The sequence below is a fragment of the Saccharospirillum sp. genome, from assembly GCF_039982735.1.
Taxonomy (GTDB): domain Bacteria; phylum Pseudomonadota; class Gammaproteobacteria; order Pseudomonadales; family Natronospirillaceae; genus Saccharospirillum.
In genome coordinates this window covers 403050-459504 of the sequence record NZ_JBDWXV010000011.1, presented here as the reverse complement: position 1 = coordinate 459504, position 56455 = coordinate 403050, and the positions used below count along the sequence as shown (strand labels likewise).

Here is a 56455-nt window from a genome sequence, read left to right as displayed (position 1 = left end):
ACGCGGCGCACCACCCGCGCGGACTGCAAATGGCGGTTTATGGCGCGTCAGATGCCGTCCGGTCGCTAGGCATGCCCTGGCAATCGGTGCTCGATCGCATTCGACCGGATCAGGTCTCGGTGTATGCCGGTTCTTCCATCTCGCAAATGGACCAGGCCGGTCTGAAAGGCCTGTATCAGTCGCCGCTGACCGGAAATCGCATCACCTCCAAAATGATGCCACTGTCGATGCCGGAAATGACCGCCGACTTCATCAACAGCTACATTCTCAACAGCGTCGGCAATACCGGCTCCAACGCCGGTGCCTGCGCCACCTTCCTGTATAATCTGCGCCAGGGTATTGCCGATATTGAAGCGGGCAAGTGCCGCGTTGCCATCGTTGGCAATTCAGAAGCACCGGTCGTCCCCGAGATCATGGAAGGCTTTCGCATCATGGGCGCGCTGGCCGAAGACGAGCAGCTCAGGCAGCTCGACAACAGCGATGTCACCGACAACCGGCGCGCCTGCCGCCCGTTCTCCTCCAATGCGGGCTTTACCATGGCCGAATCCAGCCAGTTCGTGGTGCTGATGGACGATGAGCTGGCACTGGAAACCGGCGCCACCGTCCATGGCAGCGTCGCCGATGTATTCGTCAACGCCGATGCCAACAAGAAGTCGATTTCCGGACCCGGGGTCGGCAACTACATCACGCTGGCCAAAGCCACCTCCCTGGCCCGTGCCATACTCGGGGTTGCCGGTCTCCAGCGCACCTTTGTAATGGCACACGGCACCGGAACGCCTCAGAATCGCGTCACCGAATCGCATATTTTCAATGAAGTCGCCAAAACCTTCGGCATCGACCATTGGGCCATCTCAGCCATCAAATCCTACGTTGGCCATTCACTGGGCCCGGCAGCCGGTGATCAGCTCACCACGGCACTGGGTGTCTGGGCTGAAGGCTGGATACCCGGTATTCGCACCATCGATCACATTGCTGATGACGTGAACCAGTCGCATCTGAACATTCTAATGAACCACCATTACGCCGGACAAAAGGGTGCCGACATGCTGGGCACCCTGATCAACTCGAAAGGCTTTGGAGGTAACAATGCCAGCGCGCTGATTCTGTCACCAGCCAGCACCCTCTCGCTGATGACCGAACGCCATGGCGAACGGGCCATTACCGAATGGCAACACCGTAACGAAGCGGTGAGCGAGGCACAGCAACAGTACGATGCCGACACCCGGAAACATGGTTTGAAAGTTATGTATTCGTTTGGAGAGTCAGTCATGTCCGATAAGGACCTTTCATTCGGCCGCGACAGCCTGACACTGAGCCAGTTCAAAAACGCAATCGACCTGCCCACGGCAAACCCTTTCACCCGATAAACCAAAGTCCCAACGCGCTGTCAGCTTAGCCGGCTGCAGCGCTCAAATTCCCCGGGCGACTGCGGTATACTGCACGCCGAACTCAGCAAGCCCCGATACCACACCATGAGCCGTTCCCGTTTCGACAAATTCAAGACCGTGTTGCAACAGCGCCAACCCGATATGGCGCTGGTGACCGACCAGGTGCACAAGGCGCAAAACATCTCCGCCATGCTGCGCACCGCCGATGCTGTCGGCATCACCACCGTTCATATGGTGCAACCGGCCCGGGGCCGGCTGGTCTATCATCATACCGCCGGCGGCAGTTCCCGCTTTGTCACCTCAATAGGTCACCCCAGCATTGAAGTGGCGCTGCAGGCAGCCCGCGACCAGGGCTTAAAACTCTATGCCGCCCAATGGTCTGAGCGAGCCATCAGCTACCGGGACGCCGATTACACCCAGCCCTTCGCCCTGGTCATGGGTGCCGAAAAATATGGACTGAGCGAGACCGCCAGCGCTGAGGCTGACGTGCACCTGACCATACCGATGGTGGGCATGGTGGAGAGCTACAATGTGTCAGTCGCAGCCGCCATCATTCTTCAGGAAGCACTGCATCAGCGCCAGGCAGCAGGCCACTACCTGCGCCCCGTGGCTGAAGACGATGACTATCACCGTACCCTGTTTCGCTGGGCACAACCCAAAATGGCGCGCTATTGTGACCAGAGAGGGCTACCCTACCCGAAACTGGATGAAGATGGCGATATGATCCCGCCTACCGATGCAGCCTACCGGGGACGCGCATGACCACGAGCAACAATCAACCAGTACTGAGCCAAGAAGCACGTAAGAAAGTGATCGACCGCACCAACTGGATTTGCGTTGCCGTCGATGCCATCGCCTTCGTGATCAAGATCGTGGTCGGTGTCAGCGTCAAGTCACCGGCCCTGATTGCCGACGCCATGCACAGCCTCAGCGACCTGGCCGCCGATGTACCACTGATTATTCTGGCCAAGGTGTCCCATCACGATGCCGATGCCGAGCACCCCTATGGACACGCCCGATTCGAAACGCTGGGTACCGTTATGCTCGGCGGCTTATTGTTGGCGGTGGCCGCTGGCATCGCCTACGAAAGCATTCATTTGTTTTTTGAAGCTACCCGGCCTGAGCCAAGCCTCGCCGCTCTGGTGACCATACTGATTGCTCTGGCACTCAAGGAAGGACTGTTTCACTACGCCCTGTTCCAGTCGCGCCGGGCACGCTCGCCGTTGCTTGCGGCCAATGCCTGGCATGCGCGCTCCGACAGTCTTTCCTCGCTGGTGGTACTGGTAGGCGTTGTTGCCACAATGCTGGGTTACCCAACCGTGGAAATCATTGCCGCTGTTGTCGTTGCCGGTTTGATTGGGCATATGGGCATCAGTCTTACCTGGAATGCCCTGCAGGAGCTTGTCGACCGGGGCGTCGACCCGGAACAGCAACAGGCCTTCAAGCAAGTACTGGCCTCGGTACCTGGGGTGAAAGACGTTCACATGCTGCGCACCCGAATGATGGGGCCAAGCGTCTTTATTGACGCCCATATTCAGGTAGGCGGGTATTTGAGTGTATCAGAGGGGCATCAGATTAATGAGTGGGCCTTGCGGTCTATCAAGGAAAGGTTCAGCAATGTCACTGACGTTACCCTGCACATAGACCACGAGCCGGACTTGCCAGACGCAACGCCCGCGCCGCTGGCCCCGTTGCGCCCGGCGATCGAGAACCTGTTATTCGAGCGCGCCATACGCGGTTATGAACAGCTGAACATTCACTACCACCAGCAAAAAACGACACTGGAACTGACGGTATTACCCGGTCAGCTCACCGACGGCTGGCAGGCGACGTTTGCCGCCATCGTGCGGGAAGTCCCCTGGGTGGATGCCATCACCCTCAGCACGCGGGTCTGTGTTATCGATCAATCAGAACGCTGATGCTGCTGCGGGTCAGGGGGTTGCCCTGGGGCCCGAGCACTTCAACCGTCCAGAGACCATTCCATTCGGGCACCAGCTCTTTGCTGGAATAAACCCGCCAGCGTGGCCCCTCTACCTGAAAGGTAACGTCCGCCATTATTTGCCCCTCGAACCGCCAGCGGTGTGTCACTTCGGTTCCGGCCATGTCCACCAGTTCGGTGAAGAAGAACAGCGGGTTGATGTTGCTGGCTGTCGTCAGGTGATCGACCGGCTCCCGGTCGGTGATTCCCCGGGTGAAGTGGCTTCTGGCGACATCGGCCATGGCCGTACCAGCGATACCCAGTGCCAGCACTGCTACCATCAATTTTTTGGTTATTGTCATTCCCAACTCCCGCTTCGTCGTCACTGGGTGAGCACCTCAGTGTCGGTCAGTTATCTGTAACCTGTCCCGCTATGGGCGGCAACGGCGGCACCACCCCTGCATTCTGCGCCCGGTGGCGCAACAGATGGTCCATCAACACAATGGCCATCATCGCCTCGGCAATAGGCACGGCGCGTATACCCACACAGGGATCATGCCGCCCCTTGGTGATCATTTCAATTGGCTCGCCACTGCGGGTAATGCTTTTGCCAGGTACGGTAATACTTGATGTCGGTTTCAGCGCAATGTGCGCCTCAATCGCCTGCCCGGTCGAGATACCGCCGACAATGCCGCCTGCATGATTACTCAGAAACCCTTGCGGCGACAATTCATCGCGATGATGACTGCCCTTCTGGTTAACCACCTCAAAGCCATCACCGATCTCGACGCCTTTTACCGCATTGATGCTCATCAGGGCGTGGGCAAGATCGGCATCGAGTCGGTCAAAAATGGGTTCACCCAAGCCAGGCATCAGACCGGTAGCACGCACGCTGATGCGGGCACCAATGGAATCACCCTCTTTGCGCAGGGCCTGCATGTAGGCTTCCATTTCCGGTACTTTATCCGGGTCAGGACAGAAGAAGGGGTTGGTTTCAACCGCGTCCCAGTCAATCCGTTCAGCCCGAATCGGGCCGAGCTGGCTGAGGTAGCCCTGAATCTGAATGCCTCGTAACGCGAGGTACTGCTTGGCAATGGCACCGGCGGCAACGCGCATGGCGGTCTCCCGCGCCGAGCTGCGTCCACCACCACGATAATCCCGAAAGCCATATTTCTGGTCGTACCCATAGTCGGCATGGGCCGGCCGGTAGGTGTTCATGATGTCGCTATAATCGTTGCTCCGCTGATTGGTGTTTTCAATCATCAGGCCGATGGGCGTTCCTGTGGTACGGCCTTCAAACACACCGCTTAGAATGCGCACCGCATCGTCTTCCCGTCGCTGGGTGGTGTAGCGACTGGTGCCCGGCTTGCGTCGATCCAAATCGCGTTGCAGCACGGCTTCATTAAGCTCCAGCCCGGGTGGGCAGCCATCGACAATGGCGCCCAGAGCCGGGCCATGGCTTTCACCAAAGGTCGTGACAGTAAAAAGGGTGCCAAAAGTATTTCCAGACATGAGCGTGTATCACTCCATTAAAACAGGCCCGATACCGGGCCATATAAAAGGTGGGGCTGCGGTTGCTGGCCACGGGACTCGCAGTCAGCCTCATGCTGGCTTGCGCCCGAGTGTCTTATTCGCCGGCAGCGATCAAGCAAAATGCAACCTGAGTTCAGCCGCCGAGACCAGAAAAACACCGTGACCGCCCCGCTCAAAATCGGGCCAGTGCAGGTCCATATCCGGGTAGGCGGTCGTCAGGGCGCCAAAGCTGTTGCCAACCTCACAGACCAGCCAGCCATCGTCTGTCAGGTATTGAGGCGCTTCTCGCAGAATGCGGTGTACCAGCTCGAGGCCATCATGGCCGGCCGCCAGGCCAAGTCTCGGCTCGTGATGAAACTCGGCCGGCATGGTCGCCAGATCGTCTTCATCGACGTACGGCGGATTGGCGACAATCAAATCGTATTGCTCCCCTTCCAGTGTGGCAAACAGATCGCCCTGAAGCACCCGCACCTGATACCCCAGGTCTTTTTGATCCACGTTATCGACAGCAATGGAAACGGCTGCATCGCTGAGATCACTCAGGTCGACGCTGGCATCCGGGAAAGCACGCGCCATCGCAATACCAATACAACCACTGCCGGTGCACAGATCCAGAATCCGGTTTGGTGATTGCGGCAGCCAGGGCGAAAACCGGGCCTCTATCAGCTCGGCAATGGGCGACCGGGGAATCAGCACATCATGCGTGACCCTATACGGCTCGCCACAAAACCAGGCTTCTTCCAGCAGATAGGCTGTTGGAATCCGCTCGAGACAACGTCTGCCAATCAGCGTCCAGAGCAGTCTGCGCTCTCGTGGCAACAGGGTTGCCGACAACACCTCGGGCGGCGCATCCCAATCGAGATCCAGCGCACGCAAGCACAGAAACACCGATTCATCCCAGCCAGATTCGAATCCGTGTCCGAAAAAGACCTGGTGGGCGTCCATGGCGCTGGCGGCAAACCGCACCCAGTCGCCCAGGCGGGTAAAGTGCTCGATGCAGTCGGTTTGGTCGTCGGTACTGGATAAGTTGACCGCGCTGTCGATTAAAGCCATTGAAATTGAGGTTCCGAACGGTGACAAGTAACGCACAGTATACCCTGAGCCGACCGATAACTTTAACCGGTCTTCAACATTGGTTAACCGGATGTCGGCATGGCCGGTCAGGCAGGCAGCGAGAACGTCGCTGTCTGGGTCGGCGCTCCGAGCTCCGGGTCGGCTTCACCGATACCCGCGAAGCGCACGGCATAGCCGTTGCGAGCCGCCACCCCGCGCGACCACTGCATGAACTTCTGTCGGTCCCACTCAAACTTGTGGTCAGGCTCCCGAAACTCGCCGGGCGCAAGGCCCAACAGGGGATTGTACTCCCGGTTTGGCGTGGTCATGATCAGGCGGTGCGGGCGCATCTGCCCAAACACGGCCTGCTCCACCCGGGATAAATCGTTCGGTTTAACATGCTCAATGGTTTCCACCATGGCCGCCATGTCAAAACCAGTCAGCGCCGGGTGCGGTTCTGCGTAGGAACCGGCGACCAGCCTGAGCCGGCCGCTGGCCAGGCTGTCGGCGAACATATTTCGCGCAACCGCCAGCCCCACGCCGGAGGATTCCAGACCTACAATGTGTGAAAACTGTGGATCGTTGATCAACCGGACCAACAATGAACCGGAACCGCACCCCAGATCCAGCACCCGCCGTGCACCGCTTTGCCGGATGCGCTTATAAACGCTGTCGAGGCGTTCTTCATGCAAGGGCGACGTTCCGGGAACTGCGTTGGAAAGGCCGGCTAACTTCACGTTCAACTTACTCCCGGAGGTTCAGGTTAATGGGCGTTTGAAGGCGCTATGACAAGCTTAGGACGATGGGTCCAACAGACGCGAACGCACCCATCTGGCCAACGGCTGCGGGGTTTCCATATGCGCATGATGCCCTCCGGGAAACCGAGCCACACTGAGGTTTGGTGCGCAAGCCAGCCGGTCGTCGAGCACTGACCCCGCCGCACCAAGCGGGCTGTCATCAAACAGGGCCAGATCCAGCGGGCATTCTATACGACGCAACAGCGCCTGTACCTGATTTTCCGTCATGCGCCAGGCACTGTCCTGCCGCAGACGCCGATCATACCGATGGAACCAGCCGCGGTCATTCAACCCCACGCCCCGGCTCGATAAAACCCGGGCACTGGCCGGTGACAGGGGAAACCGGCCACCAACCCGAACCTGCCACAGGGCATCGGTTGTCGAGTAGTAGCGACGTCCGCCCGGGCTATCCTGACGTTGCTGATAGCTGCGCTGCATCCTGTCCAGATTGCCGTCATCGGTCTCGGACAGCGGGCCGAGCGCATCCAGGCAGATCAGTCGCTTGATGCGGGAATCCACCACCGCCAGCATTTGCGCCAGAATGGCCCCCAGCGAATGCCCGAGCAATGTATAGGTGTCCCAGTTCAGTTCATCCATGACACGCCCCAGCACCGGCAACCACTGGGTAATGGACCACCCCTCGGCCATGGCCAGTGCTGCCGAGTTGCCATGACCGGGCAAGTCCAGCGCCCAGATTTCGACTTCCGGCATGGCGGCGGACAGAGGTTTGAAACTGAAGGCGTTATCCAGAAAGCCGTGCAACGCCAGCACAGGTTGCCCCTGCCCCATCACGACACCCTGAACCTGCCCGCCCAGCAGGGAAATGGATTTCATATCAGGCAGCCTGATGCGAATGCAATCGATGAATGAGAGCCAGCACCTCGGCTGCGGTTTCATCCGGGTGCTCCAGCGGGAACATATGGCTGCCCGGCAAACGCGACCCAACCAGATTCAGCTTGTGCTTCATGCGCAGATACTGATGTTTGCGCACGGTATCGGTATCCCGTCCGAGAATAACGCCTCCGGGCACCTGCAACTGCCCGGGTTGCACCCAGAGGGTGTGTGGGACGGTGCGGAAAATGGCCAGTTCAACCGGTACTTCATAAGACAATTCGACACTTCCATCGGCCCCGGTACGGGTTGCACAAGTCAGATAGTCCCGGATGCACTCGGGATGAAAATGCCGGAACAGCCCTCGAGTCTGGAAGTAAGCCAAGGCATCATCAGCGCTGGGCCAGGTGCGTCGGCGGTGTTTTGATCGGCCGGCCGGCGTCAGGTTGTCAATAAGACCCAGTGCTTTGACGCTGCGCACCACCCAGCTTTCGAACCGGCTGAACAGTGGCACGTCGAGCATAATAATGCTGGAGAACAAGTCGGGACGCTCCAGTGCTGCCATGATGGTCAGGCCACCCCCCAGGGAATGACCGAGGCCAATTACCGGCCGGTCGCACTGCCGCTCGATGCTGTCGATTAGCTGTCGCTTAAGATGGGGCCAGTTGTTGGTCACCGGATACTCCGGGTCGTGACCGATCAGCGGCAGTGTCTTAAGTTCGACATGAGGCGCTAGGCCATCCAGCATGCGACGGTAACTTGCTGACGGAAAGCCATTGGCGTGTGCAAAATGGAGTTGGGGTTTCATAACAACCAGGGATCAACAGACCAACGACCAATCTACCCGAGTCATCCGGCAAATTCAAACGCTCGTTTGAACCCCTACTTTACCCAGAGCAGTTCAGCGCCGCCAGGCAGGAAATCGGATACATCCAGACAGGCAAGATTGGCGGTGCTTAGCGCCACGCCGCCCGGTAAACCGGTCAGTTGGCTCGCCAGTGAACTGAGCAGTGGGTTGTGTGCGACCAGCAATAACCGCTCTGATTTTATCGTCTCCAGCCAGGCCATAAGTGCCGGTACCGAGCTATCTGGCGTCAGCCCGTCGTGCAGTTGGTATGCCTGCTGACCAGTCGCCCACAACACCAGATCCGCCGTTTGGCGGGCCCGAAGATAAGGGCTGCAGTAAACCGCATCAAGTGGGGCCAGTTTCGCGGCAACCCGTTCAACGGCTTTCGTTCCAGCCGGCACCAGCGCTCGCGATGCATCATCGGACGCCCGGCCATAGGGCTCAGCTTCTCCGTGGCGCAGTAAATACAGAATCATGCAGCCTCGTCCAACTCGCTTTGCGGGTCATCCGGCCAGTCCCGAAACGGAAAGGGTTTGTCGTTGCTGATGAAGGTGAGGTAATCGAGCAACTGTTTCTGGTAGAGCGCCAGACGCCGACAAAACTTCGCCAGTTGCGGGTTGGGATCGTCGTCAAACCAGGCCAGTACCCACTGCACAATAGCAAGCACGCCGGTAACCAGCAGGCTGATACGCAGGACGACCCAGAACAGAATCATGCACAGCGCCCGGATAACCTGGTGCTCCTTTTCTTCCCGATTTAACGATGCCATCAGATACCCGCTCCCATGAATTCAACATCTTGCGCCAGATCACCTGCCATCAGCTGGCCGGCGACCGCGGCTATCGGTTTATCTTCATATATGATCGCATAAAGCCCGCTTGCCAGTGGCATGTAGATCCCCATTTCACCGGCCTTTTCATGCACCATGCGCAGGGTATTAATGCCCTCTGCGGTCTCGCCCACTCGCTTGATCGCCTGCTTCAGCGAATCACCCTCGCCAATATAGTAGCCGACCCGATAATTGCGACTGAGCTTGGAACTGCAGGTAACAATCAGGTCACCGACACCGGCCAGACCCAGAAAGGTCATAGGGTTGGCACCCAAGCGCACCGCAAAACGCGACATTTCGGCCAGCGACCGGGTGATGATGGCGGCACGGGTGTTCTCCGCCATCCCCAGCGCCGACGCCAGGCCGGTGATGATCGCATAGATGTTTTTCAGCGCACCGGCCAGCTCGACCCCGTAGATATCAGGGTTACCATACACCCGGAAATACTGGCTGCTCAGCATGGTTTGAACCCGGGCGCGCAGCGGTTGGCTATAGGATGCAATCACCGTGGCGGAGATCTGGTGATCGGCAATTTCCTTGGCGAGGTTAGGCCCACTGATGCAACCGATATCGTGCGCCGGTGCCAGATCATGCAGGATCTGACTCATCAGGCGGAAACTGCCGGGCTCTATACCCTTGGTTAGACTGACCAGGGCTGTGTGAGGCTGCAACAGCGATACCGCCTGCTCAACCACCGAGCGAAAGGCCTTACTGGGCACCGCAACAAAGACACAGTCGGCATCGGACACGGCCTCGTTCAGATCCAGCACCGGGGTCAGGTTGGCACTGAGCGCATACCCCGGCAAGTAACGGCTGTTCTCACCCTGGGTGCGAATGTCCTCCGCCTGTTTCTCACTGCGCATCCACAACCTGACGCGGTGGCCATTGGTTGCGGCGATGTTGGCAATGGCGGTGCCAAAACTGCCACCGCCGAGGACGGCAATCGTCTGTGGTGACCCTTCGTTGGCGTGTGTCACAAAAATGGTTCTCCCTAAACAAAGACGCGCAACGGGTTAGCGTCGCGCGTTCAAGACCTTTTGTACACCGCTGACCGGCCATTGCCGATAATCAGTGCGGCTGATTTTCCATACACTCAACCAGTTCCCGGAAGGTTTGCCGGTTCTGGTCGTTCAGTGACATCAGAATTTTATGCGCTTCCAGCACCCTTTCGTGGGCAGACCACTCGTCGAGCGGTTCCTGACTTTGTTCGCTCAGGGCATCCTGAGCCTCGACATCGGCATTGGGAACAATCACGAACACTCTATCCCGGAACCCCATGGTATCGACGATCCGGGTGATATCAGCTTTGCTGGAAATCAGCGTTGGCACATGGCCCATCACCGGCGTTGCCAGACGGGAAATTTTCGCCAGAAGTCCGAGACTGGTGCTGTCGATGCCTTCGGCATCGCTGAGATCAACAATCACAGAAATGAAGGCGGGATCTTCAACCATATTTTTCAGGCAGGTATCGAGTGTCGTGCACAACGTCATGCGCACGTCTCCTGTCAATTTAATGACATAAGAGCCCGACTTGTTCGCCATTAAAACGCGACCGGTACTCATCTATTATCCGACCTACTTAACCCTTTCAACCGTAAGGACTGTAATGTCGTCTGAGGCAGACCGGGTTTTCCCCTCACTCGTCATCTGCGTCAAAACGTGCTGCATAGTATGGGTTGGGTCAGCGCCTAACTCAAGCAAATGCGCCTCCTTTTCTTGCAAAGATACGTCAGCCAGCAACTCGAGAAAGCCATCGGATACGACAGAAAGCCGCTCGAATCCGTCCAGTTTCTGACGCCTGTTTTCAAACATCGCATCGTCGAACAGGCCCACCGCCAGACTTTCCGGTTCAATGGCGCGGCAAACCTCACGGGTACAGAGTACGGGCGCCGGAAAGTGCGCCGCCGAGGCGTAATCGAGGGTGTTATCTTCGGTATCAATCACCCCGTAGAACATGGTGGCATGCTTGCCGGTCTGGGTGCGAATCAACTCCAGATTGATCTGTCGCAAAACCTGCGCCGGAATGAGCACCACGTCAGACGCATCGTTTTCCATTTCATCACGGAGCCGGTCTATCTGATTCTTGATCAGCAAGGTGATCAGGGCCGAACTGGCGCCATGCCCCGACACGTCGGCCATGTAAAACACCAGCTTACCGGGAATGACCTGGAAATAATCGACCAGGTCGCCACTTAAGTAGTTGGAAGGCACCATCTGGTGGCTGATGCGATAGTGATCGTGAGTTAGAGCAAATTCAGGCAGTAACCGCTGCTGCACGGCTCTGCCCGCCTGCAGATCGAGCTTGAGTCGATCCACGTGATCCTGCAATTCCTGATTGCGGGATTCCAGCTCCACCCGGTAGCGGTAATTTTCCTTGACCAGAAAGGAGCGCTCCAGCGCCCGTTCAACCGAATGCTCAAGCACACCCAGATCGACTATGGGCTTCATCAGGTAATCGCTGGCGCCGAGGCGCAGTGCCTCAACCACGTCGGTCATCACACCGGCACCGGATACAACAATGACCGGCACTTCATCGGTCAGCTCCATAATGCGGCGCAACAGTGACAGGCCATCCATAACCGGCATGCGCAGGTCACAGATGATCAGATCCGGTGATTTCTTTTCGTATAAGGCCAGCGCTTGCTGGCCATTCTCGGCTTCCAGCACGGTATAGCCGCTGTCTTCCAGGTAGGCGACAATCGAGTCCCGGATGGCTTGTTCGTCATCAACAACCAAAAGTGTGGCATCTGTGAGTGGCATCTTGTTGACTTCCCCAGGGTAGTGCAGGCAACTTAACGGGGTGGGTCAGCGAACGCAACCACTGAATGGCGTGGTGATCCCGAAACAGCTTGTCCAAACCGACGCACGACCCGAACGGGACAGAGAGGTGACCATGAGCACAGCGGACAAAGACTATGGTGAAAAGCGCGACTTCATACGCATGACCCTTAACGCGGAAGCCCTGATACACCTGGCCGATCAAACCCCACTCCTGACCGCCCAGTGCACCGACCTGAGCGCCACCGGCATCAGCCTGGTGGCCTCACAGCCGCTGGCAAAAGGAACCGAGGTGGGGGTAACGATCGAATCACCCAATGAACAGTTTCGCTCTCTGGATGCCAGGGCCCGGGTACTGCGTTGCGATGCGAGGGATGATCAGAGCTATCAGCTGGGCTTGGAGATACTCAGCCTGCGATAACCGCTCATCGTCGGTTCGGGGTAGATTAGAACGATTCGTCAATAAAGGCGTCGTCCGGGTCTTCTGCTCCCCCGAACCCCCCCTCGTCAACAAAGTCTTCATCTGAAGCGGATGAGCCAACCGGCTCGTCCAAAAAGCTGTCGGATACGTTTTTGCCATCAGACACATCGTAATTGCGTTTCGACAAATAAGCCTCGCGCAGTACCAGATACCCGTCTCCGCTCATCAGCCGATCAGACCCCAGCAAGTCGGCACGGGTCTGCAAGCCGTCCAGCGTTGCCAGTCCGCTGCGCTCAACCAGGTTGAAATCGGAGTACTGCAACGGGCTTAGCCAGATATCGCCCAGGAAGCCCGAGCTGTCGCGAACGGTGGAGGGCCCCAGCAGGGGTAATACCAGGTAGGGTCCTGGCCCCAGGCCCCAGACACCCAGTGTTTGCCCGAAGTCTTCGACTTTACGTTCGATTCCGATGTGACGCGCGACGTCGAATACCCCCAGCAAGCCCACCGTGGAGTTGATCAGAAAACGTCCCGTTGAGGAGCCGGTCGCACGCCATTTACCCTGCAACAGGTTATTGGTCGCGTTACGTACTTCACCAATGTTCTGAAAGAAGTTGCGCACACCCCGCTCCATCGGATCGGGGGTGACGGTCTGGTAGGTCACCGACAACGGTCTCAATACGGCCTGATCCAGGCCGTCGTTGACCCGGTATATAACCCGGTTGGTCGACTCGAAGGGGTCATGACTCTGAGCCGCAGCCAGCGGTGTCAATGCCACAAGAGATAGGCTGGCAGCGATTCGAATAGCCTGGATCAGAGTCAAGGGGTGTCCTTATGCGGTATGTCGGGTTTCGCTCATCCATTGCGCCAGAGCTTGCTCTGCCCGGCTTTGTGAGCGTACTGGGGCTGGCTTCTCTATGGGCGCCACCTTCGGCTGTGCCCTGGGCCGCTCTGCTTCGGGCGCAGGTTCGGGGGCTTTGTCAGATTGCATCAGCAATTGTTCAAACGGGCTTGGCTGGGTACGCAATTGTTTTTCCAGATGTTTTACCCGGTGACCCACACCAATGGCACCCTGCCCCATCATTTTGACTTCCTGGCGCAATGCCTGATGGGTTTGCCCCAACCGGGCTTCCAGCTGACGCAGTTTCCGCCCGTGGCGCCAATGTACCAGAGCCAGCAGGATGATCAAACCACCGATAACCAGTGTGGGCCCTAGCGAAAACTTCTGTGCGACCCAAAGTTCTGTAAATGCCATACGATGCTTCCCCCTGTCCAGTCAGACTCTTGACGTTTCAGAGGGTTATGCATAAGTTGCGCCACCGCAGTTGATTATTCAGTCAGTGATGCTCAGAGGTCAGCTATTTCCGCCCATTCGCGCTCGGTCAGCAGTTTTTCAATTTCAATAAGAATCAGCAGCTCATCGTTCTTATGGCAGACGCCCTGTATGTAACGGGCACTCTCGTTACTGCCGACATTGGGGGCCGTTTCGATTTCTGACTGACGCAGGTAGACCACTTCCGCCACTGCATCGACCATAATCCCGACGACCTGATCCTCCGATTCCAGAATCACAATACGGGTATTATCGGTCACATCGGCCGGTGCCAGGCCAAAGCGCTCACGGGTATCCACCACAGTGACCACGTTGCCGCGCAGGTTGATAATGCCGATCACATAACTGGGCGCACCGGGTACCGGCGCAATTTCGGAGTAACGCAGTACTTCACGTACTTGCATCACATTAATGCCGTACGTCTCCTCGCCCAGACGGAAGGTAACCCATTGCAGAATCGGGTCGTTTCCGGTCTTCGCTGTTTGTGCTGTCATAGCTCACCCTCATAAATGCTGTTGCGACTGCGTTTCGTCACTATAGTGTACTCCAGTTGCCCGTCCAGCGCCTGATTCCGATTCGCCGCGAAGCCCCGGTCGGGTCAGGCACTGCGAGCCTTGAATGCGGTTCTGGCGAATTCGTGTAAATCCACCAGGGCACACATCCGGTCAATGATGGTGCCGGCAAGCCAGGGGCGACTGGTGCGGGCACTGCGCCATTTGACGGCGTCGGGCTCCAGTGAAATTGAGCCTTCGATCTGATGACAGCCAAAAGCCCAGTCCGAGCCATAAACGCCAACACCAAAGGCAAGCTCTTCAACACTCTCCGGGCGATATCGCTCTGGCATAACCAGTCGTGCGGTATCCACTACCCTCAGGTTGCGTCCGTTTTGCACTGGCAACAGCCCCAGAAACCACTCGGGCTGATCAAACAGCGGAGTCAGATCCCGGTCCAGAGGGTGAATGTTGCCCAGCAAGATCAGTGGTACGGCCAGTTTCAGGCCGTCGACCACAAAGACGAGACAATCAAACCGCTGCTGTGCCCAAACCGGCCTGCCATTATCGAGCCAGCGACTGAGGTCGTTGTCATCCGACTCCGATTCCGGTGCGGTGATTGCCGCAGAGGCGGGCTCCGCAATCTCAACTGAAGGGATATCCTCAGCCAGGGGTTCGGCAGGTGTTGATTCCACCGTTGGTAGCGTCGCTTCCTGGATTTCCAGCTCAGGAAGTTGAACGTCTACCTGCTCGGTTGCTGGCGCGGGGGTTACCAGCGGCCGAGCCACATCGACGACGGGCGCTGTAACCGGTGGATCTACGACCGGTGCTGGCTCTGCCGGTTTCGACGGAGCCTCGGGTTGGGGTTCAAGGTCAGAGTCTGGCCAACGAGCGTCATCTGCCTCAGTCGCGGTGTGCAACATAGCATCCAGGTAATTGGCCAGTGCCACATCGGTAGCCGATACTTTTACATCGGTCGTACGCGTTGTCTTTACCATACCAGGCACCCGTCACCCCGGGCTTTCAAGCCAGCAGACGGCACACTCCGACAGGATGCATCAGTATAAAGACTCATCACCCTACCCCAACGCCATCAGCGACTTCAGCAAGGACTGATAGGCACGGGCGCCCCGGGAATCCGGCGCCAGCTGGTTGATACCCACCCCTTCCCGGCTGGCATCGCGCAGCCGGGTATCCACCGGTATGGCAGATTGCCAGATATGCCCTTCGTGCTGCTCACGCAGCGTCCGCAATGCCTTAAGCGATGCCTGGGTCCGCCGATCAAACATCGTCGGAATCACCAGATAATCGAGCGTTCGTTTTTGCGAAGCGGTGACCATGGCTATGGTATGCACCATTCGCTCCAGCCCCTTGATGGCCAGAAACTCGGTCTGCACCGGTACCAGCAAGCGTTTGCAGGCCGCCAGGGAGTTAATCAGCAAGACGCCGAGAATCGGCGGTGTATCGATAATGGCGTAGTCAAAATCGTCCCACAGGTGCGCCAGCGTCTTGGACACGACCAGGCCCATGCCATCTTGCTGGCTGACGTTACGCTCCAGGGTGGCCAGCGCGGTTGAGGCTGGCAGCAGGAATAAACCGGGTTGCGAGGTTTCCAGCAACAGCTGGCCAGGCAGGTCTTCCGCTACTTTGCCCTTGTTCGCAAACAGGTTGAAGGCGCTGTTGTCCATGTCGTCCGGGTTATGGCCAAAATAGCTGGTCAGAGACCCCTGGGGATCCAGGTCAAATATCAGCACCCGCTTGCCTTTTTCGGCCAGCATGGCGCCCAGAGAAACCACTGTTGTGGTTTTTCCAACACCCCCTTTTTGATTGGCTACCGACCAAACGTGCATGACAACTCCTCAACCTATCTGCTCAACCTGGCCCATCAATTAGCCGGATCATCATTCACCGGTGCGGCAGTTGGCGGCACCAGAACATTGGGCGTATTCAGCCGGGTTATGACGATGCTTACCCGGCGATTGCGCTCTGCCCGCGCTGCATTGGTTTCATCAAAGCGCGGCTGATACTGGCCAAACCCCAGTGCTGATAAGCGCTCCGGGGCAACCCCACCCTGCTCCAGGTATTCAACGACACTGACCGCCCGCAACGCCGAAAGGCCCCAGTTGCTAAGCTCGTCGTTTCCCGTGGGCGACGAGTCGGTGTACCCTTCAACCGCCACCGGATTTCGCAACGGCGCCAGAACCTTGGCCACTTCGTACAAAACCGCTTCGGCGCTGGCTGTTATATCGGCCGATCCGGGAGAAAATAAAACGGGCTCTTCCAAATTTATCGCCAGCCAGTTTTCCGTGCCACTGACGCTGATCAACTGATCCTGAATCAGTTGCTGAAATTGCTCGTCGACTTGTTGCCGCACCTGCAGCAAGGTCGATTCCTGCTGATAGGTCTCAGTATCAGACACGTCTTCACGGGTAGACGGTATCGGCTCGGGCCGGAACAGGGGGTTGAACACATCAGGGCCCTGCGGGGTCGCACTCAACTCAATGGGATCGACGCTGCTCGGTCGCACATCGAATATCTGTAACAGGTTCTGACTCACCGCCTGAAATTTGGACTCATCAATGGATGAGATGGCATAGAGAAAAACAAAGAACGCAAACAACAGAGTCAGGAAATCGGCGTAGGAAATCATCCAGCGGTGCGTCTGGGCGCCCTGAAACCGGGTACGGCGACGGTGACGTCTCACGGCCGATATTCCTTCAGTCGGCGCTCAAGCACCCTAGGATTTTCGCTATCGGCAATGGCCAGAATACCGTCCAGCACCATGTCTTCGAAGCCAAAGCGGGCTTCGGCCATGCTTCTCAGACGCGCCGCAACGGGCAAAAAGAACAGATTGGCCAGCCCCACCCCATAGATCGTGGCGACAAAGGCGGTGGCAATACCGGCGCCGAGTGCGGCCGTATCCTCAATCTGGGTCATCACCTGTATCAGCCCCAGCACCGCGCCAATAATCCCCATGGTGGGTGCGTAGCCACCCAGAGAGTCAAACAGATGAGCCGCCCGGAGGGTGCGACTCTCGCGACTGTCCATCGACACCTCCAGGCTGTGACGGATTTTTGTCACGCTTTCGCCATCGACCAGCAACTGCAAGCCAAGACGGACAAAGTCGTCCTGTTCACGGTTCGAATCTGCTTCCAGTGACAAAAGCCCCTGGCGACGGGCAATCTGGCACCAGCGAACAAGCTTCGCCTCAGTCGCTTCCGTTTGCCATTGAGCGTGACTGAAAATACCGGGAAAGAGGCGCCATGCCAGGCGCCAGGTGGAAAAATCGGACTGGATCATACCCGCCGCCAGCGTCCCGCCCAGCACGATCAGGGCTGCCGGGATATTGGTCAGCGAACCTGCTTGTCCGCCTTCCAGCAAATGACCGCCAAATACGGCGATCCAGGCCAGAATAAGGCCAGCCAGCGCTATCATCTCTACCCCTTTTGTCTTATTGGCGGACGGTGTTTGCCCTTTTACATCCATTCCGGAATATAAAGCAATGCCCGCGCCAAGTATCAATTTTGCTCGACGGAAGAGGAAATTGAACCGGTCAGGTCAGAACCTCGACCAGGCGCCGCGCAACGTCGGACAGTGGAATGATTTCATCGGCCAGGTTCGCCTTGACGATAGCAGAGGGCATGCCATCAATAACGCAGGTACTTGACTCCTGAGCCCAGACCACACCGTTGGACTGTTTGATCAGACGAGCCCCTTCACGACCGTCGGCCCCCATACCGGTCAGCACGACCGCTAGAACATTGGCGCCGTAATACTTAACGGCACTGCCAAAGGTCACGTCGACCGAAGGCTTGTAATTAAGCCGTTCATCGCCCTCAAAAATTTTGATGCGACCCTTGCCGTTCAGCATCATCTGCATGCCACCAGGCCCCAGCAGGGCTTCTCCGGGGCGCAGTGCATCGCCATCTTTGGCCTCACGGATGCTGAGCGGGCATTGGCGATTCAACCGGTCTGCAAAGGCACCGGTAAAGGTTCCGGGCATGTGCTGAATCATCAGGATAGGTGCAGGAAAATTCGCGGGTATTTGCGTCAGAATCTTTTGCAGAGCTACCGGGCCGCCGGTCGAGGTTCCCAGCATCACCAGATCAAAGCGCTGGGTGTAGCGCTTGCGGGCACTCGGCCTGGCCGGGGGCGCAGGCGCGGGGGCAGGCGTTGGCCTGGACAGCGTTGACACCGGCACCCGATGGCGCCGGGCTTGTCCGGCCATGGCCAGAATTTTTTCGCACAAGGCGCGCTTGAGCGCGTTGGGGCCGCCTCCCACGTCCTCGTAACTCTTGGGCAGAAAATCCACCGCGCCGGCGTCGAGCGCGTCGAGGGTGACACGGGCACCAGCCTGAGTCAGCGACGAGAACATCAGAATCGGGGTCGGCTGTTTCGCCATGATTTCGCGAACCGCTGAAATACCATCCATCAGCGGCATTTCGTAATCCATGGTCACGACATCGGGTTTCAGGCGGACGGTCTTATCTACGGCTTCACGACCATTGGTCGCTTCACCGATGACATTCAATTCAGGGTGGGAATTGATCAATCCGCGAATGCGGGTTCGGAAAAAGCTGGAATCGTCTACGATCAGCACCGAAATGGGCATTTACTTCTCCCTGGAAGGAAGTGTGTCCTGGCGGGCGCCCTGGCATGCCAAGTGGGGTTCCGCCTCTCTTGTTGTATTGGGTCGAGGGTGCGCGGCTGAGGACGAGCCTGCCATTAAGGCTCCCACTCTACCGCCCGACCTTGCATCACGCCAGACACCCCTCGAATCAGGGCCGGGCGTAGGCCTTGAGCAAACCGGGTACATCCAGAATCAGGGCGATACGGCCATCTCCGGTAATGGTTGCACCGGACATGCCTTCCGTACCCTGTAACATCTGACCCAGGGGCTTGATCACCACCTCTTCCTGGCCGACGAGCTGGTCCACCACAAACCCGACCTTCTGGGTGCCTACCGTCACGACTACAACGTGCCCGGTCTCTTCGCCCTCGGGCATCGATTCCCGGGTGAGCCAGCGTTTAAGATAGTACAGCGGTATTGGCTTGCCACGCACCATCACCACTTCTTTACCGTCAACAACGTTGGTGCGGGTCAGATCGAGATGGAATATCTCGTTAACGTTAACCAGCGGCAGTGCAAATGCTTGGTCGCCCAACATCACCATCAGTGTTGGCATGATCGCCAGCGTCAGCGGCACCTTGATGGAAATGATGGTACCAACGCCCATTTGAGAGTCGATGTCGATTGACCCGTTCAACTGGGTAATTTTGGTTTTTACCACGTCCATGCCGACACCCCGGCCGGAGACATCGGAAATCTCGGTCTTGGTACTGAAGCCCGGGGCAAAAATCAGGTTAAAGCATTCGGCATTGCTGAGACGGTCGGCGGCTTCCTGATCCATAACGCCACGTTTGACGGCAATTCCGCGGAGTTTATCCGGGTCCATCCCGCCGCCATCGTCGCGAATGATCAGCAGGATATGGTCGCCCTCCTGCTCGGCCGACAATACGACCTTGCCGGTGCGGGGTTTTCCGGCGGCTTCACGGACTTCCGGAGTTTCGATGCCATGATCCACCGAATTGCGTACCAGGTGAACCAGCGGGTCAGCCAGGGCATCCACAAGATTTTTATCGAGGTCGGTTTCCTCCCCGATCAGCTCCAGCACAATGTCTTTTTTCAGGCTCCGGGCCAGATCCCGTACGACTCGGGGGAAACGTCCGAAGACCTTCTTGATCGGTTGCATGCGAGTCTTCATGACCGAGGCCTGCAAGTCGGCCGTCACCACATTCAGGTTGCCAACGGCTTTCTGCAGGGTCTCGTCATCCAGCTCGACTCCCAACCGAACCAGACGGTTACGAACCAGCACCAGCTCGCCCACCATGTTCATGATGTCGTCCAGCCGTTTGGTATCAACTCGAACGGTTGTGTCCTGGGCGTTGGCATTGGCCCGTTCCGGCGCGGCCGGTGCCGGCTCTGCCTTCGCGGGACGGGGCGCCTCGGCTTTAGCCGCCGGTGAGGCTGGTGCAGGCGCCTTCTTTGCGGGCTCGGTTTTGGCGGGCTGGGGTTTCACAGGTTCAGCGTCGGCAGGCTCAGTAGCCTCTGCTTTGTCGACCGGCGTCTTAGCACTGGTTGCGGCGTCTTCAGCGGGCTGGGCCGCATTGGGAATCGCCTCTACCTTGAATTGGCCTTTGCCGTGAAGTTGATCCAGCAAGGCTTCAAATTCATCATCTGAGATTTCATCGTTGTTTGCCGGGGTACCCGCTGTCGTCTCCGCTTTCGGTTTTTCAGGCGGCTCAGGAGGCTGTGCGGCAGGCTCTTCTGCGGCAGCGGCTGCCGTGCCATCGGCATTGAATTTGCCCTTGCCATGCAGTTGGTCGAGCAGTGCTTCAAATTCGTCGTCGGAAATTTCATCGCCATTACCACTGGCCGACTCAGCCGCGGGCTCGCTTGGTGACGCCGGTGAGGTTTCCGCGCCGCCTTTGCCGGCTTCCAGAGCATCGAGCAAGGCTTCGAACTCATCGTCGGTAATGTCGTCGCCTGCCGCTGGTTCTGGCGACTGGGCCGGTGCTTCAGGCTCCGGTGCCTCATCGCTAACTACACCGATCTGCTCACCCGGCACCTGAGGTGCGGCATACTGATGAAGCAACTCAACCAATTCCGGATCGGCCGGTTCGGGAGCTGCACCACTGCTGACCTGGGCAAACATGTCGTTGACGGAGTCGAGCGCTTTTAATACAGCGTCCATCAAGTCGGCATCGATGGTTCTGTGCCCGTTACGCAGCGTATCAAAGACGTTTTCAGCCGCGTGACAGCAGTCGACCAGTGCATTGAGTTGCAAAAAGCCGGCGCCGCCTTTAACCGTATGGAAGCCCCGAAAAATCGAATTGAGCAGATCCCGGTCATCCGGGCTCTTCTCTAGGTCGATCAGCTGTTCAGACAACTGCTCCAGAATCTCTCCGGCTTCGACCAGAAAGTCCTGTAATATCTCTTCATCCGCTTCGAAGCCCATTGGCGTGCTCCTTAAAACCCAAGACTGGACAGCAGATCATCAACATCGTCCTGATTGGCAACGACGTCTTCTGCAGCTTTGTTGATCTGTGGGCCTTCGCCCTTGAGCCTGTCGGTCTCCTTCTCAGGTTCGCCATCCCTTACTATGCCGGTAATTTCTTCCACCTGGCTGGCCATAAACACCAGATCGACCAGGCTCGCTTCCACTTCCTTGACCAGGCCGGTTACCCGATTGATCACCTGGCCAGTCAGATCCTGAAAGTCCTGAGCCATCAGAATATCGGACAAATGCTGGTAGACACTCTGCGACTGAGTTGTGACCTGATCAAAAAACGCATCCACTTCCCAGTACAGAGACCGGAACTCATCGGCACTCAAATCCCGATCGACCAGCCGTTTCCACTCTGTTTTTAACCGGGTCGCTTCGGAGGTCAGTCCGGCCACGACCGGCATGCTCTCCTCGACCAGGTCGAGCGTTGTGTTCGCGGCCTTCTCGGTCAGTTGAATCACGTATTCCAACCGGTCGGTTGCGTCGGTCATTTCCGACAGAGCTTCTACCCGCTCACTCGGGTCGGAGTCGATGTGAAAATTGGTGATGGCGCTGTGCAACGCTCGTGTGAGGCGGCCCACTTCCTGATACAGGCCGCGATCGCGGGCATCCTGCATTTCCTGAAGGGTCTCCAGCGCTGATTCAACTTCGCCTGCTTCAATCCGACGATGCAATTCAGCCGCTTTCTCTTTCAATACCGCTGAAAACTCACTGTCACCGCTGCCAGCCTGACGGGCATGTTGCAAAGTTACCAGCGTCGCAGCCGCCTCGTCCATATGGCCGTCTTCAACCTGGTTTAGCAGTACGGGCGCCAGTTCTTTCAAAGCATTGTGAAAATCAAGCGCTATCGGTTTGCGTGCATCAGCCATGGTGGCCTCTTTTAACTACTGGGACGTTTCCCGACTTAACCGTCGACACGTTCGAAGATTTTTTCGATTTTTTCTTTCAGCGCCGCGGCCGTAAATGGTTTAACGACATAGCCGTTCACACCAGCCTGGGCAGCCGCTACAATCTGGTCCCGCTTCGCCTCCGCGGTCACCATTAATACTGGCGTCCCCTTGAGGCGCTCATCGGCCCTAATCTTTTTAAGCAGATCAATACCGGTCATGCCCGGCATGTTCCAGTCGGTCACGACGAAATCAAAATCGCCGTTTTGCAACATTGGCCAGGCCGTGTTGCCGTCATCCGCTTCGTGGGTGTTACTAAAGCCCAGATCTCGCAGCAGGTTCTTGACAATACGGCGCATTGTCGAGAAATCGTCCACTACCAGAATTTTCATGTTCTTGTTCAAGATGACCTCCTAAAGCCTCTCCCGAATGGTACCGTCCCAGTCATAATAGACTCTGACATCCGGCAATCCAGTCCTGTAACCCTCAGTACGGTGCACTACCGCCCTGCCGGTCACTGACCTGCTCCCAAAACTGTCTGACAACCAGCCGCTGTCTGCCCAAGGTGACAAGGCAACGGGTCGACACCCATGACGCGCTCGTCGGACACGCTCTCCAGGTTCAATGATGATTGAACACCCGGGCCACTGACGCCGCTCCAGAAGGACCCAACTGGAAAAGTTATCGACCGGTGATCACAATAGTTTAGGGGGGAAATTGCCGAACCTGCGTATGAATTCGTCGCTAGTTTACCCCATCGTGAGGGTGGGTAAAGCGCGGTGTGGCTTTCTAAGCCAGGTTGGGCCGTTGCAACATGCCCAGCGAGCAACCCGGTAAGGTGCCTCAAGTGTGGGACGTGTCGGCTTGCCAGTCCCGAAGTTTGGACCGTAACCGCAACGCCGCCTGACTGTGGATCTGACTGACACGGCTTTCACTGACACCCAGTACCGCGCCGATTTCCTTGAGGTTCAGTTCTTCATCGTAATACAGAGAAAGCACCAGCTGCTCGCGTTCGGGCAGTTGTTTGATGGCTTCTGCCAGATGCAGGTTAAGCTGGTCGTGTTCGACATCCATCGCCGGCAGCGGCGTCTGGCTGTGATTGGCCTGATAGTCCTGCAAGTCGCCGTTGCCCTGCTCCATCAGCTCTTCGAAGCTGAACAGGCGCGACCCGTGAGTGTCTTTGAGCAACCCGTAATAATCGTCGAGGCTCATGCCCAGTGAGGTTGCCACTTCCTGGTCCTGGGCGTCCCGGCCCTCGCGCATTTCAATCTCGCGAATCGCATCGGCAATTCGCCGTGAATTGCGGTGCACGCTGCGAGGAATCCAGTCACCTTTGCGCACTTCATCGAGCATGGCGCCGCGAATGCGAATGCCCGCATAGGTCTCGAAACTGGCTCCTTTGGCGTTATCGTAGTTCTGAGCCGCCTCAAACAGACCGATCATTCCGGACTGAACCAGATCGTCCAGTTGCACACTGTCCGGCAACCGCGCCAGCAAGTGGTGCGCGATGCGTTTGACCAGTACGGCGTGATCATCGACCAATTGGTTGTAATCAACCTTTTTTTCGGTTTGATACATAGTGTACTGCTGCACCGACATCTCAGGCGACTCCCGCTCCGTTGACGAGTCGCTCAACAAAAAACTCCAGATTCCCTCTGGGAGTGCTGGGCAATGGCCAGGTGGCCACTTTCTGGGCAATCGACCGGTAAGCTACTGACGCTTTTGAACGCGGGTAAGCTTCTATTACGGCCTTTTGCCGTTGAACCGCCTTGCGCACCGATTCATCCATCGGTACCGACCCCACATACTGCAGGGTGACATCCAAGAAGCGGTCCGTCACTTTGGACAACTTGTTGAACAGGTTTTGCCCTTCCGACGTCGTACGCACCATGTTGGCCACGACGCGGAAGCGGTCGACCTGGCAATCCCGGTTGAGGACCTTGATCAAGGCATACGAATCGGTAACCGAGGTAGGTTCATCGGTCACAACAATAATAGCCTCTTGGGCGGCCCGCACGAAGTTGGTAACCGTTTTGGAAATACCAGCCGCCGTATCGACGATAAGCACATCCATCTGGTCGCCAAGTTCACTGAAGGCGGCAATGATACCGGCATGCTCACGCTCACCGAGGTTAGCCATTTTCTGGGTTCCGGACGAGGCCGGGATGATCTTCACCCCCCCTGGGCCAGGCACGAGTATGTCCCGCAATTCGGCATTGCCATTGAGCACATCGCTGATGTTACGGCCAGCGGAGATGCCCAGCAGAATGTCAATGTTGGCCAGGCCCAGATCGGCATCCAGCAACACCACACGCTTGCCAAGCTCAGCCAGGGCGACCGCCAGGTTGACCGACATGTTGCTCTTGCCAACACCGCCTTTGCCGCCGGTGACGGCAATCACTTGAATAGGATTCAAACCACTCATTCGATTCTATTTCTCCAGTCTTGCCACAGTATAGGCAATTAGCGTCACTTTGTCGGTGCTTGTGTTCAGGCCAGGCTGTTAGCGCCAGCGACGATGCTCAACCCGGGTAGTCAGCTGGCATACGCCAGTTTGGTTTTTGTGTCACTTAAGCCTCTGACCAGCCGCTTTACCAGCGAAACCGGATCACCCAGGGCGATATCCGCCGGAATGTTCTGTCCATCGGTCGTGTACCAAAGCGGCCACCGATACCTGAGGATAGCGTCAAAAATTCCGCCAAAACAGGGGGCTTCGTCGAGCTTGGTGACGACAACGCCATCAATCCGCCGTCCCGGAAAGCCTTTGATGTATTGACTCAGGCCATCGGCATGCGCCGTCGCGGGCAATACCATCACGGTCTGAAGCCGCTGATCCAGGCCGGTATCGATCACCTGCTTCCGCCAATGCGCCAGTGCCTCGCGGCTGCCGCTGGAGTCGATCAGTACCAGGTCACGATCGGACAGACCTGCCAGCACGTCAGTCAGCGACTCGTCTTCTTGTAGCCCCACAAAATGCACACCCAGTATCCGGGCGATGTTTGCCAGCGCATCCTGGGCACCCATCTGAAAAAAATCGGTGCTGACAATGGCAATGCCCGCGCTGCCGTGGTGCTTGACATAGCGGGCCGCCAATTTGGCCAGCGTCGTGGTTTTACCTGCACCGGTGGGTCCGCAAAGCGCAATATGGCCACCCTGTACAACCGGGTCAAAAACCGGCGCGGTCATGCCAGCTGCAAGGCGCCCCATTACCCGGCGCCAGTTGATATCCAGGCTGGTCTCGCTGTCGAACTGACGCAGCAGCGAGCGTTGCACCGGCGAACTTAACCCCAGTGTCTGCAGACGGGCTTCGAGCCGCTCTCGCTGTGGCGACATGGCCGAGGGTGTTGCCGACTGCAGATGTTCGGTTTGCTGAATCAACAACTGACGCAAGCTATCGATCTCTTCGCGCATGGCCCGCACCCATTGCTTGTCGTCTGCACTGCGCTCACCGGCAGCGTCGCGCCGCGCCTGATGATCCTCGCCCCAGCGCTCTACCGGCGCCGGCTCGGGCCGCTCGGGTCTCGTGGCTGCGGGCGCAGGCCTGCTCAGTGCCGATGCTGCCGCCTGAGTGCGCTCCGGGGCAACGGGTGCCGGTTCGGCATCGGTACCAGCAAACGCGGCCCGGGTCTGGGGTGCCAGCGCTTCCAGCAAATGCTGCATGGACGCCGGGTCCAGTTTGGTGGAACCGTTACGCTCGGTTGATGCCTTAATGATGGCTTGAGGGTCAACGGCCGCTGGCTGGTTGGCCTGGTACTCCGCCAGTTCGGCTTCGTCGACACCGGCCACTATCTCCAGCCCGCTGGCCAGCTTCTTGTTCGATAAAATGACCGCACCCGGCCCCAGGGCTGCGCCTATCTGCTTCAGACCAACCTGCATGCTGGGCACCACAAAGCGTTTAACTTTCATCGATGATTCCTCACTGGCCACCTACAGACGCAACAATGGTAATGTGTTTGTTGTCCGGAATTTCCTGGAAACTCAGGACTTTAAGATTGGGAACACCGTGGCGTACAAAACGCGCCAGGAGCATTCGAACCGATGCCGAGACCAGCAACACAGCTGGCTTGCCCTCCTGCTCCAGTCGTGAAACGGTTTCCTGAAGCGATTGCTGTAACCGTTCAGCCATACCTGGCTCCAGCGACACCCCGTCAAGATTCCCATCACTTCCGGCTTGTTGAACTGTCTTCTGCAACAACTGTTCCAACGAGCGGTCCAACGTTATAACAGGTATCTCTCTGTCGTTCCCGACGATGCCTTGCACGATCAGCCGGGACAACCCCATCCGGGCGGCGTTAGTCAGTTGGCCGATGTCCTGGGTCTTTGGCTGCAGATTCGTCAGCGATTCAGCGATGCTGCGCAAGTCACGAACCGGCACCTGCTCAATCAGCAGGTTCTGCAACACCTTCAGCAACTGGCTCAGCGAGACGGTATTGGGAACCAGTTCTTCGGCCAGCTTCGGCGATTTCTTAGACAGCAGGTCGAGCATTTGCTGGGCTTCTTCATGGCCAAGCAACTCATAGGCGTGTTGTTGCAGCAAATGATTGACGTGTGTGGCCACCACGGTACTGGCATCGACCACGGTGTAGCCCAGCGTCTGTGCACGCTCTTTCTGGGTAGCTTCAATCCAGATGGCTTCCAGGCCGAAGGCCGGGTCAGTCGTTTTGGCGCCTTCCAGTGGTCCGAATACCTGCCCTGGGTTGATGGCCAGTTCCCGGTCGGGATACACCTCGGCTTCGGCGATGCCGACCCCCATCAACGTCAGCCGATAGGCATTGGGCATCAGATCCAGGTTGTCGCGAATATGAATCGACGGCACCAGGAACCCCAGCTCCTGAGACAATTTCTTGCGAATCCCCTTAATCCGCCCCAGCAATTGCCCACCCTGGGAGCGATCAACCATGGGAATCAGCCGGTAGCCGACTTCCAGCCCGACGATATCGACCGGCTGCACATCATCCCAGCTCAGCTCCCGGGTTTCGCCTTCGCTCGCAATCGCCGGAGCATCGGTGCCAGCCAATTCACCTTTCAGTGGCTTGCCAGCCGACCCGGTTTTTCCGGGTCCTTTGGAAGGTTTGTCAGGCATACCAGGAAAGAAATTCTCCCCATCGGCCTGTTTTTGACGAAAAACAATGAACAAGGCGCCAAGCCCTGCCAGAAACGCCAGTGACAGAAACACGGTGTGCGGCATGCCCGGCAAAACACCCATAACGAACATCATAAAGGCCGCAATGCCCAACGCCTTGGGCGTGGAAAACATTTGCGCCATGATCTGGTCGCCCATTTCCTGGCTGTTGCTGTTGCGCGTCACCATAATGGCGGCCGCTACCGATAACAGCAGCGACGGGATCTGGGCAACCAGGCCATCGCCGATCGTTAACAGGGCATAGACCTGCAATGCCTGACCGAAATCCAGATCATGCTGCATCATGCCGATGGCGAGCCCGCCGAAGATATTGATCGCCAAAATCAGGATGCCAGCAACAGCATCGCCACGAACAAATTTGGAGGCACCATCCATTGAGCCATAGAAATCGGCCTCCTGCGCGATTTCCGAACGCCGGGTCTTGGCCGTTTCAGCGTCAATCAGACCCGCATTTAAGTCCGCATCGATGGCCATTTGCTTACCGGGCATCGCATCGAGGGTGAACCGCGCGCTGACTTCAGACACCCGGCCCGCACCTTTGGTCACCACGACAAAGTTGATGATCATCAGAATGGCGAACACGATGAAACCAACGGCATAGTTGCCACCGATCAGCACTTCACCGAAGGCTTCAATCACTTTCCCGGCTGCGTCGCCACCCTCATGACCATAAAGCAACACGACCCGGGTAGAGGCAACGTTCAAGGCAAGCCGCAACAGGGTTGCAACCAGAATGATGGACGGGAAAACGGCGAAATCGAGTGGCCTCAATACGTAAATAGAGACCAGCAATACAACGATGGACAGCGCAATGTTAAAGGTGAAGAAGGCGTCGAGCAGCAAGGGCGGCACGGGCAACGTCATCAGCCCCAGTACCATCAGCATCATGAACGGGATGCCGAGCACCCGTTGCGTCATCATTTTGGCATTGCTGCGCGTGCTGGTCAGAACCGCGCCACGGTCCAGAGAGCGGACCTGTGTACCAAAACCTTTGATATTATCGAATAGGGCCATCTGTCAATTTTCAGGCGAATGCAGGGAGTTACAGGAGGTATCGCAAGGATTGGGCCAAAGAGGCCCATTCAGGACCGAAACTAGTCGTCGGCTTTCAGATCATCAGGAATATCGACCGACGGTTTGCGTTCAGGTTTGGGCGCCCGACCTTTCTTCCATTGGTCGGTCTGGAAGACAAACGCAAGAACCTGGGCGACAGCCACATAAAGCCCTTCCGGTATTTCCTGGCCGATCTCGGTATGGTGATAGATCGACCGGGCCAGAGCCGGCATTTCGAGAACCGGTATTTTATATTCACCGGCAATTTCCCGAATTTTCAGGGCGGTTTCGTCAACCCCTTTTGCCAGCAGCATGGGCGCGGGCATGCCCTGGGGGTCGTATTTAAGCGCGACGGCATAGTGCGTCGGGTTGGTGATCACCACGTCGGCATCGGGAACGTCGGCCATCATCCTGCGGTTGGCCATTTCACGCTGCAACTGCCGAATCTTGCTTTTGACTTCCGGTTTGCCTTCGGTGTTTTTGTACTCCTCCTTGACTTCCTGCATCGTCATTTTCAGCTTCTTGGTGTGACTGTAAATCTGAAACGGAATGTCGACGATCGCGATGATGATGGTGCTGCAGCAGATAAGCAGAAATGTCCACGCCAACACTATGGCAGCATGACGAATAGACGGTATGGTGGGTTCAAAGACCATGCTGATGAAATCGTCTTTAAGACCAACCAGGACCAGCACCGCCACACTGCCGACGATCAATACTTTGCCCCAGCCTTTCAACAGTTCTACCAGAGCGTTCATTGAAAACATGCGCTTGAGGCCCGACAGGGGGTTCAGACGGCTGCCTTTGGGTGCAATGGCCTTGGTTGAAAAATTCCAGCCACCTAGCCCAATCGGGCCAAAAAAAGCGGCCACCAGCAACAGCAAAAACAGCGGCAGCAACGACCACATGGACTCGACAAACGAAATCTCCAGATACCCCAGAGCGACCTTGGTATCCCAACTTGCGTTCGGGTCGAAACTGAAACTGAACTTCATGATGTCCAGCAAGTTAGCTGCCATAGCTGGCCCGAAAATCAACATGCCTACCGCAGCCGCCACCAGAATGGCAGAGGTGTTCAGCTCTTTCGAGCGGGCAATATTGCCCTCCTCCGCCGCTTTTTCTTTCTTTCGCGCCGTGGGTTCTTCTGTTTTTTCCTGGGAGCTGTCTTCTTCAGCCATGGGAAGGCTTCTCCTGCATTACCCACTCAAACTCACTGGAGTTTGGCCGGCTTACCCACTCAGGGTTGTTGAAGGATCTGCAACATAAAGTCGAGATGTACGTCGAGCAGTTGTTGCACCATGGGCAATGCCACCCAATAGCTGGCCCAGACGATGACCAGCCCGGCCAGCATCGTCACCGGAAAGCCCAGAGCAAAGACGTTTAGCTGCGGTGCAGCGCGCGTCATAACACCAAAGGTCAGGTTCACGAGAAGCAAGGCGGCAATGGCCGGTAGCGCCAACATCAGCGATGCTTCAAACAACCAGGCACCGAACTGGGCCACCGACATAAACACACTCTGGCTAAACGCCGAGTCGCTAACCGGCATCAAAAAGAAGGATTCCGCCAACACTTCGAGCACAATCAGGTGGCCGTTAATCGACAGAAACACCAGTGTGACCAACACCTGATACCACTGGCTCAACACCGCAACCGATACGCCATTGGCCGGGTCGACCATCGACGCAAACCCTAGCCCCATTTGCATCGAAATCGTTTGCCCTGCCAACACGAACACCTGAAGAATCGTGAGCACAACGAACCCCAGGGTGAGCCCGATCAACAGTTGCATCGCGATGATCACCAGGCTTTGCAAACCGGTTACTTCTATGACTGGCATAGGGGGTAATACCGGGTAAAGCGCGACGGTCATGGCAAAGGCAAGCCCCAGCCGAATGCGTGCCGGCACGACCTGGGCGCCGAAGATCGGAACAATCATAAAAAAGGCGCCAATGCGGAAAAACGGCCAGAAAAAATCGCTGACCCAGCTCGCTACTTGCGCGTCGGTAATGACCAAGGCTCTGCCTCTACCCAATCAGAATGGGAATGTTGTAGATAAGCGTATTGGTGAAATCCACCACCATGCCAACGATCCAGGGGCCAGCAAAAATCATCATCATCAGCGTGACCAGTAGACGCGGCAGAAAACTCAGCGTCTGTTCGTTGATCTGAGTCGCCGCCTGAAAGGTGGCAACCACGAGGCCCACCACCAAACTCGGAACGATCAGTATCGACACAATGGCGACCACAATGAACAGAGCTTCGGAAAACAAATCGGCGATGTTAATGGCATCCATCGGATGACTCCCTACGCAAAGCTGCCAGCGACTGAACCCATGATCATGGCCCAGCCATCCACCAGAACAAACAACATGATTTTAAACGGCAAGGATATGATGATGGGTGACAACATCATCATGCCCATAGCCATCAGCACAGAGGCGACCACCAAATCGATGATCAGAAACGGAATAAACAGCAGAAATCCAATTTGAAACGCCGTCTTGAGTTCACTTGTCACAAAGGCCGGAACCAAAACATTCAGCGGAGTGTCCTGCGGCGTTTCAATTTCGTTTTCCATGTCCGCCAGTCGAATAAACATGGCAATGTCCGTTTCCCGCGTTTGTGCCAGCATGAAAGTTTTCATCGGGGCTACGGCTTCATCGATGGCTTCAAGCGGCAGGATTTCTTCGTTGATGTAGGGCTGAATGGCGTTTTCATTCACCTCGTTCAATACCGGCGTCATGATAAAGAACGTCAGAAACAGAGCCAGGCCAATCAACATCTGATTCGATGGTGTTTGCTGCAAGCCGATGGCCTGTCGCAGAATCGCGAAGACAACGATGATGCGGGTAAAGCTGGTCATCATCATCAAGGCGGCGGGAATAAAGGTCAGCGCTGTCATCAGCGCCAGAATTTGCAGGGTTACCGAATAGGTCTGACCACCGTCAGCATCGCTCGTCAGAGTAATGGCGGGTATCCCGCGCGCCTGGGCAACGGTGCCCAGCAACAGCAGCGCAGCCATGCCTGCGCGAGCAAGACAGCGGTTACGATTGGGAGTCCGAATCGCCCGGGGTTTTCTGTGGGTTTTTTCTGTGTTTGGCCAGAGGGTCACTGTCCAGTCCTTTCAATAAGCCTTTCATTCGATCGGCGAATGGACTGGGTTGCATCGCGTCTGTCAGATCTAGCGGGCCATCGAAGCGGTGCAACGTTGAGATGGATTGTGCGGTTACCCCGATCAGCAGGGTTTCATCAGCCGCCTTGACCAACATCAACTTTTCGCGCGTACCCAAAGGCATCACTGACAGTACTTTGATGTGGCGGTTATTGAAGCCTGAGCCGCCAGCCATTCGTCGTACTAACCAGCCACACGCAAAGATGAGGCCAACAATGAACAGCAGGGTTAAACCCAGGCGCATATAGTCACCACCCCCGCCAGGCACAGCGGAACCGGCGCTAGCAAGCACCCGGTTGACAGGCAGCAGCAGAAGCCCGCCGGTGGCCGTTGCACCGGCAGACGTCAAAGTTTTGTTGGCAGCGTCAAAGAACGGGAAGCTCATCGTAACCGCTGTATCCGTTCCTGCTGACTGACAACATCAGTCAGTCGAATACCAAACTTCTCATTCACCATCACCACTTCGCCATGTGCGATCAGGGTACCGTTAACCAGAACATCCAGCGGTTCACCCGCCAGTCGATCCAGCTCGATCACACTCCCCTGGTTCAGTTGCAGCAGGTTTCGAATGGGAATCTGGGTGTTGCCAACCTCCATGGAAATCACCACGGGAATGTCGAGAATCACATCCAGATTTGGCGAATCGCCAGGAGAACCGACCGATGTGGCCGCACCGAATTCCTCAAGCGGGGCCCGGGTAGGGTCACTCTGGGCGTCATCATCGTCATCGCGCTCGTCATCACCGGATTCCGACATGGCGGCAGCCCATTCATCGGCCAGCGCCTGATCGTCCTGGCTGCTTTCTTCGCCTGCGTCTATCTCGTCTTCCGGTGGCAAGTCATTGTCACTCATCGTTACTCTCCTCTTTCACCGTCTGGCTGATCGCCTCGACCGCATATTCTTCACGTTTGCGCCGTCGCTGCCCCAACAAACGGGATTTCAGGTCACCCACATCGCGTTTGGCCATGGGAGACGGGCGTATCACTTTCATCGCCAGGTTTTCACCGGACTGCCCCAGCGTGCACTCAAACAACGGCACCTTGTTCGCCGCCAGCGTCAGGGTTTCCGGCAAATCAATGGGAATAATGTCCCCGGCTTCCAGATCAACCAGATCGCGCAGCTTGATGTCGCGCTCGACCACGGTTGCGTTGATGGGTACTTTGGCGCGCAGAATATCGTGACGCAGGGAATCGACCCAGCGATCGTCAATTTCATCGACATCGCTTTGCACACCGGCATCGAGTACTTCACGTACCGGTTCAATCATTGAATAAGGCATGGTGACATGCAGGTCGCCACCGCCTCCATCCAGCTCTACATGAAAGGTGCTGACCACCACCACTTCGCTTGGGGAAACGATATTGGCCATGGCCGGGTTCACTTCGGAAGAAACGTATTCGAAGTCCACATCGAGCACGGCACCCCAGGCCTCTTTCATATCCTGAAAGACCTGTGACAACACCATTTGAACCACGCGAATCTCGGTCGGGGTAAATTCACGACCTTCAATCTTTGCATGACGACCATCGCCACCAAAGAAATTGTCGACCAGTTTGAACACGAGTTTGGCGTCCAGAATAAACAGCGCCGTGCCGCGCAGTGGCCGCACTTTAACCAGGTTCAAGCTGGTCGGAACATACAGCGTATGCACGTATTCGCCGAACTTGAGTATTTGAATGCCACCGGTCGCAACGTCTGCACTGCGACGCAGGAAGTTGAACATGCTGATACGGGTATAGCGGGCAAAACGCTCGTTGATCATTTCCAACGTGGGCATGCGACCGCGCACAATGCGGTCCTGGCTGGTTAAATCGTAGGATTTAACGCCATTGGCGTCGCCGGTGTCTTCCTCTTCAACGGCACCGTCATCGATGCCGTGAAGCAACGCATCAATTTCGTCTTGTGACAGTAAGTCCTGCACGGCAGCCCCTATTGCATGACAAAGCTGCGAAACAACACGGTTTCAAAACCGGGTCGGCCGAGCTTTTCTTCAATCGTTGCCTGGACCGTCGCCGTTAGCGACGCAACCAGCTGTTCTTTGCCTTCTACCGTCTTCAGTGTTTCAAAATCCTGTTCTGCCAGTGTTTGCAGCAAGTTGTTGCGTAACAGTGGCATGTGCATGTTCGCGGTATCGATCGCCTCACCATCGCGAGACACCAGCGACAGCTCCAACTGCAAGAAGCGGGTTCGGCCTGCTTCGTTGAAATTGACCACAAAGGCCGGCTGCATGGCCAGGTAGTTGGCCGGGCCAGCATTCATGGCTGCGTTCATCTCTTCTTCCGACATCTCCGTTTCACCCGCAGCGTCGTCGGCCCCAGGGCTCAACAGGAACAGAGTGCCACCGACCGATGCGCCTGCCACAACCAATACTCCGACCATGATCAGCAGCATCATTTTCAGTTTCTTTTTGCCCGAGCCAGTCGCTTCCTCGACATCTGCTTGCTGTTCTTCAGCCATGCGTTACTTCCAATTTCCTGGTAGGTGGCAGTCCTGTCGGAACACCCTCGTTTAATGGATACTCGCTTGCATTGTCCGGGTGTCAAAACCGCCTTGCTCTCCACTTTGGCTAGCAAGGGTTGCGCCAAGAGTTAGATCTGCACAGCGCTTGCACCCGGATGCAATTACCATCAGTCTAGTCGGGTCAGACGAAATGGTCGACCAGCCCCTGCCCCCAGGCTACGCTGGTGGCTGACTCAGCGGAACTTTCGTCGTCACCTGCTGCCAGACCATTTGTGTTGCCGCTATTGTCGTTCCCCTGCTCACTGCCTGCCTGTTGATGCCCGGCCGACTCTTCCCGGATATCGAGTTTCGCCAGCGACAAACCCTGTTGTTCCAGAAATTCACGCAACCGGACACTCTGACTTTCCAGGGCCTCGCGAACCTGAGGGCTCTGCACAACGATCTGCACCTGAGTCTGGTCATTCTGAACCGTAATTCGGACATCCATCATGCCAAGCTCAGGCGGGTCGAGGCGAATCGTGGCTTGCTGTATATCGCCCCTGACCATCAACGCCAGCCGTTCACCCAATTGCCGACCCGCTTCACCGGCCAGCACCGGCTGTTGCAGGCTGCGTTGAATAACCGCATTAACGGCATCAGCCTTCTCGGGAATCGGCTGTCCAGCCAGCAGTGGCTGCCTGGCATCGTCGGCCACAGCCGCTGCCAGCGGAGACAAACGAGCCGCCGCCAGCGAGTCGGAGTGGTCAGTGACGGGTCCACCCGCCTGCAACAACTTGCTGAACAGAGTATCGGCTGCCGGTGCCGGTTTGTCGGCAAGCAGCGTCGAATCCTGGGCTAACAGAGCACTTTCGGGACGGGATTGGTCGAAGGTCGAAGGCAGGCTGCCCCCGGCCGCCGTATTGAGAACCGCCCTGACACGCTCGGCGATGGAAGTTACCAGTTGCGACAACCCGCCCTGCCCGTCGTTCAGCGCCTGAGACCATTGCTGTAATGTTTCGAGCATGGTGCGTTCACGTGGTGCCCCTCCAATGGAAGTACTGCCGGTCAGGGGGAGGCCGGTGTTCATAAGTTCGGGGGTGTCAGCCTCCTGCGATGAGACCGCGAGTTCGCCCCTGACAAAGCCTGTTGACGCATCCCCTGCCAACTGCGCGACCTGCTGGTACCACTGGTTTACATCAGCTCCCAGTGACGCCAGCGAATCGCCCATTGCCTGAACGGCCAACAGCGCTTCAGGCCCGAGATCATCCAGGGCTTCAGCGGTCATGGCAACCGTTGGTGGGTCAGCGACCCAAGTCTGTAGGGTGTTAATAAAGTCCTCGGCGGCTTCTTCGGTTAAACCCAAGTGACCGACCAGCATGTCAGTAAGCGGGCCCGTCTCACCTTCGGGCACGTCCTGTTCAAGCGCGAGCAAATTCTCCAGCGTCGTCGTCAGCCCTTCCAGGGTGTCGGCCAAATTGTCCAGCGCCAGTTCCGACTCGCCAATCGGCCCGGTATCGGTTTGCCGCTGCGGCAACAATTGGCCAGAGAGTCCACTGGCCGGAGTTTCAGTAGAGCGGGCCGAAGAAAGCCTGGCCGCCACAGATGCTGAGCTTTCAGATCGATGTGTATACTCGCTAAAAACGCTTTGAAAGCCGCGCTGGGACAGGGCGGGTGCCTTTGCATCCGTATCGGCGACGACGGCTTCCCGGGTACTGCTTACAGCGAACTGAGGCGACAATAACTGCATGGTGCCATTTCCGACGTAAAAGGTGTTCTGGACCATTTGCAAAGCCCGGGCCATTCAGGTGAAAAGCAGGTTGCATCGAGCGGGCAGAGGGTGGGAATGAAAGAATCTCAGGACTGCTATGATGACCAATGTCCATCGACCCTATACTGCGACCGGCCTGAATAACGGCTTATTCCAGAAGGTATAACTGGAGTGGTTAGAACAACAGTGTACAACTGCAGTGCCTAGCGACTGACCTCACTAAATCTACAGATACGAATCGCGCATCAGTTTTTCGACCTGATTCAGCTCGACTTCAATCCGGTCGACCAGGCCTTTTGATCCCTGGGTTCGGCCGGAGCGAGCCAGGTCTTCAAGCTCCCGACACAGGCTGGACAATTGCTTGGCCCCGACATTAAGCGTACTGCCTTTGAAACTGTGCGCAGACTGACGAATGTCTTCCGCAACGCCGGAATCAACGGTGCGCACCAGCTCACGGACGCGCACCCGGGCGTCGCTCAGAAAGGTGTCGATCAGATCCGGAAAATCGTCTTCGAGCAGCGTCTGCAACTCACCCAATATAGTCACATCCAGATGATCGTCTATCTGAGTTGGGGTATCGGAATCAGACATGGCAGCCTCGCGTTGGGTGATTGAGTTGTGCACCGTCCCTGGGGCTCCGTAAGTCGGTTACTGACATTCATAATAGGCGTTATCGGCTGAGTTTTACAGCCGGTCTATCTAGCCGTCTGGCAAGGTAACAGAAATGAGCCAGAAACCTCTGCGCAAATGCTCAGTTTCGAGGCCAGCGGACGATGGCCCTGACAGACCGCCCGCCGTCGAGATAGGTCAGTTCGTCGCTTAATTGCCGGATCAGGGTAATACCACGCCCGCTGTAATCCCATTGAGCGCTGGGTTGCGGGTCGGACTCTGGTTGTTCGTCGCCGAAATCGGCAAAGGGGAACCCGCTTCCGGTATCCGTGACCTCCATGATCAGCTCGCCGCCAATTTCCAGCGGCCGATGGGTCAGCGTGAGCCGGACACTCCCATCCGACAGCGATGCCAGCGCCTGTTCGCGCTGTAGATAATACTGCCCGAAGCCCTGGGGGCCTGTCTTCAACCCGGAATCCAGTTCCAGTACGCCATGTTCCAGTGCATTGCTGAACAATTCAGCCAGCAGGGTGTACAGCTGCCCCCCCAACGGCCGCAGCCCCTCCACTTCCATCAACAGATTCATGACCAGCGGCAGGGGGTTAAATGCCGCCAGGCTTTGCTCGTGCAGCGCCAGGCTCAGGGTCCAGTTGACCGGGCCGCCGATAGAGCCCTTGCTCGATTCGTAGGTGGTCATGCCGATATCTTCGATATCGACCATTTTGGCCGTTACCAGGGTGATGTCATCGTCCCGGTCGCTACCGCCCATAAAGTGGTCGACCTGATCGAGAATCGCCTGAAAGATCCGGTCCGGATGGTCGGTGCAGGAAAACACCTGATTGAGCCGCTCTTCACCAAACATGTCGTCGGTTGGGTTACGGCTTTCGATAATGCCGTCTGACCACAAAAACACCCGATCGCCGTTGTGCATCACCACATCCAGACTGTGCGGATCAAACTCGTAGGGGTCGAGCACGCCCAGCGGCAAGTGCGCACTGGCGAACCGCTCTACCGTTCCACTCTGCTCACGGTAGAGGTACACATCGGGCACACCGCCCACCCAGACGCGGGCCGACTTGTTGTGAAAATTCAGCTCCACCATGGCACCGCAACAGAATACCCCGACCGGTAGTATTTTACGTAGCTTGCTGTTGACCTCGCGCAACACCTCTTCCATCGAAAAACCCTTGGAGGTCATTCCATAGAAAATCTCCGCCAGCGGCATGGCACCAATGGCTGCGGGCAACCCATGGCCGGTGAAGTCGCCCAGAAACAGCAACATGCCCCCGTCGGGTTTGCGTTCGGCCAAAACGGTATCGCCATTAAACACCGCCATCGGCGAGAGGGAGTGCTGGATATTGGGCAGATTCAGACAACCGGAGTGTGCCACGTTGTCAAAAACGGTTTTGGCAACCTGTTGTTCCAGCAGCATTTGCCTGTTATGGCGTTGCAGTTGGGCGTGCATGGCCCGCATTCGGCTGAAGGCGTTGATTTTTGCCTTGAGGATGACCCGGTTGTAGGGCTTCGACATAAAGTCGTCGCCGCCGCTGTCGAGGCATTCGGCCAGAGATTCGGCATCCTGCAAGGAGGTGAGAAAGATGATGGGGACCAGGTCACTCTCTGCCAGGGATTTGATCGCACGGCTGGCTTCAAGCCCGTTCATGACCGGCATCAGGGCGTCCATCAGTACGATGTCGGGAGCGTGCTGTTTGAACAGTTCGACGGCTTCACGGCCATCGGTAGCCAGCAGCACTTCATGACCCTCGCGCCTTACGATGGCCTGCAGGATCATGCGGTCGGACTGATTGTCATCTGCGATCAGAATCCGCAACCCCTGACCCTGAGGTTGCGCAGTCGAATGGGTGATCATTCGATCCTGAACAACTGTCCGAAATTGGAAATGGTCAGAATCTTTCGAACGTCCTCATTGCAATTGATAATGCGGATTTCCGAATGGTCGCCACCGGCGTGATCCCGAAGCAACAGCAACATGCCCAGCGCCGAGCTGTCCAGATAGGTGGCATCGCACATGTCGATAATATACACCTTGATGTCCGGCGAGGCGTTCTCATAGATCTGGCGAAATTCCTGGTGCGAACTGAAATCAAACCGGCCAGTAATCTTGATGGTCATTTCGCGCCCGTTGTCGCTGGGAATTGCCGACACTGTCATAGTAAATCCTCTGTGGTGTATTGGGCTCTGGGGTGGGCGCCCTTTGTTTTTGTAGGCGGTTCCTAATTCTATAGTGTAGACGGCTCCAAAGAGGATAGCGCCTCCCGACAATCTTGCCCGCTGTCAGTTACTTTACTGGTTGCATGGGCGGGCTGGCAAGCCGTTCCCGGGTTATCGGCCCGGTCCTGAGCGCTGCGCCATCTGCCCGACCAACTCATCCAGTGCTTTTTGCTCTTGTTTGTCCGCCTCAATGACTTCCTGCAACGAGAGTTTGTCTACCAGTTGGCCAATACTCTTGCGCCGCTGATAAAGCTTCTGCCATTGCATCAGCACTTGCTGCTCCTGACGTTGCCATTGTTTTATAACCCCTTCCTGCTGACCAATCACGCCACCCAACTGATCGATAAAGCCCTGGGTACGACGCCATTGCACAATGGACAGCCCCGCGCTGCCCTGGGTTTCCAGGTAGCCAAGGTATTCACCCCGATAACCTTCCAGTTCAGTCAGTTGAGCCTGCTCCTGCTCCAGGCGCTGACGTGTCTGGGCAAGTGCCTGGGCGGCCTGGTCTTCCCGCTGCCGGGCCAGCTTCTCGATCAATTGCATTCGCTGCGAACGTTTCATGGCGTACTGCCTGCCTTGTTCATGGTGCGATCATTGCGCGACCGTTACGGGGTGCGCTGCGGCCGGGCCAGAGGCCGGCCTTTTTTCATCGCGGAGGGGGCTGGCGCATTCTGGCCGGGTGACAGCGACTGTAATTGGGCGACGCTTTCCTGATACCGCACCTGTTCGTTTAACCCCTGCTGCAAAAAACCCCGAACGACCGGAAACAGTTGTATCGCTTCATCGATGTCTTTGTCCGACCCTGAATTATAGGCTCCAATGGCGATCAAGTCCCGATTCTGATGGTACCGCGCCCAGACCTGCTTGAGCGTTTGCGCCTGTTTCATATGAGCCGCTGATACGACTTGCGGCATCGCACGGCTGATGCTTTGCTCGATATCGATGGCCGGGTAATGGCCCTCTTCCGCCAGGCGCCGGTTCAGCACAAAGTGGCCGTCCAGAATGGCACGGGAAGCATCGGCAACCGGATCCTGCTGATCATCCCCTTCGGTCAGCACAGTATAGAAAGCGGTGATCGATCCGCCACCGGCCTCGGCATTACCGGCTCGCTCGACCAGTTGCGGTATGCGTGCAAAGACCGAAGGCGGGTACCCTTTGGTGGCCGGTGGTTCGCCGATGGCCAGTGCGATTTCGCGCTGGGCCTGGGCAAAACGGGTCAGGGAATCCATCAGCATCAGAACGTTCTTGCCCTGGGCTCTAAAAAACTCGGCAATGCTGGTGGTGTACTGTGCCGCGCGCAATCGCAACAGGGGCGCATCATCGGCCGGTGATGCCACGACGACAGCGCGGGCCAGACCCTCATCGCCAAGAATGTCTTCGATGAATTCCTTGACCTCCCGGCCGCGTTCGCCGATCAGCCCGACTACGATAATGTCAGCCGTGGTAAAGCGGGTCATCATGCCCAGCAACATCGACTTGCCCACACCCGAACCCGCAAACAAGCCCAGGCGCTGGCCCCGACCAACCGTCAGCAAGGCGTTAATGGCGCGAATGCCGACGTCGAGCGGCTCGCGAATGGGCTGTCGATGCAAGGGGTTTATCACCACCCCGTTCAGGCTTTGCTCCACCCGGCAACTGAGCGGCCCCTTGCCATCGATTGGTTCGCCAAAGCCGTTAACGACCCGACCTAGCAGTTCATCACCAATCACCAGTTCACTGGCACTTTCCAGAGGCACTACCCGGGCACCGGAACGCAGCCCTGAAATGGGTTGTACCGGCATCAAAAAGGCTTTGTCGTCCTGAAAACCCACCACTTCCGCTTCGATCCGATTTTGCCGGTCGATCACCAGACACCGCTCACCAACGGTGGCGTTCAAGCCAATGGCTTCCAGCGTGAGCCCCACCATTCGGGTCAGCTTGCCTTCAACAATGACCGGACTGCGCTCGGGAATCCAGCGCTGACAGTCCTGGAGAAACAGGCCCAGGTTTTTACTCATGGGTCGTTACCATCAGGTTCCGGAGTGCGCTGCTGACCGGGGGAGTCATCGTCATCGGGTTCGCCGGTCCGATCAGTCTGAGGCATATCATCATCCGATTGCCCGGCTGCACCAGTCGTCTCCAGCTCCTCCGAGGCTTGCCGTTTCGGCTCGGTACCGGCCTCTTTGACCGCATCCAATTCGACGGCAGCAGGCTCTGAGGTGCCTGCAACACGGGTGTCAGAATCATCGATGTCAGACTCTGACACGTCATCTTGAGCGGGCGCGCTGTCAACCGATTCAGGCGCTTCGTTATTCGCCACAACGGCCTGCGGAGTGTCATCTACTGACCCGTCCGCTTCGCGTTCAGCCGAATCGTCTGCGGAAGGCCCTGCTTCGTCTCCAGGCTGTGTTTCGGCAGTCGGCGTTTCATCGTCCAACGCTGCTCCGGTAGACTGCTCGGCCTCCGGCTCCGCGGGCGGCAAGGGCCAGGGTGACTCCATTTCAGCCAGTTGTTCACTAAGCCCGGCATGCGCCAGCAAGTTGCTGACCTGCTGGCGATAGCGATGTTCAAGGGTGTAATCCACATAGCTGAAGCGAGTGCGGATCACACAACCACCGCGGCTGATCGAGGGTGTGGGCACCAGGTTCCAGTGCTGCTCGGCAATGGGTTCCACGTAAGCAGCATCCTCGGGGTTGATCTCCAGCGTGAAGCGCTCGTCCGCGTTAGGCAGCGCCTGGACGGCGGAATGCACCAGGCCCTGAATGTGTTCAGGTTGAAGTGTCAGTTCGGCATCGATTACGTTGCGGGCAATGCGCGCCGCAAGCGCGACCAGGCCCGATTCGAGATCATCGGTTTGTTGCCCCAGCACGGCTTTGATCTGTTCAAACAACTCGCTCAGCGGCGCCAACTCGGCGTTGATGCGTTCAGCTTCTTCTTGCTGAGCAGCCAGCATACCCGCTTTATTGCCCACACTCAGGCCTTCCTGCTCACCGCTGTCGTATCCGGCCTGGTAACCTTCCGTCTGGCCGGTAGCCTGACCTTGCTTCATACCCTGTTCGAAGCCGGATTCAAAGCCTTCGTTGTAAGCGTCTTCGTGGATCTGGCGAATGTCTTCTGCCGTCGGAGGGCTCAGGCTCTCCGGCTGGACGTCTTCGACGATACTGGTATCTGCCTGGCGAGCGCCGGGCTGGGGCACCGGTTTACCCTGGGCATCCCAGCGTGGCAATTGATAGGGTTCAACGTTGGGGGCCTCCTGTCCGGACGCTTTGTAGCCCGTTGCGCCTTTTTTGGGCGATCCCGCTGCGCTTCTGGTTGGCCCTCCGGCATTATTTGGTATCATCGTGACAGGCCTTCTGGTAACGCCGGGTGAATAACGTCTGGGTTGCTCCGCTCATACCCGGGCGTCATACCATTGCATCGCCTGCGGAGCCACCCAGTACGATCTCTCCGGAGTCGGCCATGCGCCGGGCGATGTTGAGAATTTCCTTTTGCGCCGATTCGACATCGGTCAAGCGTACCGGCCCCATGGCTTCCATATCGTCTTTGAGTATCTCCGCAGCCCGCTTGGACATATTGCCGAGAATTTTCTCCTGCAGATTCTGGTCCGCACCGCGCAGAGCAACCTTGAGTGTGTCGGTGGCAATTTCGCGCAGCAAGGTTTGAATGCCCCGGTCGTCGACTTCGGACAGGTTGTCGAACACGAACATAAGATCGGCAATCTCGGTCGCCAGGTCTTCGTCGACCTCTTTGATGCCATCCATGATCTCGGCTTCGACGCTGGATTCCAGAAAGTTCATGATCTCCGCCGCCGTCTTCACGCCACCCAGAGACTGGGCCTGGGTACCCGCACTGGACGAGAACTGCTTCTCAAGGATGGAGTTCAATTCCGACAACGCCGCTGGTTGCACTGTCTCCAGTGACGCCACGCGCATGATGATATCGAGCCGGACTTTTTCACTGAACTGGGCCAGAATCTCAGACGACTGATCCGGGTCGAGATAAGCAATCACAATGGCCTGGATCTGGGGGTGTTCGTTACGAATGATATCGGCCACGGCCCGGGCCTCCATCCATTTCAGAGTATCCAAGCCAGTGGTATTGCCACCGAGAAGAATACGGTCAATCAGACCCGAGGCTTTGTCGGAACCGAGTGCCTGGGTCAGCATGTTGCGAATGTAATCATTGGCGCCAATGCCGAGACTGGTCTGACCGCCCACTTCTTCGAGGAACAGTCTGACCGACCCTTCCAGTTGCTGCTGACGGACTTCAGACAAACCCGACATCGCCGTGCCGACTCGCTGCACTTCTTTTGGCCCAAGATGTTTGAGCACTTCAGCGGCGTCGGCTTCACCGACACTCATCAGCAGAATGGCTGCCCGGTTAAGCCAGGGAATACCATCCAGGGCGCGCTCGGCGTCTTCTTTGCTGTTCTGCTTGGGTACCGGCAGATTCGGGTTCTGTTCAGTCATTGCTCATAATCCAGCGTTTCAGCACCAGCGCGACCCGACCCGGGTCTTCTGCTATCAAGCCGCGCAGGGCATCCAGTTGCCGTTCAAAGCTTTCGGACGGGCCCGGCAATTGATACTCGTCGACCGTGCTCAGGGTGACTTTGTCGTCGGTGATGGAGTCTTCGTCCATATCCAATGAGGCCAGCATGTCATCGTCCCCATCCTGCTCGGCTTCTCCCCGGTTCATCAGATTTCTGAGCGCCGGGCGCAGAATGCCAAACACCAGTATCAGGACGAACAGGCCGGCCAGAATCTGTTTGGCGATGTCCCAGAACCAGGGTTGAGTGTACCACTGAGGTGCGTCTACGGCGTCATCAGTCCCCATGAAGCTGGAGTTGATCACGTTAATACTGTCGCCCCGGGCCGGGTCATAGCCCACAGCATCCTGAACCAGCAAGCGTAACTGCTGCAGTTGCGCTTCAGTCCAAGGCTCGCGGGCGGCTTCTCCGGTCTCCGGGTCAGTACGCATCACATCGTCTACCACCACAGCAACGGTCAGACGGCGTACACGCCCCTGCTGGAACTGAGTGTAGCTGAGAGTCCGGTCAACTTCATAATTACGGGTGGCCTCACTGCGGCTAGAAGTGGGTGGCTGCACCGGCTGGCCTTCTCCATCCAGCTCTTCGGGCGCTTCGGCCAGGCCCGGCGGCTGATTGTTGAGTGCCCCGGGGATGTCACCCTCGGCCTCGCCGGTGCGCTCTTCGTCGATGGTTTGTTCACTGCGCAAGGCGATCAGATCGGGGTTGTACAATTCTTCAGCCTGCTCCACCCGCGTAAAATCAATGTCGGCCGACACCTCCGCACGAAACTGCTGATTCCCCACAACCGGGCTGAGAATGGAGTTGATAGCATTGACCATGCGGTCTTCAACGCGCTGGGTGTAGGCAAACTGCCGATCGGTCAGTTCTTCGGCGGCGGTCTGGGTATCGTCAGACAAAAGCCGACCACGCTGGTCAACAATTGATACATTGGACGGCTGCAGTTCGGGTATTGAACCGGCTACCAGGTTGCGAATGGCGTTGACGGAGTCCCGATCCATTTCGGCACCGGCATACAGGTCGGCGAAGACTGAAGCGGTTGGCTGTCGCTGGTCGCGAACAAAGACAGAACGTTCCGGTATTGCCAGGTGAACCCGGGCGGTGCGAACCTGATTGATCGAGGAAATGGTGCGTGCCAGTTCACCTTCCAGACTGCGCAGATAGCGGGTGTTTTCCATGAACTGACTGGTCCCGAGCGGCTGATCCTGATCGAGCAGTTCATAACCGACCGTCTGATCATCCGACAGCCCAGCCCCGGCTATCGCCAGGCGGGCCTGGTGCAAGTCGCCCTGTCGAACCAGAATAACGCCACTGGCGGGGTCGATGTCGAAATCCACTGCATTGGCTTGCAAGACTTCGATCACATCGGCCGCGGCATAACTGTTCGTGCTGTTCATCAGCGGTCGGTAGGTTTCTTTTTGCGACCAGAGCACGACCGCCAGGCCCAACGCAATGCTGGCCGCCAGCCCGATCAACAAGCCGAACTGACGCATCATGCCCAGCTTATTGAACCCCTGTACCAGTGGGTGTAGCCGGCTGGTTGCAGAGGTGTTCGCGTCGACCATGTCCGAGCGTTCAGTCGCTGCCATACCGCGACCTTCACCACGCGAGCGGCTTGGCAAAGCGCTGTCATCCCGTTGCGAATGGCCGCCCATGGCCGTTCCAGTGGCGGCGGGTACGTTTTCAGTCATGTTCTATCCTGTTGGTTAGCCTGACTCCAGCAGCCGGAGTCCGTCATCATGCGTCCAGACAACAACGCGATTCAGATCGGCATGTTCATGATTTCTTTGTAGGCTTCGACCATCTTGTTACGCACTTCGGTCATCGCCTGAAAGGAAACACTGGATTTCTGCAAGGCGATCATCACCTCGGGCAGGTCAACCGACGGATCACCCATTTCGTACCGGGTTGCTATGCCACTGGCCGCCTGCTGATTGCCATTCACCGTATCAATAGCCGATTTGAACATATCGCCAAAGGACGGCACATCCTCGGTTGGCGGTGTACTTTGCAACGCATTGATGCCCTGTGGTGCCAGGCTGTCCTGCACCTGCCCGGCCGGGTTCGCCTGCTCCCGGGCCTGCTGCAACTGGCTGGCGAAGCCCGGCCCGTCTGGCCGGTTGGCATTATTGGCAGGCGGGTTCATCTGCTCGCGAATGGACCGCATCTGGCCCAGTACATTCTGAATATCGAGACGATGATCGGACATCTGCATTCCCCTTAAACACTCCGGCCATCAGGAGCGTCAAAAAAACCGGTGATTCGGGTCGATTCGGGCTCGGGGCGACAAAATACAGTCGCTTTACACTCGAAATGACCACTGACAAGGGAGACAGAGCAAAGGATGGGCCAATCTTTGCCGCTTGGGGCAGAAGACCGCTGTCGGCGGGAAATTACCGAGTATTGATTACGCGAGTTTAGGGGTTAGTACAAAGTAAGCGTCGGCTGCCGGTGGTGCCTCTGCGGGAGAGTCCGTAGTATGGATCGGTCCGACGTCTCGACTGCGATCTAGGCTCTATGGACGGATTTACGCCGAGCGAGTGTCGCACCACCCGAGAGGCACCACCGGTAGCCGACATGGGCCATCTCCACTGAGCGCCCCGGACCTTTAGTTGATAAAACGTCAGACACAAAAAAGCCGGCTCAATGGCCGGCTCTTTTGTGATGTTTTTGGTCGGGCATGCAGGATTGGTACCGGCCGGCGTTCCGGCTGCGGCTCGAGCCACCCCACGACTTTCCTTACCTGCAGGCACAAAAAAGCCGACTTCTCAGTCGGCTTTTTTGTGGTGTTTTTGGTCGGGCATGCAGGATTTGAACCTGCGACCCTCGCCACCCCATGACGATGCGCTACCAGACTGCGCTAATGCCCGAAAACGTCGCGAATAATACGCTAAGCAGTTGAAAAATCAAACCTTTTTGACGATTAATCGTCAGAGAGCAACTTCAATACAGCTTCGAGTTCGCGAATCATATCCTGAATCAGGGCCTGATGCTGATGCTGCATGACTTCGCCCTCTTCCGGATCGGACAGTTTTTGCCGGGCGCCACCAATGGTAAAGCCATCTTCATAGAGAAGGTGACGAATCTGGCGAATCAGCACGACATCATCCCGCTGGTAATAACGACGGTTACCCCGACGCTTTACCGGACTGAGCTGCGGAAACTCCTGTTCCCAATAACGCAGGACATGTGGTTTGACGGCACACAGTTCACTGACCTCACCAATGGTGAAGTATCGCTTCCCTGGGATAGGAGGCAATTCATTATTCTGGCTCGGTTCCAGCATATGCCTCGACTTTTACCTTAAGCTTCTGACCGGGACGGAATGTCACCACCCTGCGCGCTGAAATCGGGATTTCCTCTCCCGTCTTCGGATTCCTGCCAGGGCGCTGACGCTTGTCTCGGAGATCAAAATTACCGAACCCCGAGAGCTTAACCTGTTCGTTATGCACTAACGAGTCGCGAATCTCCTCAAAGAAGATTTCGACCATTTCCTTTGCTTCACGTTTGTTGAGGCCAAGCTCTTCGTACAAGCGCTCTGCCATCTCAGCCTTGGTCAGGGCCATTCTCAGTTCCTCAGCGCAGCATCGAACCTCGTCTGCAAGGTGTTGATGATCGAATCCATCAAACTGTTTACTTCTTCATCAGTAAGAGTGCGTGAAGGATTCTGCCAGGTCAAGCCCAGAGCCACGCTTTTTCGTTGCGAATCAATACCTTTGCCACGATAGATATCAAAGAGGGTCAAGCTTTCCAGATCCTCTCCGGCCATTTCGCGAACACTGTTCATCAGGTCTGCAACCGGGGTTTCTTCATCAACAACGACGGCCAGGTCACGGGTACTGCCGGGGTAACGCGACAGGGCTGTAAAGGCTGGCAGTTGAGTTTTAACAATCCGGTCGAGCCGCAACTCGAACAAAAAAGTTGGTTGCTTGATGTCCAGATCCCGGGCCAGGCTCGGGTGCAGAGCGCCAATGTAGCCGACCAGTTTGCCATTTCGTTCAATACGAGCGCTTTGGCCCGGGTGCAACGCTGTGTGGCGGCCCGGCAGAAAATCAAACTCCACTCCTTTCACCAGCGACAAAACCTGCTCGACATCCCCTTTGACATCAAAGAAGTCGAGCACTTCGCCGTTTTCATACCAGGCTTCAGGCAACCGGCTGCCGGTCGCAATGCCGGATACCATGGCAATCTGCTCTGTCCCCTTAGAGGTTTCCCGGAACCGCAAGCCCGTTTCAAACAGCCGGACCCGGTCTTGCTGGCGTTTCAGGTTATGCGTCAGAGCGCGGGCCAGACCCGGCCACAGGGATACCCGCATCACGGCCATATCGGCAGAAATGGGGTTAGCCAGCTCAATGCCCGCTTCTTTGGGGAACATGGCCTGCTGCAACGCTGGCTCGACAAAACTGTAGGTAATGGCTTCCTGGTAGCCCAGTGCGGCCAGCCGATCAGCGATCGCGGCGGTCGTGACCCTCTGTTCCGGCTTGCCCCGGGGTCCCAAAGCAGCCTTGGGCTGGGTTACCGGCAAGCGGTTATAACCGTAAATTCGGGCAATTTCCTCGACCAGATCGGCCTCGATTGCCATGTCAAAACGCCAGCTCGGTGCCACAACCTGCCATTGACCGGCGGCGGTTTCTTGCAGAGCAAAGCCCAGTCCGGTCAGAATCCGCTGAATCTCTCCACCGGCTATTTCCAGCCCAAGCGCCGATTTGACGTGGTCGGCACGTAACGCAATGGTGGCGGGCACCGGCACATTCGCCTGTACTTCATGCACCTGAGTCGGGCCAGGTTCTGCGCCGCAGATATCCACCAGCAAACGGGTGGCTCGCTCAACGGCAAGCTCCTGCAAAGCCGGGTCTACACCGCGCTCGAAACGGTGGCTGGCATCGGTGTGCAGGCCAAAACCACGGGCTTTGCCCGCTATTTCAATGGGCGCAAAGAAGGCACTTTCCAGGAATACCCGGCGGGTTTCCCGGGAGACACCGCTCTGCTCGCCGCCCATCACACCGGCCATCGCCAGGGGGCCTGCAGCGTCGGTAATCAGCAGATTGTCAATGCCAAGCGTCAGGGTCTGTCCATCCAGCAGCACCAGGGTTTCCTGGTCCCGCGCCCGGCGGACTGTGATGCCCTCTTTCAGCCGATCAAGGTCGAAACCATGCAATGGCTGACCCAACTCCAGCATCACATAATTGGTGACATCGACCACGGGGTCGATCGAGCGAATGCCCGAGCGGCGCAATCGCTCAACCATCCACAGTGGCGACTGGGCCGCGACGTTGACGTTGTTCAGTACGCGCCCCACGTAACGCGGGCAGCCTACCGGGTCTTCTAGACTGACCGGAAAGGTATCCTGATGCGTAGCTGCGACCGGTTCAATCGCCGGTGCGGTTACGGTCAGGTCATTCAATACCGCCACTTCGCGGGCCAGGCCCACAATGCTCAGGCAGTCTGCCCGGTTTGGGGTCAGGTCGATTTCGATGCTCAGGTCATCCAGGTTCAGCAGCGTGCGCACATCCTGCCCTAACGGTGCCGAATCAGCCAACTCGAGAATGCCGTCGTGGTCGTCTGACAAGCCAAGCTCTTTCTCACTGCACAGCATGCCCTGGCTTTCGACATCCCGCAGTTTGGCTTTCTTGATCTTGAAGTTGCCTGGCAAAACAGCACCGACTTGCGCCAGTGCGACCTTGATACCGGCGCGGGCATTGGGAGCCCCACAGACGATCTGTACCGATTCGGTGCCGGTATCGACTCGGCACACCTGCAGTTTATCGGCATTGGGATGCGGCTCGCAGGCCGTGATATGGGCGGCGATCACGCCGGAAAACGCTTCGGCTACTGGCTCGGCTCCATCGACTTCCAGACCGGCCATGGTGATTTGATCCATCAGTGCCTGCGCACTGATATCGGGATTCACCCATTCCCGTAACCATTGTTCGCTGATTTTCATAAACTGTTAACCATCCTGACTTTTTGACGGGCCACCGGGGTTCAGTTGAACTGGCGCAGAAATTTAAGGTCGTTCTCAAAGAACAGTCGCAGATCGTTAACGCCGTAGCGCAACATTGCCAACCGCTCGACCCCCATGCCAAATGCAAACCCCTTGTAGGTGGTGCTGTCGATGTTCGAGGCGGCCAGCACATTCGGGTGCACCATGCCGCAGCCCATCACTTCCAGCCAACCGGTGTGACTGCACACGCGGCAACCCTCGCCCCGGCACATCACACACTCGATATCGACTTCGGCCGATGGCTCTGTGAATGGGAAATAGGAGGGACGAAAACGAACCGCCAGTTCCTTTTCGAAAAACACCCGCAAGAACTCCTCTACCGTGCCTTTCAGGTCGGCAAAGCTGACGTCGGTATCGATCATCAGCCCTTCCATCTGGTGGAACATGGGGGTGTGAGTCAAATCCGAATCGCAGCGGTAGACCCTGCCCGGGCATATCACCCGAAAAGGCGGCTCTCCGGCTTCCATGGTGCGCACCTGCACCGGCGACGTGTGAGTCCGCAACAAGGTGGTGGCGTCGAAATAAAAGGTATCGTGCATGGCACGTGCCGGGTGGTGTGAAGGAATATTGAGCGCTTCGAAGTTGTGATAATCGTCTTCGATTTCCGGCCCGACGGCGACATCGTAACCAATGGCGGTGAAGAATGATTCCATGCGACGCAGCGTTTGTGTCACCGGGTGCAACCCACCCTTCCCCTGGCGACGACCCGGCTGCGTTACATCCAGCTTCTCTTCAGCCAGGCGCTGGCTCAGCGCCGCCTCTTCCAGTTCGGCCTTGCGCGCGGCAATGGCGTCTGCCACGGCGGTTTTGACCTCGTTAATTTTGGCACCGGCGGCCGGGCGCTCCTCGGCGGACAGGGCTCCCAAGCCTTTCAACTGGGCAGTGATTTCGCCTTTCTTACCCAAAAACCGGACCCTGAGGTCATCCAGTTCCTGAGTTTCTTTGGCATGGCGAACCGCGTCGAGCGCGCGGTCATGCAGTTGAGCTAGGGTTTCCATGGACTGTCGAGACTCCCGTCGGAAATAGGCTGTAAAAAGCCTTTACTATAAAGATGAGATTAAAATAAGCAACTGAAAAACAAGGCTTTTTAGACTTGGAGCGCATATGTGACGGGGTGCCTGAAGGCTGCCTGGCAACCCCGATTCAGAGGCTGCCTTGCTCAATAAACAGGCTGTCGGCAAAGGCACGCTCACAGTAGTGACACTTCAGCTTGACGGCTTCATCGGCCACCAACACACTGAAACGGGTATCGACCGGCTCATTGTGGGTAATGCAATTGGTGTTGGGGCACGTAAAGACACCGACAAAACGTTCTGGCAGGCCAATCGGGAATTTACGAACGACCCGGTAATCCTCAATGATGTTAACGGTCGCCCGGGGGGCGAACAAGGCCATCTCGGCCGCATCGCTCTCGGTAAAGCGCCACTCGTCAATCTTGATCAGGTCTTTCAGGCCACCTCCGTGACTGGGCAGGTTGAGGCCGACGGTCAGGCGGACCTCAGCGTTTTTCAGCTGCAAGCGCCCGATAATCGTCAGCCCCTTTCCAGCGGGGATATGATCGATCACCGTACCGGACTGGATGGCCTCTACCAGCATTTTGTCCCGGTTCATCCCAGACATCTCACCGACCTCCCGGAAATGGCAATTCAATGGCTTCGTTCATGACACCCGACAACAGCGCCTGGCGCGCATAAACCCCGTTTTCGGCTTGCTGGAAATAGTAGGCAAAGGGCGTACGGTCGACACTGGGGTGTATTTCATCAACTCTGGGCAGAGGGTGCATGACCCGCAAGTTAGAACGTGCGTGACTCAGCATATCGGCCTTGAGAATGAACTGAGAGGCAATATGGGTGTACTCGGTTGGATCCAGCCGCTCTTTTTGCACCCGGGTCATGTACAACACATCCACCATGGGAATCACTTCCTCCAGGGATTCAACTCGGCTGAAGCGAATACCCATCGCCGTCAAATTGTCTTCAATGTACGCCGGCATCGCCAGTGCATCGGGGGATACAAAATAAAAGGTGGGGTTGAAATGCCCCAGCGCCTGAGCCAGCGAATGCACAGTACGGCCATACTTGAGGTCACCGACCAGAGCCACCGAGAGGCCATCGAGCCGGCCCTGGCATTCTGCGATCGACACCAGATCGAGCAAGGTTTGAGTCGGGTGCTGGTTTGCGCCATCGCCACCATTGATGACCGGCACACCAGCCACTTCGGCCGCCAGCCTCGCCGACCCTTCCTGCGGGTGCCGCATAATGATGGCATCGGCATAGGAGGCAATCATTTGAATGCTGTCGGAGAGGGTTTCGCCTTTTTTGGCCGAGGTATTACCGCTGTCGGAAAATCCAATCAACGTGCCGCCCAGGCGCTGCACCGCCGTTTCAAACGACAGACGGGTGCGGGTAGAAGCTTCAAAAAAACAGCTGGCGATCAGTCGGTCTTTCAACAGCGGCAACGGCCCGGAGTGTTTGAGCTCGGCCGAACGATTAACGATGAATTCAAGGTCGGTGCGAGACAGATCTCCAATGGAAATCACGTCTCGACGATACAGAGGGTTACTCATGAACCTGCCCAAGCAAGATTTGGCGTATTATAAAGCAAGGGAGCCTCTGAACAACTCCCGCCCGCACGTTATTCAAGGTCACCCCTCCCCCAAGTTCGACGAAGACAGCCCGCGGAACCTTGTGATCGACTTCACAACAGTGTTCGAAAGGTCTTACCAGGCGCCACCCGGGGTATACCCTGAATATACTTGAACAATGGTTGTTTTCTCAGATCGGCTAGCTTGCTACTTTTTGTCTTGCCCGCTGTAACGGCACCACAAAAACGACCAACAACCGATAAGGAAAGACGATGTTGAAAAAAGGAATCATCACACTGGGACTGGCCTTTAGTTGCCTGCTGCCATTGGCACACGCCGAGGAAGCACCCACTGAAACAGCAGCCGCAGAATCCGTAGTACTGTACGTGGACATCAACAATGACTCTGCCGAAAAACTGGCTGACCTTCTGGACGGCGTCGGCCTGGTAAGAGCCGAAGCCATTGTGGCCTACCGCGATGAATTCGGCCCCTTTATTGCCCCTGAAGATCTGATGAACGTTCAGGGCGTTGGGCCAGCCACCCTCGAGAAGAACCGGGATCGCATTCAAGTAGGCATGACCGACGAATAACCACCGAATCAGGGATGGCACCACCGCCAGGGAACCGGCACAGACAGGCGTAGGGCCCGCAACACGCGGGAAACAGGGAAGATGGCAGGAAGCCAACACACAGCAAGGATGCATCGGACAGGGATGTTTACAGGGAAGATTCTATCTGCACAGGAAAGCAGGCTGAGGAAGATAAGCCGGCAGGGAAGCGAGCTCAAGGAGGGCATAAACCAGGGAGGGCTGAACCAGGGAAGATACGGTCAGGGACGGCGTTATCAGGGAGGATCAGCACGGATGGCCAATAACCGGTTACGGGAAGCGGTCGTCGTTATAGGACGGGAAAACTGAGGGAGCGAGGTTCACTTTGCCAGGGAGAAGGGACACCAGGAAGGTGTGACCTGAGCGGCATTCAACAACAACCGGGACATCTGATCAATGTTCCGGTTTTTTTGTGTCCGAAGGAATGTGATGGATCGCAACGAGATGGAATTTCGGTTCCCCATAAACAGAAAAAGCAGCCTAATGGCTGCTTCTTCAAATTTGGAGCGGGATTAAACGCCAGGAGCGTTTAACGACGCGCTAGCGCCCGAAGGGGCCATCACAGGGATGTGATGGATCGCAACGAGATGGAATCTCGGTTCCCATAAACAGAAGAAGCAGCCTAATGGCTGCTTCTTCAAATTTGGAGCGGGAAACGAGATTCGAACTCGCGACCCCAACCTTGGCAAGGTTGTGCTCTACCACTGAGCTATTCCCGCGTTTTTTGTCTCAAGAACACCAGTGCTCTCAAAACAGAAAAAATGGTATCCCGTAGGGGACTCGAACCCCTGTTACCGCCGTGAAAGGGCGGTGTCCTAGGCCACTAGACGAACGGGACACAGGCACTCAGCTGGTTGCTGAAAGCGGGGCAAATAATACCAACTCATCATTTGAAATCAAGGATTTTCGGTTATAAATCAACGCCCTACCCTTATGCTTAGGTATTACTCGCTTCAAACGTCTTTTGTTCATGGCGCGAATACAGTGTCTCCCAGCGCTCGCATTGCGGGCAATACCACAGCAAGGTGGTTGACTGGAAACCGCAGTGGGTACACTGGTATTGATCCGAGAGCCGCAGCTTGATCCGCTTCAGTGATTCAATCAGTACTGAGCGAGCGCGATCGCCAATGTCCTGCCGTTGCTCAATCCAGCGTTGCATTAATTCGAAAGAAGCGCCGGAGTGCACAATTTGCTCGAACTCGTTTTGCCATTGCAGGGCCCTGGGATCGTTCGGCCCAACCAAATCGAGCAATTCACTTAATATGCGATGACTTGGGTGGCGCTGATACAGCGTTTCCAGATATTTGCGAAAATTCGCCTCGCCGCCGGTTAAACGGCTAAGCCGTTTTAACGCCGGGAGTATCACATCGATGCGTCGCACATCCCGGTCGAGACCATCACGCAACCACCGGATCGCCCGGTGATAGTTGCCCTGAGTGGTATCCAGTTCGGCACTGACCAGATAGGTTCTGGCGCTGTCGGTAACCCGGCGAGCTTCTTTCAGCGCCTGACGTGCCTCGGCCGTCTGACCTTCGTGGCTTAACTTGATCGCCAGTTCGCAATAGAAGTTTGCCAGCCGGATGCTGCCCGACCCTGCCTGGCCATATTTCTGCACCAGTTCGATCGCGCGTTCCCACTCCTGCTCACGCTCCAGCACAGCAAGCCACAGGCGAAATGCCCGGGCTGAATCGAGCATACCATCGCCAACAATCATCGATTCGAGTATGGATTCAGCGTGACCGAGGAAGCCGCCGGAGAAGAAATCCTGCGCCAGCTCTACCCGCACTCTGCTGGTATCCGATTCGGATAAATCAGCTTCAAGCATAGCCTCATGCACGCGAATGGCACGGTCGATCTGGCCTCGCTTACGAAACAACTCGCCCAAGGCCAGATGGATTTCAAGGGTATCTTCGTCAACAGCCAGCCGCTCCAGCAACACATCGAGCTCACGATCCGGCTGAGCCGACAACGGTTCAAACGGATCCAACTGAAAGCGGGGGCCGGACATGGGGTTAACCAGGCGCTGAAAGGCCTGTTTCAACAGGGATATCATGCTCTACTTCCGGGCTGCCTTGCGGCCAGCAAGACGTCCAAATACCAGACCGATCAGTATGCCCATGAATAACGCCAGCACCAGCCAGACAAAGAGGGGCATCGCGGGGGTCATCCAACCCAGGAATGTCAGGGCAACGCTCTGGTTGTTACCAAAGGCCAATAGCCAGGACATCACTAGCAGAACCAGAAGAATAATTAGTCGGAGTGATCGGGCGATCATGTTTAACGCAAGCCTCCCGGCTTAGGGATGGGGTACAGGGTAACTCGTTAGTCGCTTTCGATGGCGATGTTGACCGATTCGCGCAATTCCTTACCTGGCTTGAAATGAGGCACGTACTTGCCTTCCAGAGTAACGGATTCGCCTGTTTTAGGGTTGCGCCCTACGCGGGGTGACCGGTAATGCAGAGAAAAGCTTCCAAACCCGCGAATCTCAATGCGCTCACCATCCGCCAGACTTTCAGCCATGTGATCGAGCATTGTCTTGATTGCGAGCTCGACATCCTTGACTGACAGCTGATTCTGACGGTCGACGATGCGTTCAATTAACTCGGATTTGGTCATCTTCGAACCTCCCCGGTCGGGTCTTCCTTTACGGTCAATATTTAGACTAATTCACCCTTTGAGATAACACAAGTGTTTATTTTTTAACGTTTTTTTACGGCCCATCCTAATTCGAACGGACTCCCGGCAACCACGCCACCGGCTACGCCTGCCCTTTTTATTCAAACCCTCTTTTTCACAGGCACAAAAAAACCGGCACTGGGCCGGTTTTTTCAAACAGCGCGAGTTATTAGTCGCCCTGCTCCATTTTCTGCTTGATCAGATCACCGATGGTGGTCGGACCAGAGGCTTCAACGGTCTTCTCTTTCAGGTCGCGAACCGCAACTTTCTCGTCCTGGACGTCTTTCGACTTCACAGACAGGGTAATCGCACGGTTCTTGCGGTCAACACTGATGATTTTAGCTTCAACCGAGTCGCCTTCTTTGAGCACGTTGCGAGCGTCTTCAACCTTGTCACGAGAAATTTCGGAGGCTTTCAATGTGCCTTCGACTTCGCCAGACAGGGTGATGATAGCTGCTTTGGCATCCACTTCCTTGACCGTACCGGTCACGATAGCGCCCTTGTCGTTTTCGCTGACGTATTCGGCAAACGGATCGCTGTCCAGTTGCTTGATACCCAGAGAAATGCGCTCACGCTCAGGGTCGATCGACAGGATGGTGGTTTCCAGCTCGTCACCTTTCTTGTACTTGCGTACGGCATCTTCACCGGATTCGTTCCAGCTGATGTCAGACAGGTGAACCAGGCCGTCAATGCCGCCTTCCAGACCAATGAAGATACCAAAATCGGTGATCGACTTGATCTTGCCGGAGACTTTGTCGCCCTTGTTGTAGTTGTTGGAGAAGTCTTCCCATGGGTTTACAACAGTTTGCTTGATACCCAGAGAAATACGACGACGCTCTTCATCTATGTCGAGAATCATGACTTCGATGTCGTCACCAACAGAAACCACCTTGGACGGGTGAATATTCTTGTTGGTCCAATCCATTTCAGATACGTGTACCAGACCTTCAACGCCTTCTTCCAGCTCGGCAAAGCAGCCGTAGTCGGTCAGGTTGGTAACGCGAGCCTTAACCACAGACTCTTCCGGGTAACGGCCCTTGATGTCGACCCAGGGATCTTCACCCAGTTGCTTCAGACCCAGAGATACGCGATTACGCTCACGGTCGAACTTCAGTACTTTAACGTCGATCTCATCACCCACCTGAACGATCTCGCTCGGGTGCTTGATGCGCTTCCACGCCATATCGGTGATGTGCAGCAGGCCGTCAACGCCGCCCAGGTCTACGAAAGCACCGTAGTCAGTCAGGTTCTTGACGATGCCCTTAACAACCTGGCCTTCCTGCAGGCTGGCCAGCAGCTCTTCACGCTCGGCGCTGTTGGAGGCTTCCAGTACAGCACGACGGGAAACGACGACGTTGTTACGACGACGGTCCAGCTTGATCACTTTGAAATCCAGCTCTTTGCCTTCCAGATGCGCGGTATCGCGAACCGGACGGATATCGACCAGTGAACCTGGCAGGAAAGCGCGTACA

At 56.8% G+C, this 56455-nt stretch carries 59 protein-coding genes and 3 tRNA genes (2 of these 62 only partly in view); 5 read left to right on the top strand and 57 right to left on the bottom strand.

Annotated elements, in window-relative coordinates; all coding sequences use genetic code 11:
* From ABJT94_RS10400 to ABJT94_RS10390, 3 genes are all read left to right on the top strand, one after another.
* Nucleotides 1-1367: the 3' portion of a beta-ketoacyl synthase gene (locus ABJT94_RS10400; protein ID WP_348475411.1), read on the top strand. 475 nt of this gene lie to the left of the window's left edge; the window shows 1367 of its 1842 coding nt (coding positions 476-1842); its start codon lies beyond the left edge, outside the window; it ends in the stop codon at nucleotides 1365-1367.
* Nucleotides 1368-1472: 105 nt separating this feature from the next.
* Complete coding sequence (locus tag ABJT94_RS10395) at nucleotides 1473-2150, top strand: TrmH family RNA methyltransferase (RefSeq protein WP_348475412.1); 678 nt, start codon at nucleotides 1473-1475, stop codon at nucleotides 2148-2150.
* Complete coding sequence (locus tag ABJT94_RS10390) at nucleotides 2147-3307, top strand: cation diffusion facilitator family transporter (RefSeq protein WP_348475413.1); 1161 nt, start codon at nucleotides 2147-2149, stop codon at nucleotides 3305-3307. Before ABJT94_RS10395 ends, ABJT94_RS10390 begins: the two co-directional genes overlap by 4 nt.
* On the opposite strand, the gene ABJT94_RS10385 is transcribed toward ABJT94_RS10390, so the two are convergent.
* The 11 genes from ABJT94_RS10385 to ABJT94_RS10335 form a co-directional block, all read right to left on the bottom strand.
* Complete coding sequence (locus ABJT94_RS10385; RefSeq protein WP_348475414.1) at nucleotides 3285-3668, bottom strand: DUF2914 domain-containing protein; 384 nt, start codon at nucleotides 3666-3668, stop codon at nucleotides 3285-3287. The two genes, ABJT94_RS10390 and ABJT94_RS10385, sit on opposite strands and share 23 nt — an antisense overlap.
* Before the next feature lie 46 nt (nucleotides 3669-3714).
* Entirely contained in the window at nucleotides 3715-4818 is a 1104-nt protein-coding gene (aroC, locus tag ABJT94_RS10380; RefSeq protein WP_348475415.1) for a chorismate synthase, read from the bottom strand.
* A 132-nt stretch (nucleotides 4819-4950) separates the two neighbouring features.
* Nucleotides 4951-5892 carry a 50S ribosomal protein L3 N(5)-glutamine methyltransferase gene (gene prmB, locus ABJT94_RS10375; protein ID WP_348475416.1) on the bottom strand — a complete coding sequence of 314 codons (942 nt, stop codon included), beginning with the start codon at nucleotides 5890-5892 and terminating at the stop codon, nucleotides 4951-4953.
* A gap of 107 nt (nucleotides 5893-5999) precedes the next feature.
* Nucleotides 6000-6629 carry a methyltransferase domain-containing protein gene (locus ABJT94_RS10370; protein ID WP_348475417.1) on the bottom strand — a complete coding sequence of 210 codons (630 nt, stop codon included), beginning with the start codon at nucleotides 6627-6629 and terminating at the stop codon, nucleotides 6000-6002.
* Between the two features lie 57 nt (nucleotides 6630-6686).
* The gene (locus ABJT94_RS10365; RefSeq protein ID WP_348475418.1) at nucleotides 6687-7523 is read right to left on the bottom strand and encodes an alpha/beta hydrolase; all 837 of its coding nucleotides are present in this window, start codon (nucleotides 7521-7523) and stop codon (nucleotides 6687-6689) included.
* 1 nt (nucleotide 7524) lies between these two features.
* Nucleotides 7525-8328 (bottom strand): alpha/beta hydrolase, encoded by an 804-nt coding sequence (locus ABJT94_RS10360; protein WP_348475419.1) that lies wholly within the window; start codon nucleotides 8326-8328, stop codon nucleotides 7525-7527.
* Nucleotides 8329-8402: 74 nt separating this feature from the next.
* Entirely contained in the window at nucleotides 8403-8843 is a 441-nt protein-coding gene (gene sixA, locus ABJT94_RS10355) for a phosphohistidine phosphatase SixA (protein ID WP_348475420.1), read from the bottom strand.
* Nucleotides 8840-9136, bottom strand: coding sequence for a DUF4389 domain-containing protein (locus ABJT94_RS10350; RefSeq protein ID WP_348475421.1), 297 nt, complete (start codon nucleotides 9134-9136; stop codon nucleotides 8840-8842). Before ABJT94_RS10350 ends, sixA begins: the two co-directional genes overlap by 4 nt.
* The gene (locus ABJT94_RS10345; RefSeq protein WP_348475422.1) at nucleotides 9136-10173 is read right to left on the bottom strand and encodes an NAD(P)H-dependent glycerol-3-phosphate dehydrogenase; all 1038 of its coding nucleotides are present in this window, start codon (nucleotides 10171-10173) and stop codon (nucleotides 9136-9138) included. Before ABJT94_RS10345 ends, ABJT94_RS10350 begins: the two co-directional genes overlap by 1 nt.
* Nucleotides 10174-10264: 91 nt before the next feature.
* Nucleotides 10265-10687 carry an anti-anti-sigma factor gene (locus ABJT94_RS10340; protein ID WP_348475423.1) on the bottom strand — a complete coding sequence of 141 codons (423 nt, stop codon included), beginning with the start codon at nucleotides 10685-10687 and terminating at the stop codon, nucleotides 10265-10267.
* An 84-nt stretch (nucleotides 10688-10771) separates the two neighbouring features.
* On the bottom strand, nucleotides 10772-11956 hold the full coding sequence (locus tag ABJT94_RS10335) for a response regulator (RefSeq protein ID WP_348475424.1): 1185 nt from the start codon (nucleotides 11954-11956) through the stop codon (nucleotides 10772-10774).
* Between the two features lie 133 nt (nucleotides 11957-12089).
* Here ABJT94_RS10335 and ABJT94_RS10330 point away from each other — a divergent pair, with 133 nt between their 5' ends.
* Complete coding sequence (locus ABJT94_RS10330) at nucleotides 12090-12395, top strand: PilZ domain-containing protein (RefSeq protein WP_348475425.1); 306 nt, start codon at nucleotides 12090-12092, stop codon at nucleotides 12393-12395.
* 25 nt (nucleotides 12396-12420) lie between these two features.
* On the opposite strand, the gene ABJT94_RS10325 is transcribed toward ABJT94_RS10330, so the two are convergent.
* The 40 genes from ABJT94_RS10325 to pyrB form a co-directional block, all read right to left on the bottom strand.
* A complete protein-coding gene (locus ABJT94_RS10325) occupies nucleotides 12421-13215 on the bottom strand; it encodes a VacJ family lipoprotein (protein ID WP_348475426.1) in 795 nt (264 codons plus the stop codon).
* A 9-nt stretch (nucleotides 13216-13224) separates the two neighbouring features.
* Nucleotides 13225-13647 carry a hypothetical protein gene (locus ABJT94_RS10320; RefSeq protein ID WP_348475427.1) on the bottom strand — a complete coding sequence of 141 codons (423 nt, stop codon included), beginning with the start codon at nucleotides 13645-13647 and terminating at the stop codon, nucleotides 13225-13227.
* 92 nt (nucleotides 13648-13739) lie between these two features.
* Nucleotides 13740-14219 carry a chemotaxis protein CheW gene (locus tag ABJT94_RS10315; RefSeq protein ID WP_127555241.1) on the bottom strand — a complete coding sequence of 160 codons (480 nt, stop codon included), beginning with the start codon at nucleotides 14217-14219 and terminating at the stop codon, nucleotides 13740-13742.
* Between the two features lie 104 nt (nucleotides 14220-14323).
* Nucleotides 14324-15214, bottom strand: a complete 891-nt coding sequence (locus ABJT94_RS10310) for a chemotaxis protein CheW (protein WP_348475428.1) — start codon at nucleotides 15212-15214, stop codon at nucleotides 14324-14326.
* Between the two features lie 81 nt (nucleotides 15215-15295).
* The gene (locus ABJT94_RS10305; protein WP_348475429.1) at nucleotides 15296-16066 is read right to left on the bottom strand and encodes a ParA family protein; all 771 of its coding nucleotides are present in this window, start codon (nucleotides 16064-16066) and stop codon (nucleotides 15296-15298) included.
* Between the two features lie 35 nt (nucleotides 16067-16101).
* Nucleotides 16102-16920 carry an OmpA family protein gene (locus tag ABJT94_RS10300; RefSeq protein ID WP_348475430.1) on the bottom strand — a complete coding sequence of 273 codons (819 nt, stop codon included), beginning with the start codon at nucleotides 16918-16920 and terminating at the stop codon, nucleotides 16102-16104.
* Nucleotides 16917-17651 carry a flagellar motor protein gene (locus ABJT94_RS10295; RefSeq protein WP_348475431.1) on the bottom strand — a complete coding sequence of 245 codons (735 nt, stop codon included), beginning with the start codon at nucleotides 17649-17651 and terminating at the stop codon, nucleotides 16917-16919. Before ABJT94_RS10295 ends, ABJT94_RS10300 begins: the two co-directional genes overlap by 4 nt.
* A gap of 118 nt (nucleotides 17652-17769) precedes the next feature.
* On the bottom strand, nucleotides 17770-18828 hold the full coding sequence (locus tag ABJT94_RS10290; protein ID WP_348475432.1) for a chemotaxis response regulator protein-glutamate methylesterase: 1059 nt from the start codon (nucleotides 18826-18828) through the stop codon (nucleotides 17770-17772).
* A 166-nt stretch (nucleotides 18829-18994) separates the two neighbouring features.
* The gene (locus ABJT94_RS10285; RefSeq protein ID WP_348475433.1) at nucleotides 18995-21235 is read right to left on the bottom strand and encodes a chemotaxis protein CheA; all 2241 of its coding nucleotides are present in this window, start codon (nucleotides 21233-21235) and stop codon (nucleotides 18995-18997) included.
* 11 nt (nucleotides 21236-21246) lie between these two features.
* Nucleotides 21247-22152, bottom strand: a complete 906-nt coding sequence (locus tag ABJT94_RS10280) for a protein phosphatase CheZ (RefSeq protein WP_348475434.1) — start codon at nucleotides 22150-22152, stop codon at nucleotides 21247-21249.
* Nucleotides 22153-22187: 35 nt separating this feature from the next.
* A complete protein-coding gene (gene cheY, locus ABJT94_RS10275; RefSeq protein ID WP_127555234.1) occupies nucleotides 22188-22574 on the bottom strand; it encodes a chemotaxis response regulator CheY in 387 nt (128 codons plus the stop codon).
* A gap of 439 nt (nucleotides 22575-23013) precedes the next feature.
* Entirely contained in the window at nucleotides 23014-23748 is a 735-nt protein-coding gene (locus tag ABJT94_RS10270; RefSeq protein WP_348475435.1) for an RNA polymerase sigma factor FliA, read from the bottom strand.
* A 22-nt stretch (nucleotides 23749-23770) separates the two neighbouring features.
* On the bottom strand, nucleotides 23771-24595 hold the full coding sequence (locus ABJT94_RS10265; RefSeq protein ID WP_348475436.1) for a MinD/ParA family protein: 825 nt from the start codon (nucleotides 24593-24595) through the stop codon (nucleotides 23771-23773).
* A 110-nt stretch (nucleotides 24596-24705) separates the two neighbouring features.
* Nucleotides 24706-26076 (bottom strand): flagellar biosynthesis protein FlhF, encoded by a 1371-nt coding sequence (gene flhF, locus ABJT94_RS10260; protein ID WP_348475437.1) that lies wholly within the window; start codon nucleotides 26074-26076, stop codon nucleotides 24706-24708.
* 10 nt (nucleotides 26077-26086) lie between these two features.
* Entirely contained in the window at nucleotides 26087-28234 is a 2148-nt protein-coding gene (gene flhA / locus ABJT94_RS10255; RefSeq protein WP_348475792.1) for a flagellar biosynthesis protein FlhA, read from the bottom strand.
* A 173-nt stretch (nucleotides 28235-28407) separates the two neighbouring features.
* On the bottom strand, nucleotides 28408-29544 hold the full coding sequence (gene flhB / locus ABJT94_RS10250) for a flagellar biosynthesis protein FlhB (protein WP_348475438.1): 1137 nt from the start codon (nucleotides 29542-29544) through the stop codon (nucleotides 28408-28410).
* A 59-nt stretch (nucleotides 29545-29603) separates the two neighbouring features.
* Nucleotides 29604-30380, bottom strand: coding sequence for a flagellar biosynthetic protein FliR (gene fliR / locus ABJT94_RS10245; protein ID WP_348475439.1), 777 nt, complete (start codon nucleotides 30378-30380; stop codon nucleotides 29604-29606).
* Nucleotides 30381-30390: 10 nt separating this feature from the next.
* The gene (locus ABJT94_RS10240) at nucleotides 30391-30660 is read right to left on the bottom strand and encodes a flagellar biosynthetic protein FliQ (protein ID WP_127555229.1); all 270 of its coding nucleotides are present in this window, start codon (nucleotides 30658-30660) and stop codon (nucleotides 30391-30393) included.
* An 11-nt stretch (nucleotides 30661-30671) separates the two neighbouring features.
* Nucleotides 30672-31388 carry a flagellar type III secretion system pore protein FliP gene (gene fliP, locus ABJT94_RS10235; protein WP_348475440.1) on the bottom strand — a complete coding sequence of 239 codons (717 nt, stop codon included), beginning with the start codon at nucleotides 31386-31388 and terminating at the stop codon, nucleotides 30672-30674.
* A gap of 22 nt (nucleotides 31389-31410) precedes the next feature.
* Nucleotides 31411-31923: a flagellar biosynthetic protein FliO gene (gene fliO / locus ABJT94_RS10230; protein WP_348475441.1), complete on the bottom strand. Its 513-nt coding sequence runs from the start codon at nucleotides 31921-31923 to the stop codon at nucleotides 31411-31413.
* On the bottom strand, nucleotides 31920-32390 hold the full coding sequence (gene fliN / locus ABJT94_RS10225) for a flagellar motor switch protein FliN (protein WP_348475442.1): 471 nt from the start codon (nucleotides 32388-32390) through the stop codon (nucleotides 31920-31922). The genes fliO and fliN overlap by 4 nt, the downstream gene beginning before the upstream one ends.
* Complete coding sequence (gene fliM, locus ABJT94_RS10220) at nucleotides 32383-33471, bottom strand: flagellar motor switch protein FliM (protein WP_348475793.1); 1089 nt, start codon at nucleotides 33469-33471, stop codon at nucleotides 32383-32385. The genes fliN and fliM overlap by 8 nt, the downstream gene beginning before the upstream one ends.
* Nucleotides 33468-33995, bottom strand: a complete 528-nt coding sequence (locus tag ABJT94_RS10215) for a flagellar basal body-associated FliL family protein (protein WP_348475443.1) — start codon at nucleotides 33993-33995, stop codon at nucleotides 33468-33470. The genes fliM and ABJT94_RS10215 overlap by 4 nt, the downstream gene beginning before the upstream one ends.
* A gap of 184 nt (nucleotides 33996-34179) precedes the next feature.
* Nucleotides 34180-35724 (bottom strand): flagellar hook-length control protein FliK, encoded by a 1545-nt coding sequence (locus ABJT94_RS10210; RefSeq protein ID WP_348475444.1) that lies wholly within the window; start codon nucleotides 35722-35724, stop codon nucleotides 34180-34182.
* 246 nt (nucleotides 35725-35970) lie between these two features.
* Complete coding sequence (locus tag ABJT94_RS10205; protein WP_348475445.1) at nucleotides 35971-36336, bottom strand: Hpt domain-containing protein; 366 nt, start codon at nucleotides 36334-36336, stop codon at nucleotides 35971-35973.
* Between the two features lie 160 nt (nucleotides 36337-36496).
* A complete protein-coding gene (locus ABJT94_RS10200) occupies nucleotides 36497-38224 on the bottom strand; it encodes a fused response regulator/phosphatase (RefSeq protein WP_348475446.1) in 1728 nt (575 codons plus the stop codon).
* A complete protein-coding gene (locus ABJT94_RS10195; RefSeq protein ID WP_348475447.1) occupies nucleotides 38221-38526 on the bottom strand; it encodes an STAS domain-containing protein in 306 nt (101 codons plus the stop codon). The genes ABJT94_RS10200 and ABJT94_RS10195 overlap by 4 nt, the downstream gene beginning before the upstream one ends.
* A 171-nt stretch (nucleotides 38527-38697) precedes the next feature.
* A complete protein-coding gene (gene fliJ / locus ABJT94_RS10190) occupies nucleotides 38698-39147 on the bottom strand; it encodes a flagellar export protein FliJ (protein WP_348475448.1) in 450 nt (149 codons plus the stop codon).
* Nucleotides 39148-39191: 44 nt separating this feature from the next.
* A complete protein-coding gene (fliI, locus tag ABJT94_RS10185) occupies nucleotides 39192-40583 on the bottom strand; it encodes a flagellar protein export ATPase FliI (protein ID WP_348475449.1) in 1392 nt (463 codons plus the stop codon).
* Nucleotides 40580-41905: a FliH/SctL family protein gene (locus ABJT94_RS10180; protein WP_348475450.1), complete on the bottom strand. Its 1326-nt coding sequence runs from the start codon at nucleotides 41903-41905 to the stop codon at nucleotides 40580-40582. Before ABJT94_RS10180 ends, fliI begins: the two co-directional genes overlap by 4 nt.
* 64 nt (nucleotides 41906-41969) lie before the next feature.
* Nucleotides 41970-43034, bottom strand: coding sequence for a flagellar motor switch protein FliG (fliG, locus tag ABJT94_RS10175; RefSeq protein ID WP_348475451.1), 1065 nt, complete (start codon nucleotides 43032-43034; stop codon nucleotides 41970-41972).
* Nucleotides 43027-44802: a flagellar basal-body MS-ring/collar protein FliF gene (gene fliF, locus ABJT94_RS10170; protein WP_348475452.1), complete on the bottom strand. Its 1776-nt coding sequence runs from the start codon at nucleotides 44800-44802 to the stop codon at nucleotides 43027-43029. Before fliF ends, fliG begins: the two co-directional genes overlap by 8 nt.
* A 71-nt stretch (nucleotides 44803-44873) precedes the next feature.
* Nucleotides 44874-45320: a flagellar hook-basal body complex protein FliE gene (fliE, locus tag ABJT94_RS10165; RefSeq protein WP_348475453.1), complete on the bottom strand. Its 447-nt coding sequence runs from the start codon at nucleotides 45318-45320 to the stop codon at nucleotides 44874-44876.
* Between the two features lie 584 nt (nucleotides 45321-45904).
* Nucleotides 45905-45981 (bottom strand) — tRNA-Pro (locus tag ABJT94_RS10160).
* Nucleotides 45982-46034: 53 nt separating this feature from the next.
* The gene (locus ABJT94_RS10155; protein ID WP_127555215.1) at nucleotides 46035-46397 is read right to left on the bottom strand and encodes a MerR family transcriptional regulator; all 363 of its coding nucleotides are present in this window, start codon (nucleotides 46395-46397) and stop codon (nucleotides 46035-46037) included.
* On the bottom strand, nucleotides 46375-46677 hold the full coding sequence (gene ihfA, locus ABJT94_RS10150) for an integration host factor subunit alpha (RefSeq protein ID WP_028671389.1): 303 nt from the start codon (nucleotides 46675-46677) through the stop codon (nucleotides 46375-46377). Before ihfA ends, ABJT94_RS10155 begins: the two co-directional genes overlap by 23 nt.
* A 2-nt stretch (nucleotides 46678-46679) precedes the next feature.
* The gene (pheT, locus tag ABJT94_RS10145) at nucleotides 46680-49055 is read right to left on the bottom strand and encodes a phenylalanine--tRNA ligase subunit beta (RefSeq protein WP_348475454.1); all 2376 of its coding nucleotides are present in this window, start codon (nucleotides 49053-49055) and stop codon (nucleotides 46680-46682) included.
* A gap of 41 nt (nucleotides 49056-49096) precedes the next feature.
* Nucleotides 49097-50113, bottom strand: a complete 1017-nt coding sequence (gene pheS / locus ABJT94_RS10140; protein ID WP_348475455.1) for a phenylalanine--tRNA ligase subunit alpha — start codon at nucleotides 50111-50113, stop codon at nucleotides 49097-49099.
* 145 nt (nucleotides 50114-50258) lie between these two features.
* A complete protein-coding gene (gene pyrI, locus ABJT94_RS10135; protein ID WP_348475456.1) occupies nucleotides 50259-50735 on the bottom strand; it encodes an aspartate carbamoyltransferase regulatory subunit in 477 nt (158 codons plus the stop codon).
* A gap of 1 nt (nucleotide 50736) precedes the next feature.
* Nucleotides 50737-51681: an aspartate carbamoyltransferase gene (gene pyrB / locus ABJT94_RS10130; protein WP_348475457.1), complete on the bottom strand. Its 945-nt coding sequence runs from the start codon at nucleotides 51679-51681 to the stop codon at nucleotides 50737-50739.
* Nucleotides 51682-51971: 290 nt separating this feature from the next.
* On the opposite strand from pyrB, the gene ABJT94_RS10125 reads away from it, so the two are divergent.
* Nucleotides 51972-52289 carry a helix-hairpin-helix domain-containing protein gene (locus tag ABJT94_RS10125; protein ID WP_348475458.1) on the top strand — a complete coding sequence of 106 codons (318 nt, stop codon included), beginning with the start codon at nucleotides 51972-51974 and terminating at the stop codon, nucleotides 52287-52289.
* A 662-nt stretch (nucleotides 52290-52951) separates the two neighbouring features.
* Here ABJT94_RS10125 and ABJT94_RS10120 read toward each other — a convergent pair.
* From ABJT94_RS10120 to rpsA, 6 genes are all read right to left on the bottom strand, one after another.
* A tRNA-Gly gene (locus ABJT94_RS10120) sits at nucleotides 52952-53026 on the bottom strand.
* 43 nt (nucleotides 53027-53069) lie between these two features.
* Nucleotides 53070-53145 (bottom strand) — tRNA-Glu (locus tag ABJT94_RS10115).
* A 99-nt stretch (nucleotides 53146-53244) separates the two neighbouring features.
* Entirely contained in the window at nucleotides 53245-54360 is a 1116-nt protein-coding gene (locus ABJT94_RS10110; protein WP_348475459.1) for a hypothetical protein, read from the bottom strand.
* A gap of 3 nt (nucleotides 54361-54363) precedes the next feature.
* Complete coding sequence (locus ABJT94_RS10105) at nucleotides 54364-54534, bottom strand: lipopolysaccharide assembly protein LapA domain-containing protein (RefSeq protein WP_348475460.1); 171 nt, start codon at nucleotides 54532-54534, stop codon at nucleotides 54364-54366.
* A gap of 95 nt (nucleotides 54535-54629) precedes the next feature.
* Complete coding sequence (ihfB, locus tag ABJT94_RS10100) at nucleotides 54630-54923, bottom strand: integration host factor subunit beta (RefSeq protein ID WP_127555208.1); 294 nt, start codon at nucleotides 54921-54923, stop codon at nucleotides 54630-54632.
* A 229-nt stretch (nucleotides 54924-55152) separates the two neighbouring features.
* Nucleotides 55153-56455 carry the 3' portion of a 30S ribosomal protein S1 gene (gene rpsA / locus ABJT94_RS10095; RefSeq protein ID WP_127555207.1) on the bottom strand. It continues 377 nt past the right edge of the window, so the window shows 1303 of its 1680 coding nt (coding positions 378-1680); its start codon lies off the right edge, out of view; it ends in the stop codon at nucleotides 55153-55155.

Bases quoted from the DNA above. Each gene is read 5' to 3' on its own strand.
- ABJT94_RS10395 (WP_348475412.1), top strand. From the start codon at position 1,473: ATGAGCCGTTCCCGTTTCGACAAATTCAAGACCGTGTTGCAACAGCGC.
- ABJT94_RS10390 (WP_348475413.1), top strand. From the start codon at position 2,147: ATGACCACGAGCAACAATCAACCAGTACTGAGCCAAGAAGCACGTAAG.
- ABJT94_RS10385 (WP_348475414.1), bottom strand. From the start codon at position 3,668: ATGACAATAACCAAAAAATTGATGGTAGCAGTGCTGGCACTGGGTATC.
- aroC (WP_348475415.1), bottom strand. From the start codon at position 4,818: ATGTCTGGAAATACTTTTGGCACCCTTTTTACTGTCACGACCTTTGGT.
- prmB (WP_348475416.1), bottom strand. From the start codon at position 5,892: ATGGCTTTAATCGACAGCGCGGTCAACTTATCCAGTACCGACGACCAA.
- ABJT94_RS10365 (WP_348475418.1), bottom strand. From the start codon at position 7,523: ATGAAATCCATTTCCCTGCTGGGCGGGCAGGTTCAGGGTGTCGTGATG.
- ABJT94_RS10360 (WP_348475419.1), bottom strand. From the start codon at position 8,328: ATGAAACCCCAACTCCATTTTGCACACGCCAATGGCTTTCCGTCAGCA.
- sixA (WP_348475420.1), bottom strand. From the start codon at position 8,843: ATGATTCTGTATTTACTGCGCCACGGAGAAGCTGAGCCCTATGGCCGG.
- ABJT94_RS10350 (WP_348475421.1), bottom strand. From the start codon at position 9,136: ATGGCATCGTTAAATCGGGAAGAAAAGGAGCACCAGGTTATCCGGGCG.
- ABJT94_RS10340 (WP_348475423.1), bottom strand. From the start codon at position 10,687: ATGACGTTGTGCACGACACTCGATACCTGCCTGAAAAATATGGTTGAA.
- ABJT94_RS10335 (WP_348475424.1), bottom strand. From the start codon at position 11,956: ATGCCACTCACAGATGCCACACTTTTGGTTGTTGATGACGAACAAGCC.
- ABJT94_RS10330 (WP_348475425.1), top strand. From the start codon at position 12,090: ATGAGCACAGCGGACAAAGACTATGGTGAAAAGCGCGACTTCATACGC.
- ABJT94_RS10320 (WP_348475427.1), bottom strand. From the start codon at position 13,647: ATGGCATTTACAGAACTTTGGGTCGCACAGAAGTTTTCGCTAGGGCCC.
- ABJT94_RS10315 (WP_127555241.1), bottom strand. From the start codon at position 14,219: ATGACAGCACAAACAGCGAAGACCGGAAACGACCCGATTCTGCAATGG.
- ABJT94_RS10310 (WP_348475428.1), bottom strand. From the start codon at position 15,214: ATGGTAAAGACAACGCGTACGACCGATGTAAAAGTATCGGCTACCGAT.
- ABJT94_RS10305 (WP_348475429.1), bottom strand. From the start codon at position 16,066: ATGCACGTTTGGTCGGTAGCCAATCAAAAAGGGGGTGTTGGAAAAACC.
- ABJT94_RS10295 (WP_348475431.1), bottom strand. From the start codon at position 17,651: ATGATAGCGCTGGCTGGCCTTATTCTGGCCTGGATCGCCGTATTTGGC.
- ABJT94_RS10290 (WP_348475432.1), bottom strand. From the start codon at position 18,828: ATGCCCATTTCGGTGCTGATCGTAGACGATTCCAGCTTTTTCCGAACC.
- ABJT94_RS10285 (WP_348475433.1), bottom strand. From the start codon at position 21,235: ATGGGCTTCGAAGCGGATGAAGAGATATTACAGGACTTTCTGGTCGAA.
- ABJT94_RS10280 (WP_348475434.1), bottom strand. From the start codon at position 22,152: ATGGCTGATGCACGCAAACCGATAGCGCTTGATTTTCACAATGCTTTG.
- ABJT94_RS10270 (WP_348475435.1), bottom strand. From the start codon at position 23,748: ATGTATCAAACCGAAAAAAAGGTTGATTACAACCAATTGGTCGATGAT.
- ABJT94_RS10265 (WP_348475436.1), bottom strand. From the start codon at position 24,595: ATGAGTGGTTTGAATCCTATTCAAGTGATTGCCGTCACCGGCGGCAAA.
- flhF (WP_348475437.1), bottom strand. From the start codon at position 26,076: ATGAAAGTTAAACGCTTTGTGGTGCCCAGCATGCAGGTTGGTCTGAAG.
- flhA (WP_348475792.1), bottom strand. From the start codon at position 28,234: ATGATGACGCAACGGGTGCTCGGCATCCCGTTCATGATGCTGATGGTA.
- flhB (WP_348475438.1), bottom strand. From the start codon at position 29,544: ATGGCTGAAGAAGACAGCTCCCAGGAAAAAACAGAAGAACCCACGGCG.
- ABJT94_RS10240 (WP_127555229.1), bottom strand. From the start codon at position 30,660: ATGGATGCCATTAACATCGCCGATTTGTTTTCCGAAGCTCTGTTCATT.
- fliP (WP_348475440.1), bottom strand. From the start codon at position 31,388: ATGGCTGCGCTGCTGTTGCTGGGCACCGTTGCCCAGGCGCGCGGGATA.
- fliO (WP_348475441.1), bottom strand. From the start codon at position 31,923: ATGAGCTTCCCGTTCTTTGACGCTGCCAACAAAACTTTGACGTCTGCC.
- fliN (WP_348475442.1), bottom strand. From the start codon at position 32,390: ATGAGTGACAATGACTTGCCACCGGAAGACGAGATAGACGCAGGCGAA.
- ABJT94_RS10215 (WP_348475443.1), bottom strand. From the start codon at position 33,995: ATGGCTGAAGAACAGCAAGCAGATGTCGAGGAAGCGACTGGCTCGGGC.
- ABJT94_RS10210 (WP_348475444.1), bottom strand. From the start codon at position 35,724: ATGCAGTTATTGTCGCCTCAGTTCGCTGTAAGCAGTACCCGGGAAGCC.
- ABJT94_RS10205 (WP_348475445.1), bottom strand. From the start codon at position 36,336: ATGTCTGATTCCGATACCCCAACTCAGATAGACGATCATCTGGATGTG.
- ABJT94_RS10200 (WP_348475446.1), bottom strand. From the start codon at position 38,224: ATGATCACCCATTCGACTGCGCAACCTCAGGGTCAGGGGTTGCGGATT.
- ABJT94_RS10195 (WP_348475447.1), bottom strand. From the start codon at position 38,526: ATGACAGTGTCGGCAATTCCCAGCGACAACGGGCGCGAAATGACCATC.
- fliJ (WP_348475448.1), bottom strand. From the start codon at position 39,147: ATGAAACGTTCGCAGCGAATGCAATTGATCGAGAAGCTGGCCCGGCAG.
- fliI (WP_348475449.1), bottom strand. From the start codon at position 40,583: ATGAGTAAAAACCTGGGCCTGTTTCTCCAGGACTGTCAGCGCTGGATT.
- ABJT94_RS10180 (WP_348475450.1), bottom strand. From the start codon at position 41,905: ATGATACCAAATAATGCCGGAGGGCCAACCAGAAGCGCAGCGGGATCG.
- fliG (WP_348475451.1), bottom strand. From the start codon at position 43,034: ATGACTGAACAGAACCCGAATCTGCCGGTACCCAAGCAGAACAGCAAA.
- fliF (WP_348475452.1), bottom strand. From the start codon at position 44,802: ATGACTGAAAACGTACCCGCCGCCACTGGAACGGCCATGGGCGGCCAT.
- fliE (WP_348475453.1), bottom strand. From the start codon at position 45,320: ATGTCCGATCATCGTCTCGATATTCAGAATGTACTGGGCCAGATGCGG.
- ABJT94_RS10155 (WP_127555215.1), bottom strand. From the start codon at position 46,397: ATGCTGGAACCGAGCCAGAATAATGAATTGCCTCCTATCCCAGGGAAG.
- ihfA (WP_028671389.1), bottom strand. From the start codon at position 46,677: ATGGCCCTGACCAAGGCTGAGATGGCAGAGCGCTTGTACGAAGAGCTT.
- pheT (WP_348475454.1), bottom strand. From the start codon at position 49,055: ATGAAAATCAGCGAACAATGGTTACGGGAATGGGTGAATCCCGATATC.
- pheS (WP_348475455.1), bottom strand. From the start codon at position 50,113: ATGGAAACCCTAGCTCAACTGCATGACCGCGCGCTCGACGCGGTTCGC.
- pyrI (WP_348475456.1), bottom strand. From the start codon at position 50,735: ATGTCTGGGATGAACCGGGACAAAATGCTGGTAGAGGCCATCCAGTCC.
- pyrB (WP_348475457.1), bottom strand. From the start codon at position 51,681: ATGAGTAACCCTCTGTATCGTCGAGACGTGATTTCCATTGGAGATCTG.
- ABJT94_RS10125 (WP_348475458.1), top strand. From the start codon at position 51,972: ATGTTGAAAAAAGGAATCATCACACTGGGACTGGCCTTTAGTTGCCTG.
- ABJT94_RS10110 (WP_348475459.1), bottom strand. From the start codon at position 54,360: ATGATATCCCTGTTGAAACAGGCCTTTCAGCGCCTGGTTAACCCCATG.
- ABJT94_RS10105 (WP_348475460.1), bottom strand. From the start codon at position 54,534: ATGTCCTGGCTATTGGCCTTTGGTAACAACCAGAGCGTTGCCCTGACA.
- ihfB (WP_127555208.1), bottom strand. From the start codon at position 54,923: ATGACCAAATCCGAGTTAATTGAACGCATCGTCGACCGTCAGAATCAG.